The organism is Leisingera sp. F5 (assembly GCF_001593695.1).
Window position 1 is genome coordinate 1 of record NZ_LUKH01000017.1, and the last position, 57,671, is coordinate 57,671.

Sequence of the window (57,671 nt, forward strand, 5' to 3'; positions counted from 1 at the left end):
GTGCGCGGCCGCGCCCAGATCAGGAACAGGAGTTCAGCCGGGGCCAGCAGCGCAGTCAGCAGGCCCAGCCGCCAGTCCAGCACCATCAGCATTGCCGAGCCGCCAATCAGACGGATCAGCGCTGAGGAGCCGCCAAGCACCGCGTTGAAGGCGAATTTCTGCACCTCTGCCGCATCGCCATCAACCCGCGCCAGCAGCTCACCGGCGCGCTGGGTGGCGAACCAGCCGGACGGTTTTGCGGCCATCCGCGACAACAGCCGCCGCCGCAGCTGCGCCAGCATCCGGACCGAGGCGCGCATATGCAGGATATTGCTGAGTGCACCGGTGCCGGTGGTCAGCAGGCCGATGGCAAACAGCGACAGCGACCAGACCACCAGCTGGGACGGATCTCCCGCCATCAGCCCGCGGTCGATCACCAGCTTGCTGATATAGGGCGGCAGCAGGCCGAGGGCGGCGGCGGCAAAGCTGATCAGCAGCAGCAGCGCCAGCCGGTGGCGGTGCGGGAGCAGCAGCGGCAGCAGCCAGGCAGCAGCGGAGGGTGTGAAAAGCGCCGCACCGGCCCGGGCAGGCAGATGCGGCCAGGCGCGGGCCGCCGCAGGGCGGCCCGGCTGGGGGGAGCTATGGGCAGCGGGCCCGGTCATCCCTGCGGCACGACGTGCAGGGTGGAGACCGACATGTCACCACCGGAGGGCATCCGGATCTCGCCCACACGCTCCAGCGTTTCGCTGTCGTAGATGCCGATGTCGTCATTTGTGCCGCCGACATAAATCTCGCGCCCGTCGCTGGAGACGTTGATCACGTAGTAGGTGTGCGGCAGGTCCACGCGCTTGACCAGTTCGCGGGTGTCCAGGTTGTGCTTGGAGAGCTGGGTATAGACGCCGTAAAGATGCTTGGGGTCCGTCGCACTGCGGGCGGCGGAGAACATCAGCACCTCGAAGGAGGCGAAATCAGCGATCTCGGTCTCGCCGGTGGTCAGGTCGACCGACTGGTAGCCCCAGACAAAATCCGCCAGCTCCTGCTGGGTTTCGTCGGTAAAGACAGCCGCCGTGTACATCAGCAGCATCTCGTCGTTCTGGCTGCCGGTGGGCCAGAACGCCAGCACATCCGGCGGGCTGTAGGCGGGGCGGTCCCAGCTGGCGTTGGCAATCGCCACTTCGGTTTCGCCAGTGGCCGGATCAACGCGGTAGATCTCATGCCCTGCGACATAGACCTGGCCGTTGCGGTCGCTGGCCATCAGGGTGGAGCGGCGCGGCGCCTGGTGGATGGCCGCGGGTTCAGCCTCCAGCCCGGCGCCGGCGTCATAGACCGCGAATTCCGGCTGCATCACCTCGTAGCGGTCGATCTTTTTGCGCACCGGGTTGCGCACCGTATAGATCTGGCTGCCGTCCTTGGACACGGCGAGCGAGGCCAGCGAGCGCCGGGTCACATCGCCCTCGGACTGGGCGGCATGGAACACTTTCTCGCAGGTCTCAATGTCGACGCCGACCACATCCTGCCAGTGGTTCAGCAGCACATAGGCGATGCGGTTGTCCGGCGACATGGCAATGACGCCGGGGGTCACGTTGGCGCCCAGATCGCAGTCGGATTTGACCGAGCGGGTATCAGCTTCAAAGACATAGAGGTTCGAGGGCCGGGCCACCGTCACCAGCAGGTCGCCGGCGGTCAGTGGCAGGGCGGAGGCGCAGAGCGCGGCAGCAGCAAAAAACGCGGTTTTCATGATGCGAGTCTCCTCAGGTTTCGGCGTCTGTGGGGTAGGTGGCGCCAAGCGCGCGCCAGTCCTTGGCGGCGTTGGGCGCGCCTTCGTCCCAGTTCTGGTGGTTGACCATGATGTCCGGCACCTGGGCGGGCCACCAGCAGGGGTCGGAGCAGCCGTAAAGGTCCGCCTCCATCGGCTGGCAAAGGGCGGCAAGGCCGCCGAAGGGGTCAACCTCCCAGCCCGGATCGAATGTGGTGGCGCAGCCGGCGGTCACGGTCTGCATCGCGCGGACCTCTTCCATCTGGTCTTCGGTTGCGGCCTGCTGGACGCGTTCGGCTTTTTGATTGAGCGGTTTCATTTTCCAAACGCCCTCCTCGGCGCAACATGGTGGTGGAAATACTGCGGCGCCTGGGCGATCAGCCGGGCATAGGCGGCAACGCCGAAATCGATCCAGTCGCGCATCAGGTCGCAGTAGTGATAGGTCGGCATCATCGGGTCGCTGAAATGGGCATAGCTTTCGTGGTAGCAGCCGCCCGCGCACAGGTTGCGGATGCGGCAGGTGGCGCAGCCCTTCTCGGTGCGGTCGGAGCGCGCCTTGATAAATCCCGACAGCTCCTTGCGCTTTATGCCGTCATCGACGGTGCCGAATTGCTCCATGTCCGAACCGGTGAAGCGGTGGCACAGGTTCAGCGCGCCGTCGTGATTGACCGCGAGCATCCCCACACCGGCGCCGCAGGGCAGTGCCTTGGAGCGGCCTTCATAGAGGTCGTTCATCATCTGATGCATGTTGGAAAAGCCGATGTTGCGGCCCTTCAGCGCCTCCTCGACATAGAGGCTGCCAAGGGATTTCATGCCCTCAAACACCTCCAGCAGTTCGGCGCCGTTGAGGTTGAAGGCGTCCATGTCGCCGGAGGTGACCGGCGAGAAGCCCACCTCGGCAAAGCCGATGTCGTTGATCAGGTGGTCCCAGATCTCATGGATGTTGGTGACGCCGGCGGTCAGGGTGACGCGGGCGCCCACTGGTTTCGATGTGTAGCGCGACAGCAGCAGCCGGGCCTTGGCGGCGACCGCATCATAGGTGCCCTTGCCGCCGACCGTTTTGCGGTTCAGGTCGTGCTGCGCCTTGGGGCCGTCGATGGAGACCGTCAGGCCGAACTTGTGCTGGTCGAGCCAGTCGATCAGAGGTTCCGTCAGCAACGTCGCATTGGTGGTGAGGCTGAAGTTCACCGCCTTGCCAAGAGCCGCGAAATACGGCTCGGCCCAGTCCACCACCTGACGGATCAGCGGCTGGTTCGACAACGGCTCGCCGCCGAAGAACACCACGTTATAGCTGTCGCGGTCCGGGTTTTCCGCCAGCAGCATCTCCACCGATTTCCGCGCGGTGTCAAAAGCCATTTTCTGGCCTTTGGAGGGCACCGCCAGATCTTCCTTGTAGCAGTAGGAGCAGGCCAGGTTGCAGCCGGTGTTGACGTTCAGAACGATGGTGGTCAGCGGAAAATTCTCGATCTCTATCGGCGGGCGTTCCGGTTGCAGCGGGCGGCCGTCGTTGACGATGTCCAGCCGCACCAGCCCGTCGAGCCTTGCCGCCGCGTCCGTGGCTGCAAACCGCGCCTCGAACTCGTCCATCGAGAACGCCTGCGCCTGCGCGGCGTAGTCGAGAATATCGCGGTCGGTGCCGTCCATCTCGAAGATCGAGGTGGTGGGGACGTGGAACAGAACCTCGCGCCCCTCGACCTCAACCCTGTGCGCATTGGCTGGCTGATAGTGGAAGTCTTTCATGGTCTCTCTCCCCTGTCTCAACGGATCGGCGGGTCAATGAAGCGCTGCACGGTGACAATCAGCATCGCCTCCGCCTGCTGGCCCATCGCATCGGCCTGCACTTTCAGCTCACCCGCGTTGTTGGCGCTGAAGGGGCGGTCGGGGTTGGGGCCGGCAATGGCGGGTTGGAAGATGCCGTTCGGCTGCATTTCGCCGGCAAATTCGGTGTCCTTCATGTGGGCTGCGTGCTCATGCGCGTTGGCAACGGTCCACTGCGCCTCGATCCGGCCGATGCGGATGTCGTCCTCGGTTCCGGCCTTGCCGTCTAGGCCGTTCCACATGCCAACCGCGTTGAAATAGGCAGGCACCGGCGGCGGGCCTGCATCGCTGCCGCCGCCAACGCGGGCGATGGTGAACTCCGGCTCTACCCGGATGCTGTCGACCGAGGTGTAATGGGCAATCTGCCCTTCGGCCCCGTCCGCGTTGAAGGTGGCGGTGCCATTGCCCTCAGCCGTCAGCGACAGGGCCGCGCCAAAGCTGTTTGCGACTGCATCGCCGCTGGAGCTGGAAAGGGTGTCCAGGCCGGTGCCGACCACCTGCACCTGCGCCTCACCTGCCGGAACGGCGGAAGGGACGGTGCCGAGGATGACGCTGCCCGCTCCGGCACGGGCACCGGTCAGCGGTGCGCCAAGGGCGTCGTTGCTGCGGTCGAACTGGCGGCCCTGCAGGCTGTTGCCATCTTCCGACAGCGCCAGCACCTGGCGGTAGGCGGTGCCGCCGATGTCCAGATTGGCGCGCCATTCATAACCGGTATAAAGGTTCATCTGCCCCGACGCCGGATGCGATGTGCCGTCCGCCGTCACAAATTCGCCGCTGACCTGATAGGGCGAGGCATCGCCGCTGACCGTCAGCCGCCCGTAGGCTTCGCCGATGCCGGGCAGGTCGGTCAGCACCACCCAGTCGCCCGCCACCGGCTGTTTGGCTGCGGCCTGCCAGTCCGCCCAGGCGGCTGTTTCCAGCGGGTTCTGTTCGGCCAGATAGCTGGCGATCTCGGTCCGGGCGATCTTGTACCATTCGCGGTCGCGGCCAAGCGCCTGATATTCGATGGTGGGGAAATGGCCGACATGGAAATCCATGTGCAGGGTCCATTCCTCGGCGGTGCGGTTCTGCAGCAGCCCCCGCGCGCCGGTATGGCAGCGCGCGCACATCGAGGCAAAGGGCTCGTCAAAGCTTTCCTGCGCGTTTGGGTCTTTTTCCAGCGCATAGCGGAAGGGGGCGGCCTCAGCGGGGGCCAGGCCCTGGCTGTCCGACAGATGCTGCACGATGGCGCGGCGGTCCGCGGCGCTGATCTCCAGCCCATGCGCCTGCTGCATCCGGACGATGGTCATCATCCAGCCTTCGGGTGTTTTGCGCTGGCCGCTGATCCGGCTCAGCCCGGTTTCTTCTGCGGTATGGCAGCTGGAACAGATGTTTTGCAGCAGCTCCTCGCTGGCCAGCGCAGGCGTCGCCCCGGCGGCGGATATCAGGAGGGCAGCCGTCAGACTGCGGGGTCGTAGTTGCATGGATTGGTCTCCCTGTTTGTGGTGTCCCAGGGGATCTGCGCCCCCTCGGTGAAGCCTTGCGACAAAAGCCATTGGTGGATGGCGCGGGCGGCCTGCGGCGGGGCCTCTGGTAATACTGAGGTATGAAACCGGGCCGGACCCGGCAGCGGCTGGCCATTCAGGCGGCGCAGCAACGGCACGATCTCCTGCCCGGCAGCAAAGGCGGCGCCGCCGGGGGCATCGCGGGTGATCAGCACCTCGCGCCGTGCCAGGCTGCCGTTTTGCACGATGACCCGGCGGGCGATGTGCGGGCGGATCTGCGTATCATGGGCGGGGATATCATCGGGCCAGGCCGCACGCTGCTGCCAGAACGGCGTGCCCAACCCCGCCTCGCGGTAGAAGTCCCGGCCCACACGGGCCTGCCGCCAAAAGGTCTCGGCCACCCGGTTGCGGTAGAAATCGCAGGCCAGCGCCGTCTGGCCGTCCAGCAGCGCCCGCGCGATGGGCACCGCCATCAGCGCCGAGGACACAGCCCAGAACATGCCGTGCCCGGACAGGGGATCCAGCGCCACCGCCGCATCACCCAGCCGCGGGCAGCGCGGATCAAGTTCGGGTGCGGTCAGCCGCGGTGCGATGGCATGAACGGCGGGGGGACGGGGCAGGGGGGTATCCCCCAGCACCTCCGTCCACAGCGCCGTTAAGGCAGCCCTCCCGCCGGCCTGCCTGCCCAGAGAGGCTGCATCACCCACCGCCTGGAGCCACAGCTGATCCTGCCCAACAGGGATGGACCAGATCCAGCCGCCGGGCCGGGCTTCGATCCGGGGGGTATCCATGTCCGTTGCCGGCGGCGGCACAAATCCGGCAATGGAAACGGTCTCCGGCCCGATCAGTTCTGCCCGGTCCAAATCCGTGGATTGGCGCGGGGCGCGGCGGCCGCGGGCCTCAAACAGCAGGCCGGCGGTGAGGTTTTGCCCGTCGGACAGGCGGATTTCGCCCGCCTCCGGGCAGACAGTGGCCACCGTCTTGTAAAACACAGTGACGCCCTCAGCCCCGGCGGCGTGCAGCAACCCGGTGTCGAACTGCTGCCGGTCTGCCGGATGCTCGCTGTTCTGGCCGCCTTGGAACGCGCCCCAGCTGACATGGCGCTGCGCTGCCGGGCCGATGCCAGCCAGCGGCAAGCCGTGCCGCTGCAGGATTGCGGCGACGCGGGCGGACATGCCTTCGAACCGGGGCGCGCGCGGCGGCAGGGTGGCCAGCGCCACGCTGTATCCGGCCCGTGCCAACAGAATTGCGGCCACCGACCCGGCCGGGCCGCCGCCTGCGATTGCGATATCAAAGGTGCCGAATTGAGGTGCCATTTGCCCAAGGTGCCCCGGCAGGGCGGTGCTTGTGGCGGACACATCCGGACAACAAGACGACATTTCCGGACAGAATCGGCGGCTGCGGCCTGGACTGCAGTGATTTTTCTGGAATGGCCGGTTTTTGCGGTATTCTGGCGCAATCCTGAGGAACCGCGCGATGCCACACACCTATCAGCCCCGGATTTCGGCCACCACTTTGAACGACCCGCTGCGGGCTGTTGAGTTCATGAACGGCGATTCCGGCAGGATTTTCCGCACTGCCGGGATCGGTCCTGATGACCTGGAAGGAGAGATCGGCCTGAAGAAGTTCGTGGACTTCTGCGAGCATGCCTCAGACCAGCTGGGGCTGCCCGATTTCGGCTGGCGGGTGGGGTCGGTGTTTGATCTGCAAAATCTTGGCACGCTTGGAGATTTCATCATGCAGGCGCCGACGCTGGGGGCGGCGTTGTCGCTGTTCCGCAATGCCTTTCCGATGGTGCAGAGCGACTCGGAATTGCAGCTTACGCTCGAAGGCGGCAAGGCACTGATGACGTACCGGATCCTTGATACCGGCATCTGGCCGCGGCGGCAGGATGCGGAGCTGACGCTGTCGGTGTTCCATAGCCTGGTGAAGTCCGCCACCGGGCCGGACTGGCAGCCTGATCTGTTGTCGCTGGAGCACGAATCAAGCGCCTTGCAAAGCCGCAGCAGTGCCGGGCCGCGCTGCCCGGTGCAGATTGCCGCCGCATCCAACACGCTGGTGTTTCCGGCGGCATTGCTGGATCTGCCGCTGGCGGACAGCGAAAGCCCGGCGTTCAAGGCGGCCTCGCAGTCGATGGTCCGCACCGCCCGGCAAAGCGAGCGTGAAGCGCCGGTTGCGGTACGGGTGCGCCGCGAGCTGCTGATGCGGATCGGCCGCGAAAGTTTTGAGCAGACTGCCATCGCCACCGCCTTGGGCATGTCGCGCCGGACCCTGCGGCGCAAGCTGGAGGAGGAGGGGCAGAAGTTCTCGCGGCTGCTGGCGGGCTGCCGGATGGAGATTGCCAAGCGCATGCTGCGGGCGCCCGGGGCGCAGCTTCATGATATCTCAGAGCGGCTGGGTTACTCTGAAGTTTCCGCCTTTGAACGCGCTTTCCGGCAGCGGGAGGGGGCGACACCGAGCCAGTACCGCAAGCAAGCGTCTGCCTGCGGGGCCACGGTGCTGGGGGTCAGCGCCTTGGGATCCGGCCCAGGATCCTGAGGGCGTTCTGTTCGGCGCAGCCGGCGGCCTGTTGCACATAGCCCGGCGCGGTGCCGGGCAGGCCGGAAACATGCTGTTCGGTTGCCGGGCGGTGTTCCACCATCAGATCCACCAGCCGGGTGATCCGGTTCAGGACCTCGGCGGGGCGGAAGCCAAGTTCGGTTGCGATTTGCGCAAAGTGATCCGGTGTCACGTCCGCGGGCTTGCGTTTGCGGCCGCCGATTTTCTGGGCGAAATACTGGTTCACGGCCGGCCAGGGCAGAACCGTGGAGACATCGTAAAGCGGGGCAAGCTCAACCGACGGGCCAAGCCTGTGCAGCATGGAGTAATTCTTGGCGTGGGCGTCGGTGTTGGCCACCAGGATGTTGAAGGCGAACTGGTCAAACAGGTTGAGAACGTCCTTTGGCTCAAGATGCCGGGCGGCGGCGAACAGAGTGGCGAGAGTAAAACCCGGCACCGTGCCGGCCTCGTACTTGCGGCCCGGGGGGGTGGCGGTGGCTTGGGCAAAATCCTCCTGATGCAAGCGCTGGATGTGCCCGGAAGCGGACAGATGCCGGTCATAGCGCAGAACGCAAATGGCCGACCGGGTTCCAAGGGCGATGGAGGCGGCTCGGGCAGCGGGGATCCCGATCTTCTGCGCAAGTGTCAGGCAGTACAGCTCGTTCTCAACAATGCCCGGCAGCCGTGGATTGTCGGGCTTGAGGATGACAGTGGAGGGGGCGCCGTTTCTGGGAATGGCCAGCCTGCTGCCGTCCTGTGGCAGCTGCAGCACCGGGCGCCCGTTCCCGTCCAGAACGGCGAGGGCGGATTTCTGCTGCCCGCCGGCCAGCGACAGGCGGACACCATCGGCGCCGGCCATGAAAGGCCGCTGGGCCAGATCGTTGAAATGCGCCTGCAGCGCGGCCTCGGGGCTGGAGGTGCGGTAGTACTCTGTCAGCAGGACGTAATCCCACTGGTCCTGCAGGGACGGGCTGTCAAAGGACAGCGCCCCGGCGGTGTCGCCGCCGATTTCGCGCAGCAGGGCCACCGCATCTGTTTTCGACAGGCCAAGGGACCGGCTGAGGGTCTCCAGTTGCTGTTCTTCGGGCAGCAGGTTTGCCAGCCAGGGGGCCGCAATGCTGTTTGGAAACGGATCAAGCCCAAGCGGCATCAGCACCGAGATCGGGAAGGCGCGGGGGGTGCTGATCCATTCCGGCGTATAGGCAAACCCAGTGGTGCCGTCGTCATGCACCGTGATGCTGCCAACCAGAAACTGCGCATAGAAGACCGGAACCTGAAGGGTCATTCCAAGTCTCCAAGGTCATAACCGGCGGCGGTGCCTGTCTGCGGCGCAGCCTCCTGGGATGCGCCGAAGAGATCCGCCACCGGCACGTGCAGGGCCTTGGCAATCCGGTACAGGGTCGACGCCCGCGCGTCGCGGGTGCCGGTTTCGATGGTGGAGAGGGCCGAAACACTGGCCCCGGTCAGTTGCGCAAGCTGGGTCAGGCTAAGGCCCTTGCCCTTGCGGATGCTGCGGATGGACTGGCCGAGGCGGATCAGCTCCGGGTGTTTCTGATCGGTCATGCAGGCTCCGTTTTATCGAATACGATAAATATGCCCTGTGGCCGGAGGCAAATCAACAGTTTTACCGTATTCGATAAATTTGACTGGAAACGGGTCAAACGCCAGTGAATTTACCGAATACGGTAAAGGTCAGGCCGGGGCCGTCGCGGACTGCCAGGTCATGTTTTTGAACTCTTCGCGAAAAGCAAAACGGGCGAGGTGATTGTCGATGATCTGCCGCGCGTGATCGAGTTCCTCGGGGGTCGGGGCGGTGACCTTGGCGGTCAGATCCTGACCGGTTGCATGCAGGGTTGCAGGGCCCATTCCCAGCGCAACGGTGCCTTGACCGGTTTCATCGGCGGTGTCGAATTGCACCTCGACCTTATGGGCAAAATGCTTGCAGAGCTGCTGCAGGTATTTTGCCCCGTTCGGGGTGTCAAAGCGGCCTGTGTCGGTGAGCATTGTTCAATTCCTTACTGTTTTACTAGGTTACGTGTAATGTAGTGAATCGCAACGGCGCTGCAACCCGTAATCAGGGGCAGACCAAGCGGCGCCGCGCCTGCGCTTTTTGCGGTGCGGGGCATTTGCGCTGCTGACAAACGGCTGCGGGCATTCTAGAAAAGCCGGGCTGCGGTGCAGGCATCTTTCGCTATGGTTTCAGATTCGGCCCCGCCCGTGGACCGTCTGCAGGGCGGAAACGGCAACCCACATCTCAAGCGATCCCAATACAATCCTTGAGAGGGTCCCCATGTTCCGGGCTTTTGAAAACCTTGTCGATCCCTTTGCCGCAGAGCGGACAGCGCCGCCGCGGGCCAGCCTGCGGGCCTATCTGATGCAGCAGCTGGCGCCATACCGCAAATGGCTGCCGCTGATGTTTGCCACCGGGGTGCTGACAGCGCTGATGGAAAGCGGGCTGATCTTTTACTCCGGGCGGGTGGTTGATCTGATGGCAGAAACCGGCGCCGCGGCGTTCTGGGCCGCGCATGGCACCGAGATGCTGCTGGCGTTGTTCTGCGTGCTGATCCTGCGGCCGGCGCTGGTGGGGCTGAACCATCTTCTGCTGGAGCAGACGCTGTCGTCGAACCTGCAGGAGCAGGTGCGCTGGCAGGCGCACCGGCATTTGCTGGGGCAGTCCGTTGGTTTTTTCCAGGGCGATTTTGCCGGGCGGCTGAGCAACCGGGTGATGCAGATGGGGCCTGCGGTGCAGGACAGCGTGCATATGCTGTTCGAGGCGGTGCTGTTTGCGGTCACCTATATGATCGGTGCGGTGCTGGTGCTGTCGCAGATCGACTGGCGGCTGGCGGTGCCTTTGGTGCTGTGGGTGGGTTTGTATGTCTTTTATGTGCGCCACGTGGCGCTGAACGTCGCGGCCACGGCTGAAAAATGGTCGGATGCGCGGTCTGCCGCGACAGGGCGGATCGTTGATGCCTATGGCAATATCGAAACGGTCAAGCTGTTTGCCCAGAACCAGCAGGAGCAGGTTTATGCGCTGTCTTCGCTGCGCCGCCTGCAGGCGCGGTATCAGCGGTTTTTGCGGATGATGACGACGCTGGCCTTTGGCAGCATTGCCATCAACGGGGTGCTGATCCTGATCGTGGTGGCGCCGGCGATCTGGCTGTGGATGCGCGGCCAGGTCAGCGTCGGCGAGGTGGCGGCGGCCTCGGCCCTGACAATCCGGCTGAACGGGATGAGCGGCTGGATCCTGTGGGTGACGATCCGGCTGTTTGAAAACATGGGAGTGATCCGCGAGGGGCTGCGGTCCCTGTCGGCGGCGCATGGCATCACCGATGCGCCGGGGGCGCCGGCGCTAAAGGTCGGCAGTGCAGAGATCCGGATCGAGGGGCTGACCCATCATTACGGAAACACGCGCGGCGGCGTGAACGGGATTGATCTGCATATCCCGGCGGGTCAGCGGGTTGGCCTTGCCGGGCCGTCGGGGGCGGGAAAATCGACCCTGATAAACCTGCTTTTGCGGTTTCGCGATCCGGAGGGCGGGCGCATTCTGATTGACGGTCAGCCGATTAATACGGTGACGCAGAACAGCCTGCGCGCGCAGATCGGGGTGGTGACGCAGAACACCTCGCTTATCCACCGCTCGGTGAGGGCCAATATCCTGTACGGCAATCCTGGCGTCACCGAGGCGGAGATGATTGCCGCGGCCAAACGCGCCGAGGCGCATGAGTTCATTCTGGCGCTGCGGGATCAGGCGGGGCGCAGCGGCTATGACGCCCATGTGGGAGAGCGCGGCGTGGCGCTGTCGGGCGGCCAGCGGCAGCGGATCGCAATTGCGCGGGTGGTCCTGAAGAACGCGCCGGTCCTGATCTTGGACGAAGCGACCTCGGCGCTGGACAGCGCGGTGGAGGCGGCGATCCAGAAGACGCTGTTGGACGTGATGCAGGGCAAGACGGTGATTGCGATTGCGCACCGGTTGTCGACGATTGCCGGGATGGACCGGATCGTAGTTCTGCAGGAGGGCGAAATTGCCGAGGACGGCAGCCATGCGGAGCTGCTGGCGCGGCAGGGGGTCTATGCCGGGTTGTGGCAGCGCCAGGCCGGGGCGGCGGAGCGGGTACCGGAGGCGGTCTGATTTCACAGAGGCCGGATACTGAAACAAGAAACCCGCTGCGCCGGCCAGGTGCCGCGGGTTTCTTTTTGAGCAGGCCGCGCAGCCGCCTAGACCGCTTCGGCAGTCTCGGATAAATCCTTGCGGGTTCGAGCACGGATCTGAGCGATATCGCCTTTTAGGGTCTGAAGCACCGCATCACCGAACCATTCCAGCGACGCCTCGCAAGCGGGGTCCTGCGCCATTTCCGCCAGCAGGGCGCTGTAGTCATAGGCCCCCTCGAACAGCGGCACCATGCCGTTGCGGGTGCCTGCCGCGCTGAAGACGTTGCCAGGGGCAAAGACTCCCAGCCGGTCGCGGGCGGAGATGTTTTTCAGATGATAATGCGCGATGTGCGGCAGCAGGATGCGGCGGGCCTCAACCGGGTCGTCGCCGCCTTCCCAGACATGCAGCGCGTCAAAATTGATGGCCAGCGCGGCGTGATTGGCGGCGTCGATCAGATCGCAAGTGGCAGCCAGCGAGTCTGCAAGGGTGCCGGGGTGGGTTTCCACCAGCAGGCGCAGCCCGTGATCGGCGGCGATGATGCAGGCTTCATGCAGGGCGCGGATAATCTGGCGGCGTTCCCCGGGCGTGGCGCCGGCGCTGGCCTGATGGCCTGCAAAAGTGCGCATCTTGGCGGCTCCCCAGGTGCGGGCCTGGGTGCAGAGCGCCAGCGTGCGGTCGCGCAAAAGCTCCGGGTCATGCAGCGGCAGGTAGTCGCTGATCATCGGCACCGACAGCCCCTGCGCCGCCATCCACTGGGCGTTATGGATGGCCAGCGGCGATTGATTGCGGGCGTGGACGCCCCAGAGTTCGATGCCCTGAAAGCCGTTGTCGCGGGCCCAGAAGGCGATGTCCTTGAGTCCGATCAGCTGATGGCGGAAGGAAATAGTGCAAAGCGATATTTTCATGCCGGAACCTCCTCGGGCTGCGCAATGTCCTGCGGGGGGCTGGCCCGGAAACTGGCCTGGGCTGGCAGATTGGCAGCGCACCAGGTTTCAAATTGGGCATGCAGCGCGGATTTGATGGCGAATTCAAGCTGGTCCAGCGCATCCAGCGCCGCGAACAGGTCGGGGACCATGGCACGGTCGCCGGTATGGGCGATGCGGGCAGCCAGAAAGTGCAGGCTGCGGAAGCCCTCGCACAGGGCCTCGACCCGGTCGCATTCGGCGTCGAAGGGTTCGAATGCCGTATCTAGTTCCTGCCAGAAGAATGCAAAGGCGTGCTCATAGGCGTATTTGCGCAAGCTGAGCACCGGCATTTCCCGCACCGCGCGGCCAAGGTCGGCCAGTGCCAGCGGCCGCGCTGGGTTGCAATGGTAATCGAAGATCCGCCGCAGGGCGGAGGTCAGCAGGTTGTCGTCCGCGCGGAAGGTCTCAGCAAAATAGGCGGCAAGGTCCTGCGGCTGCGGTGCCTGCGCATGGCCGCTGTTCAGGATGTATCCGCCCGCGACGGTGGGCTGCGCCATTGCGTTCAGGATGGTTTCGCGCGGCAGGGCGCCGCGCCAGCGGTAGTCCGGGTCATAGAGGTGCCAGAGGTCAGGGTCCTCGGTCAGCTCAATGATGACGTAATGCGGGAAGGGGTTCTGGTTGTACTTGTTCTCGCGTTCCGGCAGGTGGAACATGTCGAGGAAGACCACAAGCTGCTCATCATCGGATTTGGTCGACAGCAGCTGTTCGAAGCGGATCAGGTTCTGCTCCTTGGTCTGGCTGTGGTCGTACCATTCGCGCACCGGGATGTTGTAGAGCCGCTCGACCCAACGGGCGAAGTGGTCCTGGGTGATTTCCTCGCTGTGGTAGGCGAGCTGCATCGCCGGGGTCACCCCAAAGCTGCTGTCCCAGGTGCCGAAGTAGAAGGGGCGGAAGTTCAGATGCGCGTGGCGGCGGATCGCGGCGCAGAGGCAGCTGACAAAGCAATGCACGGTGATTTCGCTGGGGGCCGGGGCGGTGTCCGCGGCGGGTTCTGGGGCTTCGCCCAGCAGCATGCGGATCAGCCCGTCGACGGTGGCGAAATCGTCCTTGGACAGCTCGCGTTCGGGCACCTCAACACCGTGATCGGTTTCCAGATGCAGCATCAGGTTGATGAGGATCACCGAGTCGATGTGCAGGTCGTCGTTCAGCGCGGCCTCGGGGCGGAAGTTCTGCATATGCGCATTGGCAAGCGGACCGGCCAGGGTCTGGCGGATGGCGTCGAGAATGGCGTCATAGGTCATGCGGGTACCACCTCCTGCGCGTATTGGGCTGAAATTTCGCGGCGGCTGATTTTGCCGTTGGCTTGGCGGGGCAGGGCGGGCAGCTGTTTTATGAGGTGCGGCTGCTGGTGGCCGGCCAGCGCGCTGCGGCAGGCCTGGCGGATGGCGTCTTCGGTTGCGGTGCCTGAATAGAGCAGTCCGGCGCGGGCGCCGGAGTGCGGGTCAGGGATGCGGAAGGCGACGGCGTCAGTGACGCCGGGCAGGGCCATCACCGCCTGTTCCACATCCTGCGGGTAGACGTTGAGGCCTGCCACATTGATCATGTCATCGGCGCGGGCGGTGAAGACCAGCATGCCGGTATCATTCAGGTGGCCGAGGTCGCCGGTGTCGATTGTCTGTCCTGCGATGGTGATGCGCACTGCGTCCGGGGTGCCGTTCCGGCCCGCGGTGAGGGCGGCATGAGGCAGCGGCTGGCCGACGTCATAGGGGTTCTGCAGATCCTGGTTGATGGCGACGCAGCCAGCCTCGGAACAGCCGTACTGCTGGAACAGATAGGTGGTGCGGGCGCGGATCGCTTGGAACCAGGCCTCTGGCAGCACGGTGCCGGAGGTGTTGGCCGCGTAGAGCCGCTGGCCTTCGGGCAGGAGGCGGGCCAGCGTGTGCAGCATCGCAGGCGAAGTATAAAGCAGCGGCTGATCGGTCTCGCGCAGGCGGCGCAGGATGTATTTCGGGTTCAGGCTGTCGAGCACCACCGGCACATGGCCGCGGTGCAGCGCCACAAAAACGCCGGCAATCAGCCCGTAGGAATGGGTGACGGGGCAGGCGATCACCGGCGTCATTGCGGCGCTGGCGGTGAAGAAGGCGGCGTAGCTTTCGACCTCTGCCGCGATTTCGTCCCAGCTGCGGGTGATCACCTTGGCGGCACCCGTGGTGCCGGAGCTCATCTGCACCAGCACGCCGCCGTGCGGGGTGCTTTCCGCTTGCGGCAGGGCGGTTTGTTTCAGCCCGTCGCTGAGCATCAGGTCGCAGCCCGCGGCCTGCGCCATGGTGCGGGCGGTTTCCGGCGGGATGCCCGCGTGGATCGGGAACACGCCAGCGTTCTGCGTGCGCAGGTAAAGCAGCGCCGAGAGCGCGGCGCCGACGTTCTGCATGTGCAGGCCGTAGCGGTGGGTTGCGGGTTCCGCCAGCACGCGTTCAAGCCGCGCGGCGAGGTCAGAGGGGTCGACGGTTGTGTCGTTCAGAACAAACATGGCGGTTATCCTTTTCCGGTGGCCAGCGCGTTGGCGATCAGGTGGCCGTGCTGCGGGTTATCAGGGTCTAACTTGCGGGAAATCAGGCTTTCGGCGCGGATCTGCGGGGTGAAAGGAGCAAAGGCGGCCTGCCGGTCCTGCATTCCGTGTTCGGCGGCGTAGCGGTCCAGACGGGTGCGGACGCGGCGCCAGAAGGTGGCCTCTGCCAGGCCGTAGTGGCGCTGCAGAAGGTCGAAGAGGTCGGCGAGGTTGAAGACAAACAGCGTGTCCATCACCAGCCAACGCAGTTCCTCAGTCCGTGACATGCGGTGGAACTTGTCCGGCGGCGCGTCCGCATAGGCCGGGTCGATTGCGGCGAGGTCCGGGCAGAGGTTTGGGCGCGACAGCAGCTCCGGCACGTATTCCAGGCTTTCGTGGAAGTCGCGGGCGATGAGGCCCGTGGGCCAGCCGTTTTCGTGGTGCAGGATCAGGTTCTGTCCGTGCGCCTCCAGCCCGATGCCGTGCGCGACCATCAGGTGCCAGACAGGGAGCACCGTGGTCTCGATCAGCCGGGCGAGCCAGGCGTCGAGGCCGTGGGTTTCGATCCAGGGGGCAATAAGGGGGCGGCCGTCGGGGTCTGTCAGGGCGAGGCCGTTCACGGGCATCATGCTGTTTGCGGGCAGGCCAAGCGCTTCGGGGCTTTGCCGCCAGATCGCGGCCAGATGCCCGTCCAGCGCGGTGCCGCGGCCGGCGGTGATGGCGGCGTATTCCGGCAGGATGGTCAGCGGGTAGCGGCTGGTGAACAGCGGGTCGCTGTCCAGCACTTGCGCCAGCCAGTTGGAGATCGCAGGAGCGACGGCGACCGATTCCGGCGCGAGGGTGCGCAAGGCCGAGGTGTTGCGCATCGCCATGGCGGTTTTCACATGCGCGCGGGCGGGGTCTGCGGCGTTCATCAGGGTGCGGATTGACTGGGTGGCGCGGCAGGGGGTGCCGATGGGGCCGGCGTCTGCAAGTTGCCCGGATGCGCGCCACCCGTTGAACAACGGGTCTTCCTGCAGTTTGGCGTGCTGCCAAGGGTGCAGGGGCAGGAGGTGGAAATCCTGCAGGGGGGTGCTCTGTGCCTCTGCCTGCGCGGTGATGCGCTGCCATTCTTCCTGGCCCAGCTCCTGTGCCCAGAATTCTGCGCAGGGCAGCACCTGCTGCACCAGATCGCGGTGGAACAGCACGCCGGTCAGGCGGAAGGTTTCGCCGCCTTCAGGCCCGTAGGCGAGGTGGTCGGCGTCGGTGAATCCGCTGCGGGCCTTGTAGCAGGGGTGGTAGGGGTGGCCCTCGTGCAGGGCGGTTTCCAGCGCGGAAATGCCCAAACGGTGCCGCCGGGTTGCAGCGGGGATGTGCAGCGCGGTCAGATCGCTGAGGTGCTCAGTGTGCCGAAGGTCGGCGCGCAGGATGTCCAGCGCGGGCGAAGGTTCTCCCACCGCAGCCAGCACGTCTTCGGTGGTGGCGGAGCGCCATGTGCGGCCCATCCGGACCTCGATGCTGCCCTCCTGCATCCGGTAGCGGCCAAAGGCGCCGCGGCGGCCGCGGGCGCGGAACTGGGTCTGGCGGAAGGACCAACTGAGGGTCTGGCTGCGGTCCAGTTGCAGCGATGCGGCCCAGCCCTCGCTGAGCAGCGCCTCACACAGCTGGCGCAGCACGCGGGGAGCGGAGGTTGCGCGGCTTAAGGGTTCATGCAGGGACATCGGCACGCTCCTGCAGGGGCTGCGGCTGGGCCGCGGCGATGGGGTTTGGCATCTGCAGGAACATCCCTTCCTGCGCGGTGGTCTCCAGTTCATCCACGTTGTGGACGCGGGTCAGCAGGTTGGCCTTGGCAGCCAGCGACGGTGCGGTCAGCAGGTAGCGGGCAAACTCCGCCGCGGCGCCGGTGAAGCGGCTGGCGGCGGCGATCAAACGGCCGCGCAGTTGCAACAGCAGCGCGGGTTCGCTGGTCAGCCCGTCGCAGCCCAGACGGCGGATCACCGCAAAGATCTGGTTGACCACCAGGTAGTAGGCAAGCCGTTGGTTGATGTGGCCGCGCGGGTAGACCAGCGCGGTCTGGCCTGCCAGCGGCGGCTCCAGCGCGCTGAGGCGGGGGAAGGCGTCGCGGGTGATGAAGTAACCCTGATTGTCGCGGTAATAGCCGCGGGACGGAAGGCCGGTGCCGAGGTCCAGCAGGCTGTTTTGCTGATGCGCCTCCAGCGCGATGCCGTGCCGGTCATAGAGCTCCAGCACCGGGTCCAGCATACAGTCGAGATAGGCCTCGAACCAAAGACGGGCGGTCTCAGCGGGGGATTGGCCGCGGGCCGCTGCCAGACGATTGATGAGGGTGGTCAGGAGCGCATTGCGGCCGGGCAGCGGGTCGGCGGTGAGGGCGGCGAGGTTATAGATGCCCTTGCCCGCTGTGCCCATAAAGGGATTGTCGCGGAAAATAACCTCAAACCCGCTTTCGCGGCGGCCCGGCAGGTCTAGGGTGAGATAGGCGGGATCATCGATGATCCGGAAGCGCGGGCTGAGTTTGCTGAATTCCAGCCTGTGCAGCAGCCGGGCCATGGACACACCCACGTCCAGTTCGTTGCGCAGGGTGACGCGCAGCGAGTTTGTCAGCCGCACCGGGATCGAGAATTTCAGCATCCAGGGGCAATCCGGCGCATAAACCGTGCGCACCGAGGAGGTGGCGGCAAAATCGCCCCCTGCCGTGCCCAGGTCGCGCAGTTTGCCCGAGGCCAGAAGCGCCTGCACCGCCGGATCCAGCCGCAGCATCTGCGCCTGCAGCGGGTGCGCGGGGATCAGGGCTTCATGGGTTGGCAGCTGAAATGCCCCGGCGATGCCGGGGATCTGATGGGCCATGTCCGCGGCGGTCCCGTGTGCGGCGTCCTGCGAGACAATGCTTTTGTCGGCAGCAAAGAAGGTGAGCGGGAACCGGCCTGCGTACTCGGGGGCGTATGCCGCCTGCTGCCAGTCAGACAGCCCGTCGCGGCTTTTGGGAGTGGGGTGCAGCCAGTGGCCGTAGGCGAGCGCCTGCTCTGCTGCCAGGAAGCAGTCCGGGTCGGGCGTGCCGGCGTTGCGGCGCAGGATCTTTTCGATTTCGGCGTTGCTGTTGAAGACGCCGCGCAGGAACTCCGGCAGCTTGCCGGGATCGCGTTCGTTCAGATGTGCAAAGCATTCCTGCGCAATCAGTGTCATCACCTGCACCGGCGCGGCCGCCTGCCAGGCGGAGCGGCCCGCAAAGCGGATCTGCGCCGCCCCGAAATGATGCGGCCCGGTCCGGGAGTAATACGCGACCGCCACCCGCAGACGGGCGGGAATATGGCTGAGCGGGATTTCAACCGCATCAGTGCCGCTGGTCAGAGTGGCATTGTCCGGCAGGACTTCCCGCAGGAAGCCGTTCAGCAGTGCCTGCAGGGATGCAGCCTGAGATGCAGCCTGGGCGCTGGGGCCGGGCTGGATGGTTTTCTGGAGGCTCATCGCGGGCCGCCCCGCAGAGGCGTGATGAGAGGAGAGGCAGGTCGCATGGTCCAGGGTTTTCCCGTAGCCGTGCCGCGGCGGGCCGATGCCTGGCGGAGCGCCGGGCATTCAGGTCAACCGGGTCTGTTTCGACATGAACTAGCGGGATGGCTGGCTGCTGAGCGGCGCCGGCAGAAGGCAAGGCGCCTGGTGTGACGTTGAATTCACACCGCTCTGATTAATCGGATTCCGACGGGCGGGGAAGCGGGTTTTTTCAAAAATACGAAGGATTTACGGTACCCGGCAGAAGACCGCGCATGACGGAAATCCGAGGCAGGGGCGCCAAGGCAGGCGCCCCTGCGGTTGCTTAGAACTTAAGGGTGGCAACAACCGAGATATTGCGGCCCGGTTCTTTGATCGAGGTGATCGATGCGGCGGTGTATTCGGTGCCATAGGTGGCCCGGTCGGCGTACTGAGTGTCGAACACGTTGTCGATGGCCGCCCGGATGGTGACGTTGCCAAGGGACGGCGGGCTGTATTCGGCGAAGAGGTTCAGAACCTGATAGCCTTCCTGCTTTTGGGTGTAGGTTTCATAGACGCCATTGTCGTTCGACAGGGCGGCCTCGACGCTGCCGCCGACCAGCAGGTTCATCGTCGGGATTTCCTGCTGCACCTCAAAGGCCAGAACTTTGCCGATCGGGGTGCCCGAGTCGACGACAAAGAAGCTCTCCGCCGGCTGGCCGTTGAATTCGATGTCGCTGCTGTTCATTGTGAAGCGGGCAAAGCCGCTGTCCCAGCCATAGGTTGCGGCCAGGTTGAAGCCTTTGCTTTCGAAGTCGCTGCCGATGACAGCACCGGCCCGGGTGACGCCGCGGACATTGCCGATATTGGTCTTGAACAGCTCACCGCCCAATGTCCAGTTGCCGCGCTGCCAGTCGGCACCAAGGATGATGTTCTTGGCGCGCGAGGACCGCAGGGCCGCATAGTCCCAAGCCTGATAGAACAGGAAGTTGTCTTCCAGATCGTAACCGCCGAAGACGTTGGAATAGCCGGCCCGCAGCGATAGCGAGCCGGTCAGGTCATAGACCAGCGACAGGTTGCCGCTTGCCCCGGAGGTTGAGCCGGTGAACGGGGTGCCGGTCTGGGCGAAATCCTGGCCGGTAAAGTCCTGCCAGTCGTACCGGACGCCGGCAGAGACGCTGAGGCGCTCGGTGGGTTCAAGCCGGGCCTGGGCGAAGACGCCGAAGTTCTTGCTTTCCTCCCCGGTCAGCCCGTTGACCCAGGTCGCGTTCACCGTGCTTTCGCGGACCTGATAATCCACGCCGGCGGTAATCGTGTTGCTGTCCGACAGGTGGAAATCGTTCTTCAGCGTCAGCGCGTAGGTGCTGGAGCTGGTGGATGTTGAATCGCCGAACGGATCGGAGGGGCGGTCAACGTTGATGTCGGAGAACCCCAGCGTCGCCGAAGGGTCCCAAAGGCCGGTTTCATTGCCGCTCTCATAGCGCAGCGAGGCGATGCGGCGGCGGGTGTAATAGGGCGCGAAGCCGCGGGTGCTGGAGCCGAAGTTGGGCTGGAAGTTGCGGATTTCGTTGTCCTGCGCCTCCTGGAACGACAGTTCGATCCGGTCGCCCTGATCGCCCTCATAGGCGAATTTCAACAGGCCTGCAGTCAGGTTTGCGGCGGAGCCGGTCACCTCGTTGCCGTCGCCGTCCTCGTAATTGTCGCCGGTTGCGCGCTTGGCGTAGCCAAGGATTTCAAAGCCGCCGCTGCGGCCTGCCAGGGTCAGCGAGCCCTGGGCGGTACTGCCGTTGCTGGAATAGGACAGGCGGGACCGGCCGCCGAAGGTTGCGCCGTCTTCGATAATGTCTTCGGCGTCGATGGTTTCCATCACCACCCGGCCCGCCAGCGCGCGGGGACCTGCGTCGGCGGGGGCGACGCCGGGATCGACGCGGACCGATTTCATCAGGCCAGGGTCAAAGGCGTTGGCGCTGACGTGGTGAAAGGTGCGGTTGTTCTGGCTGACGCCGTCCACCTGCACCGCGAGGTTCAGCATGTCGACGCCGTTGACAAAGATCTTCTGCGCAATCGGAATGCCGCCGCCGACGGAGACCGAGGCGATGCCGGCAAACAGGTCTTTGAGGTCGCCCATCGCGGCGCGTTCGATCTCGGCGTCGGCCACATAGATTGATGTTGCGCGGTCGGCGGCGTTGCCTGCGGGGTCGCGCTGTTTGACGATGATCGGATCCAGCGACAGCACCTCGTCTTCCTCGGCAAAGGCGGCTGGGGCGGAGATGAGAGTCAGAGCGGTGCTGCACAGCAGCCCTGACAGGCGGATGTTGGAAGTTCGTGCCATGATAAACCCGTGTTCTAAGAGCTGTTAGCTTGGGTTGAATCCTGGCTGGCCTTGCAAAGGCTGGGGCCTCATAAGAAGCAATTCCAGCGGCTGCAAGCCCCTGTCCGGGCGATTTTCCGTTAATCTGCTGATGTTGCATTTTTGTGCGGCCTGCGGCCGGCAGCTGGCACAGCAGCAGCACGGCTGGACTTTTGCGGCGCAGGCGGCTAAGCCGCTCTCGATTTTGAGCAAGCCAACCCCGCCAGCCAAATTCCATCTTAGCAGGATAGAAAATGGCCCATCGGAAGATATTGCAGCTGGCTGCATCAATTGCTGTTGCCCTGACCGGCGCAGCGCAGGCGCAAAGCATTGCGATTGACACCGCGCGCGGCGCGGTCGAACTGACGCAAGCCCCGCAATCAATCGTCGTTCTGGATGCCGCAGCGGCGGACACGCTGCAGGCCCTGCAGGCGCCGATCACCGGTGTCCCGTCCAAGCTGTTTGTCAGCTACCTGCAGGATCTGCAGGACAAAGCCGCGCCGGTGGGCACCCTGTTTGAACCGGATTTTGAAGCCATTGCCATGCTGGCGCCGGATCTGATTGTTGCAGGCGGGCGGTCCTCGGCGCAGGTTGAGGCGCTGGCCGGGATCGCCCCGGCCATCGACATGACAATATGGGGCGAAGACCACGTTGCCCAATCGCTGGCGCGGCTGCGCAGCTATGGCCGCCTGACCGGGCAGGAGGCGCGGGCAGCGGATCTGGAAGCGGCGTTCACCGCCAAGCTGGAGCACACCCGCGCTGCCGTTGCCGGCCGCGGCAATGCAATGATCCTGATGACCAACGGCCCCAAAGTGTCAGTCTACGGCGCGGGGTCGCGGTTTGGATGGCTGCACACCGCGCTGGATCTGCCGGAGGCGGTCGAAAGCGTCGCGGCGCAGACTCACGGCGAGGCGGTCTCGTTCGAGTTCATTGCCGCGGCCAACCCGGACTGGCTGATCGTCATCGACCGTGCCAGGGCGATTGGCCAGGGCAATCAGGCGGCGGCGGTCACCCTGGATAATGCGTTGGTAACGGGGACCACGGCCTGGCGCCGGCAGCAGGTGGTCTATCTGAATGCCGCCAATGTCTATATTGCGGGCGGCGGCATCCAGTCGATGACGGCGACGCTGGAGGACGTTCTGGCCGGGTTTGCGGCAGGTGGCTGATCCTGCCGCCCTGGACAGCCGCGATGCCAGGGGCCGGAATACCCTGGTTCTGATGGGCCTGCTGTTGGGCTTGCTCGCTGCGGTCAGCCTGTTTGTAGGGGTCAACCGGCTGAGCCCGGGGGCAGTGCTGAGCGATCCGCAGGCGTTGCAACTGCTTGCGGTCAGCCGCATTCCCCGCACCGCGGCGGTGCTGCTGACCGGTGCGTCCATGGCGGTGGCAGGTGTCATCATGCAGCTGCTGGTGCGCAACAAATTTGTCGAGCCCGGCACCACCGGCACCAATGAAGCCGCCATGCTGGGATTGCTGGCGGTGACGCTGCTGACGCCTGCGATGCCCTTGTTCGGCAAAATGCTGGCGGCCTCGGCTTCGGCCCTTGCGGGCACTGCCCTGTTCATCCTGCTGGCCCGCCGCATTCCGCCCGAGCGGCCTTTGCTGATCCCGCTGGCCGGGCTGGTTTACGGCGGGATTCTGATGGCTTGCGCAAGTTTCATCGCCATTCAAACCGATCTGCTGCAGTACCTTGGCATCTGGATGAGCGGCGAGTTTTCCGGTGTCCTGGCGGGGCGGTATGAGCTGTTGTGGCTGGCAGGCGGGCTGGCGATGCTCAGCTATTTTGCGGCAGATCAGTTCACCATCGCGGGGCTGGGCCGGAATGTCAGCCTGAACCTTGGGCTGCGGTACGGGCAGGTGCTGGGTTTTGGCATTGTCACCGTTTCGCTGGTGTCGGCGCTGGTGATCGTGACCGTCGGGATGCTGCCCTTCATCGGGCTGGTGGTGCCCAATCTGGTCTCACGGATCATGGGCGACAACCTGCGCGCCAGCCTGCCGGTGGTTGCCGGAACCGGAGCCGGGCTGCTGCTGCTGTGCGATATCCTGGGGCGGCTGCTGCGCTACCCTTATGAGATCCCCGCCGGCACCGTTTTCGGCATCTTCGGCGCTGCGGTGTTTCTGTACATGCTGCTGGGGCGGCGGCCGCATGGCTGACCGGCGGATCCTGGGCCTGGGCTGCTTGCTGGCGGCGGCGGCGGCGCTGTTCCTGTTCTGGGGCTTGCGCGGCCCCACCGCCTATATCCTGGAGCTGCGGCTGGTCAAACTGGCGGGTCTGCTGTCGGTCGGGGCCGCCGTCGGAGTGGCAACGGTGCTGTTGCAGACGATCAGCCATAACCGCATTCTGACACCCGCCTTCATGGGGTTCGATGCGCTGTTCCTGCTGCTGCAGACCGGGCTGGTTGCAGGTCTGGGGGTTGCCGGCAGCAGCCGGATCCCGGCTCTGGCCGGGTTCCTGCTGGACGCCGCGGTAATGATGGGCGCGGCGCTGGTCCTGTTCACCAGCGTGCTGAGCCGGACCCGCCATGACATCCAGCTGATGGTGCTGACCGGCGTGGTTCTGGGGCTGATGTTCCGGACACTCACCGCCTTTGTTCAGCGGCTGATGGATCCGTCCGAATTTTCAATCGTACAGGCCAGAATGTTTGCGCAGTTCGGCGGCATCGACAGCGAATCGCTGGCGGTGGCCCTGGGGCTGATGATGCTGGCCTTTCTGTGGCTTTGGCGCAATCACGCGGTTCTGGATGTGGCCGCCCTGGGCCGGGACACCGCGCGCAGCCTGGGCGTGGCGCATGACCGGCTGCAGCTGAAAGTGCTGTGCATCATTGCCGTGCTGGTATCAGTGTCGACGGCGCTGGCCGGGCCGATTGCCTTTCTGGGGCTGCTGGTGACAAGCCTGGCGCACAGCCTGATGCGGACTCACCGCCATGCGCTGCTGCTGCCGGCCGCGGCGCTGATTTCCGCGCTTATCCTGGTGGCGGGCCAGACCGTGTTCGAACGCCTCCTGATGCTGCAATCCACCCTGGCCGTTGTCATCGAGTTTTGCGGCGGCTTGTTGTTCATGTTCCTGCTGGCAAAGGGGAAAATCCGGTGATCAAAATAACGGGCCTCAGCTATGGCCATGGCGCGAAACCCATCCTTGACGGGATTGATGCGGAGATCCCCGCAGGCCGGATCACCGCCCTGATCGGTCCCAATGGCGCGGGCAAGTCAACCCTGCTGAACCTGATCGCGCAGCAGCTGGCCCCCAGCCGCGGGTGCATCAGCCTGGACGGTTTGGACGCGGCCCGGATTGCCCCCGGCCAGCTGGCCCGTAAGATGGCGGTTGTGGCCCAGAACCTGACCGTGGCCAGCCGGGTCCGGGTCAAAGACCTGATCGGCTTTGGCCGCTGGCCGCACAGCCAGGGGCGGCTGACGGCAGTAGACCACGCAGCGATCGGGGATGCGATTGAGCTGTTCGGCCTTGCCCCATTGCAGCAACGGTTCCTGGATGAGCTGTCTGGCGGGCAGCGCCAGCGCGCCTTTATTGCCATGGCTTATGCCCAGGACACCGGCTGGCTGCTGCTGGATGAGCCGTTGAACAACCTGGACCTGCACCACGCCCGCAATCTGATGGCGCAGCTGCGCCGCCTGGCCGAACAGCGCGGCAAGGGCATCGTGATCGTTGTGCATGACCTCAACTATGCCATCAGCTGGTCCGATCACGTGGTGGCGCTGAAGGACGGGCGGGCCGTCTTTCAAGGACCGGTGAATGAGGCTGCCAGCGCTGCCAGCCTGACGGCGCTGTACCAGACACCTGTGGCCATTACCCGGATCGGCGGCCTGCCGTTTGCGCAATACCACCGTTAGTGGCGGATGCAGGCGCTGGGGCGGGACCGCTTGATCAGCGTCAGCCGTGGCTGACCGGCATCAGCGCCGCCTTGCGGCCCGCTGTCAGACCATCGATGGATTTGACGATTGCCTCCCTGTCGATCCGGAAATGGCGGGACAGATCGCCGATTGTCCCGGTCTGGCCAAAGTGCTCCACCCCGTGCGGGACCGTCTTGTGCCCGGCCACGGCGCCAAGCCAGGCGAGGGTTGCCGGATGGCCGTCGATCACGGTGACCAGGGTGCAATGGGCAGGCAGATCCCGCAGCAACTGTTCGATATGCGAGAGGGCAGCCGGATTGCCGCGGGCGCGTTCCCGCTGGGCGGCGGTCCAGCCTGCATTCAAACGGTCCGCTGAGGTGACGGCCAGCACGCCGATATCCCGCCGCACGCCGCCGATCATGCCGGCGGCGGCAATCGCCTCGTCCGCCACCGCGCCTTGATAGGCGATCACAACCGAACAATTGGGTCCGGGCTTGCGCAGCCAGTAAGCACCGTCGATGGCGCCTTGGCGGAAATCATCATCGGCGCGTGTGCCCGGCTGTTCCAGCGGTTTGGTGCTAAGCCGCAGATAGACCGACCCGCCGGTCTCATCCCTGAGCCAGGTCCGTTCGTCCGGGTCGCCGCCGCCATCCCGCTGCAAATAGCCAAAGGCCCATTCCATGATCACCGCCAGTTCATCGGCAAAGGCGGGTTCAAAGGCCGCCAGCCCGTCCTGGCTCATGCCGATCAGCGGTGTGCTGATGGATTGATGCGCGCCGCCCTCGGGCGCAAGCGTCACCCCCGACGGCGTGCCTGCGATCATGAAGCGCGCATCCTGGTAACAGGCATAGTTCAGCGCATCGAGACCGCGGCAGACAAATGGGTCATAGACCGTGCCGACCGGGATCACACGTTTGCCCCAAAGGCTGTGCGCCAGCCCTGCCGCCCCCAGCAGCAGGAACAGGTTCATCTCGGCAATGCCCAGCTCCAGATGCTGGCCTTCGGGGGCAAAGTTCCACTTGGCGGTGGAGGGAATGCGGTGCTCGATAAAGGCATCGGCCTGCGCCTCGCGGGCAAACAGCTTGCGCCGGTTGACCCAAGGCCCCAGCCCGGTGGTGCCGGTCACATCCGGCGAGGTGGTCATGATCCGCTGCGCCAGTTCGCTGTCCCCGCGCGCCAGCGCATCCATGATTTTGCCAAAGGCCATCTGGGTCGAGATTTCGCGGGATGTATCCACTGCCACAGCAGGCACCGTTAGCGGAGCCTCGGAGTACCGGCGCGGACCTTCGGAAAAGAATGGGACGCGGCCAAGGAATGCCTGCAGCGCGGGTACATCGGCAACTGTTGTAAAAGGCTCCCATTCCTGGCCGTCCGGCACTCCCATATGGGATTGCCACTCGGCCATCTGGGCCTTAGTCATCAGCCCGCCGTGGTTGTCCTTGTGACCGGCAATCGGCGTGCCCCAGCCCTTGACCGTATAGGCCAGGAAACAGACCGGGCGCTCGTGGTCTATGGCGGCGAATGTATCCGCCATGGTCTCCACGCAGTTGCCGCCGAGGTTTTCCATCAGCGCGGCCAGTTCCGCATCATTGCGGCGGTCTATCAAAGCGGTGACCGCGCCCTGGTCGCCCTGGTCGCCCTGGTCGCCCTGGTCGCCCAGGTCATCCAGCAGCCGCTGGCGCCAGACCGCACCGCCCATGTAGGTCAGCGCCGAGTACTCCTGGTTCGGGCAGGCGTCGATCCAGGCACGCAAGGCCGCCCCGCCTGGCTCTGCGAAAGCAGCCCGCTGCAGGGCGCCGTATTTCACCCGCACCACATCCCAGCCGAAGGCATCGAAAATCTTCTCAATCCGCTCGAACAGGCCTTCGCGCACGATCCCGTCCAGCGACTGGCGGTTATAGTCGATGATCCACCAGGTGTTGCGCAGGCCGTTTTTCCAGCCCTCCTGCAGCACCTCATAGACATTGCCCTCGTCCAGCTCCGCGTCACCCGCCAGCGCCACCATGCGGCCCAGCCTGGTTCCGGTGCCCCAGTCCTTGGCCGCGATGAAATCCTGAACCATGGACGCCAGCGCGGTGATGCCGACACCCAGCCCGACGGACCCGGTGGAGAAATCCACGTCGTCCACATCCTTGGTCCGGCTGGGATAGCTTTGCACCCCGCCAAAGCCGCGGAAGTTTTCCATCTTTTCGCGGGTTTGGCTGCCCATCAGGTATTGCATCGCGTGAAAGACCGGCGAGGCATGCGGTTTCACCGCCACCCGGTCCTCGGGCCGCAAGGCCGAGAAATACAGCGCTGTCATGATCGACACCATCGAGGCGGAGGAGGCCTGATGCCCGCCCACCTTGATCCCGTCCGGATTGGGACGGATGTGGTTGGCGTTGTGGATCATCCAATGCGACAGCCACAAAAGCCGCTGCTCAATGGTTTTCAGATGGGTCAGATCCGGGCGCATGGCGTTCTCCTTATTCGGCGGCGTGCTGCACCGGGGCGGGCAGGGCCTGCGCCAGATCAGCCAGAATGTCCTCGACCTCTTCCAGGCCGACGGACAGGCGGATCAGCCCGTCGCTGATGCCATGTTCGGCGCGCTCTTCCGGCGTATAGGTCGAATGGGTCATCGAAGCAGGGTGCTGGATCAGGGTTTCGGCATCGCCCAGCGACACCGCGCGCTGGATCATTTGCAGACCGTTCATCAAGGCAATGCCGCCGGCCAGCCCGCCTTCGACCTCAAAGGCGATCATCGCGCCGGGCTGGTCCATCTGGCGTTCCGCAATGTCATGCTGCGGGAAGCTTTTGAGGCCTGGGAAGTGCATCGTGCGAACCGCCGGATGGGCGGCGAGGAAGTCTGCCACCACCTTGGCCGAGGCGCAGTGGCGGTCCATCCGCAGGTTCAGCGTCTTCAGACCGCGCAGGATCAGCATCGCATTGAACGGCGCCATCACCGCGCCGGTCATGTCCTTCATGCCGACCAGACGGATTTCGGCAATCTGCTCGGCGCGGCCCGCAACCAGCCCGGCCACCACATCGCCATGGCCGCCGAGGTATTTGGTGGCGGAATGCAGCACAATATCCGCGCCCAGCTCAATCGGCCGGGTCAGATACGGGGTGGAATAGGTGTTGTCGACCACCAGCTGGGCGCCGGCAGCATGGGCGATTTCTGCCGCCGCGGCGATATCCACCAGCCGCATGTTGGGATTGGCCGGCGTTTCAAAGTAGACCACCCGCGTCTTGCCGGAGACCGCCTTGCGCAGGTTGTCCAGATCGCTCATGTCGACATGGGTGATGGTGACGCCCCATTTCGCCAGCCCGTGGCGCATGAAGGCAAAGGTGCAGCCATAAAGCGTCTTGTCGACGATGACCTCGTCCCCTGGCGACAGCAGCGTCCACAGCACAGCGGTCACCGCCCCCATGCCGCTGGCCAGCGCCAAGCCCGCTTCTGCCCCCTCCAGCGTGGCGATGCGCTGCTCCAGCAGATCGCAGGTCGGGTTTGAGATACGGCTGTAGATATGGCCCGCGCGCTCCCCCGCAAACATCTCGCCGCCTGCCTCGGCAGTCTCGAATGCAAAGGTCGAGGTAAGGTGCAACGGCGGCGTCAATGCGCCCTCGTGATCCTGCGGGTCATAGGCATGGTGAATGGCGCGGGTGGCAAAGCCGTTGGGGCGGGTCATGGCTGTCTCCTCAATCTTATTTCAGCCATAATACGCCGTATTGAAGGGTAATGTATTGCGAAGTATGCTTCAATGAATGTAATTATTGGCAGATACTGCCAATACGGGGTCCTCATGGATAACAAGGACAGACAGATCATCCGCGCCCTGCAGCAGGACGGGCGGATGACAAACCAAGAGCTTGCCGAGGCGGTCAACCTGTCCCCGTCGCCGTGCCTGCGGCGGGTCCGGAACCTGGAGGCCAAGGGGATTATCCGCGGTTACAGCGCCGATGCAGATGCCGCCGCCTGCGGGCTGGCGATCACTGTCTTTGTCCGTATCCGCCTGGAACGGCATAACGAAACGGACGTTCAGAACTTCGAACGGCGGATGCAGATGATCGAAGAGGTGCTGGAGTGCCACGTGCTGACCGGCGCAATGGACTATCAGTTGCGCGTTCTGGTGCCTGACCTGGAAGCCTATGAAAATTTCATCCGCCACCGTATTCACCCGATTGGCGGCATCGCATCGATCGACACCAGTTTTGTCTACGGCACCGTGAAACGCACCGCAGTCTTTCCCTTGTCTGAATGAGCCCGGGCTCTCCGGGTCAAATAACGGGGAACTTGGTCCTATTGCTCCCTGTGCAAGGCTGTCGCTAAGGCACAATAAAGTTAATGTGGCGGTCTGTGCTAAATGCGACATGGCGGCATGGCTGATACCCGCCTCTATCGCTGTCACCGTTTCCCGCCTGACGTGATTGCTTACACTGTCTGGCCGTATTTCCGGTTTGCCTGAGCCTGCGCATGGTTGAAGACCTTCTGTTGGAGCGCGGCATCATCGCGGCACATCAGGCAGTGCGGGCGGGGGCGGAAAAATTCGGGTGGTAGTTCTTGAAAACGATCCGTCTCCGGTCAGTTGTCAGGCTCGGCGGCAAACAGCATCTGGACGAAGTTGTCATCTCGATCGGAGGCGGCAAGCATTGGCCTTGGCGGGCCGTTGATCAGGAGGAGTTCGTGCTGGATGTGCTGGTTCAAGCCCGCCGCGAGCGGCAGGCCGCCCTTGGGCTGAAGCGGAAGCTGTTGTCTCGGCAGTGCCTTTCGCCACGGGTTTTGCTGGATCACTGGCGCTGCGGGGTTTCCAGGACCGAGATGGCGCAGCCGGCGCCCAGCAGGGTGGCGGAATAATAGGCGATGCCGGGGATTTGCAGCGGGAAGTCCACCAGCGAATGGGTTGAGACAAAGGCCAGTGCGCCCAGGGTCAGCACCGGGATAGCGCGCAGGGAGCGCCGCCGCCGCAGGCCGGTGAGGCAGCTTTTCAGAATCAGCCGGAGGCTAAGGGCCAGCAGCAGCAGGGCGGCAGGCAGGCCGAACCCCAGGATGAGTTCAAGATAGGAGTTATGGGCCCTGTGCCAGCTGCCTTCGGTGCCAAGGCAGGCCGGATCCCGGTAGCCGGGAAACACTTCGGCAAAGGTGCCAAAGCCGGTGCCGGTCCACAGGTTGTCCCGGATCGCAGCCAGCGTGCCGGCCCAGGCGCACCAGCGCGGATCACGGGCGGCGCCATCAAGCCGCGAGAACACCGGCTCGCCGAACAGGACCAGCAGCAGGCATCCGCCGCCCAGCACCAGCAGCACCCGGCCGGCCCGGCCATGCCGCTGCGCTTGGGCCGAGATAATGGCCAGGCACAGAACCAGCAGCGGCAGGCTGAGCAGGGTGCCGGCCCGCGACCGGGTTGCGATGATGGCGGTCAGCACCGCAAACAGCAGCAGCCAAAGCGCCGGCTGCACAAGATTGATGCGGGCAGGGGAGGGGGCCGGGCCGGGCCACCGCAACCGGGGCGCGGGTTTGAGGATCTGAAGGCTGCCGACCAGGGCAAAAGCCGTGAGGCCGAAAAACGAGGCGGCTGCATTGCGGTTCACAAACACGCCGGAAAAGCTGCCGTGGCTGACCGGGTAGCTGGTAAAGACCTGTGCCTGGGGAAAAAACACCTCAAGCACAATGGACAGCAGCACAATGGCGGCGCCGGTCAGGGACAGCATGATCCAGACGCGCTTGGCGGAGCGGGGGGACTGGCACAGGATCAGGGTGCAAAGAAAGACCAGGCCGGGCAGGATCAGCGCCGGCAGCGCCGCCAGGGTGCGCAACGGGTTGACGGAGAGATAGCCTGCGCCGAGATCCAGCGCGGCGCCGGCCTGCTGCCAGACCGGGTGGGTTAGCGGGCCGATGGGCAGCGGAACTATCTGCAGCCCGCCCCAAAGCGCTGCCAGAGCCAGGATCAGCGCGGTGCCTTGCATCAGGGGGCGGATGCCGGCGGAAAGTGGCCCGGCCGGCAGGCAGAACAGGGCCAGCAGCGCCGCCAGGCCTCCGGTTATCTGCGTATAGGGCGGGGAAACCGAGCCGTTGAACAGCGCCGCCAGGAACAGGACAGCTGTCAGACCGGCCCGGCAAAAATCCCGGTAGCGGTGCGGAGAGAGCGCATAGGCGGATTTTTGCAGCACGTTTACACCGCCCGGCCGGCCGGCAGCGGGATCACCCTGCGATAGCGGAGTAGTAGTAGCTTTGCCGGGCAGCTGCGGGGCAGAGAGGTTTCAGCGGGACAGTAAACTTGGACAGATAGCATGGGGGAGAGTCTGGTGATTGCAGAATTGAGTTAAAATATTGCGAAACAAATGCACGCATTGAGGTTATACAACTCAATCCGCAAATGAATCATAAAATTTTATTAGAACTCTTTATTTTTGTCAATCTCTGCTAGAAAGGCCGTCAGGGTGGTATGCACACAGCCTGTGCAAAATGCTTTGGACGCGTAGAATTGAGAACCCGATGATTTGCAAACGAACCCTTGGCCTGTTGCTTGTGCCTCTTGTTGCGGGCGGGTGCAGCTTTCTGCCCCGCAACGGCCCGGATGAGACCGCGATACTGGAAAAATCCTCCAGTCATTTGCAGGCCGAAGACGCGACGCTGGGCTATAACTATGTGGTTGTTGATGTGAACCGGGAGGTTATCCCGTTTGTCACCAAGGACGACAGCAGCTCGTTTGCGACCTTTGGCGCCAGCAGCGCCGAGGTGCCGAGCATCCGGCTGGGCGCGGGCGATGTGATACAGATCACCATTTTCGAGGACCAGTCGGGCGGGCTGTTCATCCCCAAGGAAGCCGGGGTGCGGCCGGGCAATTTTGTCACCCTGCCAGCCCAGGAAATCGGCCGCGACGGCATGATTTCGGTGCCCTATGCGGGCAAGATCCGGGCGGCCGGCAATACCCCCTCGGCGGTGGAGGATATCATCGAGCGCCAGCTGGAGGAGAAAGCAATCAACCCGGCGGTGACAATCGAGGTGGTTGAGGCGAATTACCCGCGCGCCTCGGTGATCGGCGAGGTGGAGGAGGCCGGCGTGTTCACCCTGCGCAACAGCGGCGACCGGGTGCTGGATCTGGTCGCCCAGGCGGGCGGCATCACCGGCGAGGATCACGAGACGTTTGTCACCCTGTCGCGCGGGCGGCAAAGCGCCAAGATCGCCTATGAGGCGCTGACAGCCAATCCGCGTGAAAACGTCTTTGTGGCGCCGGGAGACAACATCAATATCTCCAGCGAGAGCAAGAAATTCTATGCCTTCGGCGCCACCGGCACGGTGGGGGAATTCACCTTTGGCGCGGCCACCGTGGATCTGAACGGCGCGGTTGCCCAGGCGGTCGGCCTGGATGACAACCAGGCGGACCCGGCGCATGTGTTCATCTACCGCACCGAGCACCGCCATGCGCTGAAGGAGATGGGTGTGGATGTTTCCGGATTTGAACAGCACGATATTCCAACGGTTTACCGGGCCAATTTCCGCAAGCCTGACAGTTTCTTCATGGCCCGGAATTTCGACGTGCGGGACGGGGATGTGGTTTATGTCTCCAATGCCGACTCGGTTGCGGTCAGCAAATTCTTCGGGCTGGCGACCACGATTTCGGGCGATACAGTGCAGATCGACGGCGATCTGTCGAACCTGTCCAATTAAGGCGGGCGCGCTTCATGCATGGGTTTTTCAATCGGTTCCGCAATAAAGCAAGCAGGCGCCAGGACGCGGCGTTTGCCCCCCTGGCCCCGGCAGAAGATTTTGTGGCGGTGGGAGACATTCACGGCTGTTATGATCTGCTGGGCCGGCTGCTGGACCGGATTGCGGTGCGGCCGGACTGCGGGCGGCTGGTGTTCCTGGGCGATTACATCGACCGGGGCGAAAGCAGTGCTCAGGTGCTGCAGGCGCTGCACGGGATGCAGGCCGGCGATCCGGAGGTGGTCTGCCTGCGCGGCAACCACGAGGACATGCTGCTGGGGTTTCTGGACGATCCGCTGGGCGAAGGGCCGGGCTGGCTGCGGCATGGCGGCCGCCAGACGCTGGCCAGCTTTGGCATTGAAGCGGTGCATGCGGGGATGCCGGAACTGAACTGGATTGCGGCGCGCGAAAGTTTGCAAAACAGGCTGGGTGCCGGGCTGATCAGCTGGATCCGCGCCCTGCCGGCCTATTGGCAGAGCGGCAACCTGACGGCGGTGCATGCGGGGGCGGACCCGGCCCGGCCAATGGAGGCGCAAGAGGATTACGATCTGGTTTGGGGCCACAGCAATTTCGGGCGGGTGCCGCGCCAGGACGGGGTCTGGATTGTCCATGGCCACACGATTGTTGAGGATGTGCGCACGCAAGGCGGCCGGATTTGCGTGGATACCGGTGCTTTTGCAACCGGGAAGCTGAGTGCGGTTGCGGTTCGCAATGACGGTTTTGAGGTTTTGACCGCCTGACCGTCTGGGGAGGGCCGGGAAAGAGGCATAAGTGCAATTTTTCGGGGATTTAATTCAAAGCGCATCAGTCCGGCAGGTTAGGGTGGTTATTTATACACGCAATAGGTGCATCCATTGAAAGCAGGCGCGCGGACCTGTCCGCGCCGTGAATTGGGCATTTGAGGTCATGATATGAGTTTTGCGTTTTCTTCAGGAGCCCGTCAGGTGCTGGCGGCCGGGTTTGTTGCAGCCATTGCAGTGTTTCCGCCGCCCGCTTCCGCGCAGACGGCGGAAGGCGCGGTCAGTGCAGGCGGCGCAGACGGGGCAAGTGGCGCGGGCCGGGCGGAAAACCCGCCTCTCCGGGTGGAGGCAAGCCCGGCGGCGCTGGCGCTGTTCCTGGCCGATCCGGCAGGATTTCTGACCCAAGAGGATGATCTGGCGGCACTGATTGCCTCAGTCGCCCTGACGGATCCGGGCACGGCGGCCAGGATTGCCGGCCTGGCCTCTGCGGAGGGGGTCAGCGCCGAGCAGGCCGCGGCCGTTGGCGCAGGCCTGGCGCAGGCCGCAAGCCAGATGACGGCGGAAGGGAATTTTCAGCAGGGCGCGGCCATCCTTGTGGCGGTTGCGCAATCTCCCTCTGCCGGGCTGGCGGCGGGGTTCACTGCCGCTTCGGGGGATGTGCAGACAGCGGCCACAAATCCCGCTGCGCCAGGGGCGCCCGGCGCCGGGCTTGGGGCCGCGGATGCGGCGGCGGGCGGCGGCGCGGCGGATATCGGCGGCGGTGCTGCGGCAGCAGGCGGCACGCCGGCCACCGGCACCGGGGTGCCGGGCGGCGCTGTCAGCCCGGCCGGCTAGGTGGTTTCCGGGCAAGAGCTGCGTTTGCGGACAGCCGTTTGTCAGTATTCAGGTGCCAAATGCAAAAGATGACCCATGAACCGATGCGGGTGCCGCAGACGCCGGACGGCGGCGGGGCGCAGGACGACGGTCTTGACCTGATGCGGATCTTTGCGGTGGCGCGGCGGCGCTGGCCGGTGCTGCTGCTGGGGCTGGTCTGCGGGCTGATGCTGGGGGTTGCCTATGTGGCGACGGCAACGCCGGTCTACACCGCCTCGGCCCATATCAGCGTCGGCTCTGCGGATGCGGAAAACGCCCGCGAACTGTCGGGGGTGTCGGGGGTCCGGCTGGACGAGGACCAGATCACCACGGAAATCCAAGTGCTGCGGTCCGAGCAGATCGCGGCGCGGGTGGTTGCCGCGCTGGACCTGGTGCAAAATGGCGAATTACTGAGCGAACCCACGACCGGCCCGGGGCGGCTTGCTGAGGGGGTGAAAGATCTGCTGCGGCTGGCGGCGGCAGCGGCTGTGTCCTGGATGCAGGACGCGCAGCCCGCCATTCCGCTGACGCCGCAGGAACTGGCGGAAGCCGCCCGGCAGGATGCCGTCAGCCTGCTGCGGGACAATGTTTCCGTGCGCCAAGTGCAGCGCAGCCGGGTTCTGCAGATCACCTATACCTCGGTCTCCCCGGCGCTGTCGGCGCGGATCGCCAATGCGGTTGCCAATGCCTATATCGAGGATCAGCTGGCCTCGAAATACGAGGCGACCCAGCGCGCCACCAACTGGCTGAAGGAGCGGTCGGACCAGCTGCGGCTGCAATCTGGCCTGCTGGACAAGGCGGTCGACAGCTTCCGGCGCGAAAACAATCTGGCAGGGGCGGGCGGCGATCTGTCGTCGGATATCGAGCTGGAGCTGCTGAACAAGCAGGTGGCGGATCTGCGGGCGGAGCTGCTGGCGCTGCAAGCCCGCAGCAACCGGCTGAATGAGATCGTCACGCAGAATGACACCTCGGCCTTTGTCAGCTCAACCGCGAGCCAGTCGATCACCGCAAACCTGCGCAGCCAGTATCTGGAGACCTTGCGGGACTTTAACTATCTGCGCAGCAGCCTGGGCGCCGATCACGCGCAGACCCGGCGGCGCCAGCGCGAGCTGATCCAGCTGGAAGGGCTGATGTTCGAAGAGATCAAACGTTCAGAAGTGGTGGCCCGCAATGATGTGCATGAAGCCCGCGAGCAGCTGGCCAGCCTGGAAGCCGCGCAGGCGGTGGCCGCCGAACAGCTGGGGGCGGACAACACAACCCTGGTTGAGCTGCGCGAACTGGAACGCAATGCCGAGACCGTGCGCAGCCTTTATACCAGTTTCCTGCAGCGCTATCAGCAATCGCTGCAGGAGCAGAGCTTTCCGGTGTCGGATGCGCGGATCCTGAACCCGGCGCGGGTGCCTGAATACCCAAGCTCGCCGCAGCTGGCAAAGATCACGGCCCTTGCCGGCATTCTTGGGGTCTTGCTGGCGGCGGGCTGGAGTGCTGTGCGGGAGGCGGTGGACACGAGGCTGCGCACGGAAGATCAGATCAGAGAGATCCTTGGGCTGGAGTTCCTGGGCGGGCTGGAGAAGATTGCGGCACCGCGGCACCAGCCGGAGGCGGGGGACCTGCAGCTTAACCGGCGGGAGGTGCTGTTTCCCGGCATCCTGCGCTATGGCGCGGACAAGCCGCTGTCGGGGTTTGCGGAGACGCTGCGCACCGGCAGGATGAGCCTGACGCTGAAGGCGCCGCAGCGCGGTGCCAGCCAGATCATCGGAGTGGTGTCCTGTTTTCCCGGCGAAGGCAAAACAACCGCCGCCGCCAATTTCGCGGCCCTGCTGGCGGCGCAGGGCGCCTCTGTCATGCTGATCGACGGCGATTTGCGCAATCCGGGCCTGACCCGGTCGCTGGCGGGCGGTATTGAGCAGGGCCTGGCGGATGTGCTGCTGGACGGCGCGGACTGGCAGGATGTGCTGTGCGTCGAACAAGAGACCGGCGCCCATATCCTGCCGAACCGGCCGGGCCGGGCGGTGCATACCGGCGAGCTGCTGGGCGGCCCGGCGATGGAGCATCTTCTGGCCGCCTGTGCGGCGGTTTATGACTGTGTGATTGTCGATCTGCCGCCGCTGGGGCCGGTGGTGGATGCGCGGGCGGTTCTGCACAATCTGGACGGGCTGTTTTTTGTCGCCAAATGGGGGGCCGCCGATGTGAACCATGCCGCCGCTATCCTGGACAGCGATCCGCGGCTGCACGGCAAGTGCTATGGTGCCTTTCTGAATATGTTCGACGCGAAAAAGGCCTCTGCCTATGGCAGTTGCGAGGGGTCGTCTTATGGCTACGGGAGGGCCTACGCCCGCTATTACCATGACCGCTAAGGCCCTGCTGCTGGCGCTGGCGGCCCTGTGCGCAGGGCTGCAATGGCAGGGTTTGCGCAGCCATTTGAACCACCAGGCGCATCACCGTCTGGCCGCAGAGGCCGGGGCCGGGCGGCTGGCGGCGGCGGACAGCAGACTGGTGGCGGCGCTGCTGGCTGCGCCAGCCGGTGCGGCAGCGGTGTTTGATCCGCATCTGCTGCGCAGCAAAGCGGTTCTGCAGTTATACGCGGCGGATCTGATTGCGGCGGCAAAGGGGCTGGACCCGCTGCTGCCGGCGCCGGACCCGGAGGCCGTTGCAGCCCGGAAAGCCGCTCTGCGCCAGCTTGAGGCGGCGCTGGTCCGGCAGCCGCTTGACGGGGATCTTTGGCTGCGCCTGGCTGTGATGGGCCGGGCTCTCGGCCTGCCGGAACGGCAGCTGGAAACCTATCTGGAACGCTCAAGACTCTCCGCCCCGCACGAAGGCTGGATCCTGAGGCGGCGGGACGCGTTTTAGATTAATAACAACTCACGAATGTTTAACTGTGACAATTTTCAGAATCAATTGACACAATTTTGACTCAATACATAATTGCCTAATGTTTATTCGTTCGATTTTGGCGAATGGTTAAATTTCTGTTAAGCCTTAGGTGTTGAAGTTAAATGTTTGACATTGAAGTCCCAGAACGGGATCTGCCTGGTAATTCAGTCCGTTCGCCGCGCCGCAGCACGCTGTCCGGCCTTCCGTTTGCGGGGGTCAAGCGCCTGTTTGACTTGGTTGTCAGCAGCGGGGTCCTGCTGCCGCTGGCCCTGATGTGCGCTGCGGGCCTGCTGCTTCTCAACCCGTTTTGGAACCGGGGGCCGCTGCTTTATTCGCAGCTGCGCATGGGGCGGGGCTGCCGCCCGTTCACCGCCTATAAGTTCCGGACAATGCGCCCTGCGCCAGAAATCCGCCGCACTGCTGATTGCCCGCTGGAAGAAGAGCGGATCACCCCGCTTGGCCGGTTTCTGCGCCGTGCCCGTTTGGATGAGCTGCCGCAGATTATTAATGTTTTGAAGGGTGATATGAGCCTGATCGGGCCGCGCCCGGACTATATTCACCATGCGCGCCGGTTTCTGGCCGACGTGCCGGGATACCAGGAGCGGCATGCGGTGCGCCCGGGTATCAGCGGCTGGGCCCAGGTGGAGCTGGGGTATGTCGAAGGCATTGATGCCACGCGGATCAAGGTGCGTGCCGATCTGCATTACATCGCGAATACGGGTTTTGCTATGGAGGCCCGCATCGTGTGGCGCACCCTCAGCGTGATCGCGCGGCGCGGCGGCGCCTGACGCCGGTGCGGACCTGCGGCAGCGGGGCTCAGGACAACCCGCCTCCGGCTTGCGGCGCGGCAACCGAATACCAGGCTTTTGGGTCTGTTTCCGATTGGATTTTCAAAAACCGGTATCCGGTTTCCCGCCAGGGCCGGATTTCATTTGTGAGATTGTCCAAGGCAAAATCCCCGCCGCGAAAACGTGCAATCAATACGGCATGGCCGGCGCCTTCCGGTGTCAGCACAGTTGCCAGCCGGAGAGATTTGGATGGCCAGCCTGAATTCATTAATCTTTTACGCTTTTGAAGTGCATAATCTTCGCAATCGCCCCGTACCGCATTCAGCAGCCATTCATCGGCAATTCCCTGTGCGGTGCCGTCTGTTTGGGGGGTGATGTCCCGGTTTACCGCCAGATTGATCCTCACCAGCTCGGCCAGCTGCGCCTGTGCGGAGCGGGCAGGCTGCGGGTTGCCGCCGCGCACTGCGCATTGGCCAGGGTGGCGCAGGCAGAAACGGGCATGGGCCAGGGGCGGCAGTACTTGCCCGGACAGCGGCACCTGGGCAGCAGGCATTTGCGCAGGCGGCAACGGCTGAACGGCGGCGGCGGAAGTGGCCAGCGCCGCTGCCATCAGGCAGGCGGCCAGCACCCCATGGATACCGGGCAGCAGCCGCTGCCGCATGCGGCGGCTGCTGCCCTGCCCAGGGCGGGTTTCGGTTTGCCGCTGTGCCATTGCGTGCTCCTCGCAGAATAAATCCGGTCGAGAACAGGCCTATTGGCGCAATCGGGAATGGCTGCGGGGCCGCTGTGGCTAGAAAATGGCTCTTGTTTTCAATTTATTAAGAATGCCTATCAAGTCCTTACCCGCGCACTTGCAAACGGTGCGCCCTGCGCCGCGCAGCGGCGCCGGGCCCAACCGGAAGAGGCTATCTATGATAGCGGATAACGGGCGGGAGCCTGCCGCCTATTTCAGCAGCCCTTCGAGGTAGGCGCCATAGGCGTTTTTGGCGAATTTCTCTGCCCGTGCCTTCAGCTGGGCCGCATCAATCCAGCCCTGGCTGTAGGCGATCTCCTCCAGGCAGCCGGTCTGCAGCCCCTGGCGTTCCTGCAGGGTGCGCACGAAATTGCCCGCATCCAGCAGCGAGCCATGGGTGCCGGTATCCAGCCAGGCATAACCGCGGCCCATGGTTTCAACCCGCAACGACCCTTCCTCCAGATACATTTGCAGCAGATCGGTGATCTCCAGCTCGCCGCGCGGCGACGGCGCGACCCGCCGGGCCCGTTCCGGCGCCGTGCCATCCAGGAAGTAAAGGCCCGTCACCGCATAATTCGAGGGCGGCACTTCAGGTTTTTCGATGATCTCGCGGGCGCGGCCCTCGCCGTCGAACCCGACCACGCCATAGCGTTCCGGATCCGCCACGTGATAGCCGAACACGGTGCCGCCCGCGGTCTGCCCGTCGGCGGCGGCGAGAAGGTCCGGCAGACCATGGCCAAAGAAGATATTGTCGCCCAGCACCAGCGCCGAGGGCGCGCCCGCCAGAAACTCCTCGGCCAGGATAAACGCCTGCGCCAGCCCGTCGGGCGAGGGTTGCACCACATAAGTGAGCTCAACCCCCCACTGGCTGCCGTCGCCCAGCAGGCGGGTGAACTGCTCCTGGTCCTGCGGCGTGGTGATCACACAGATCTCGCGGATGCCCGCCAGCATCAGCACGCTGAGCGGGTAATAGATCATCGGCTTGTCATACAAGGGCAGCAGCTGCTTGGAGACCGCCATGGTGATCGGATAAAGCCGGGTGCCTGAGCCGCCCGCCAGAATGATGCCTTTGCGACCCGCGCCGGGCTTGCCGTCAGTCATGCCAATTCTCCCAAATCTTTCAGAACCTCAGTCAGCCCCATCCGCCAGTCCGGCTGCGGGATGCCGAAAACCGCCTCCAGTGATGTGCAATCGAGACGTGAATTCAAGGGCCGCGCCGCAGGCGTCGGATAAGCGGCGGTTGGAATATCTTCCACATCGCACTCCACGCCCGCGCGGGCTAAAATCTCGCGCGCAAAGCCTGCCCAGCTGGTCTCGGGCGCGCCGGCAAAATGATAGGTGCCGGACTTGCCCGGCTCCTCCCTCAGCTGCCGTGCGATGGCCAAGCAGGCCGCGGCGATGTCCCGCGCCGGCGTCGGCGCGCCGATCTGGTCGGCAACGACGGTCAGCCGCACGCGTTCTTTCCCAAGCCGCAGCATGGTTTTGACGAAGTTACCGCCATGCGCCGAGACCACCCAGGAGGTGCGCAAGGCCGCATATGCGCCGCCCGCCGCGCGCACCGCTTCCTCGCCTGCCAGCTTGGAGCGGCCATAGGCGTTCAAGGGCGCGGTGGCATCTTCGGGCTTCCAGGGTGCTTCGCCGCTGCCGTCAAAGACGTAATCTGTGGAGACGGTGACAAAGGGAATGTTCAGCGCGGTGCAGGTCCGTGCCATGGCGCCAGGAGCATCGCCATTGATGATCGTGGCCAGCGCCTCTTCCTCTTCCGCTTTGTCGACGGCGGTATAGGCAGCGGCATTGATCACCGCGGCAGGCGCATGGGCGCGGATGGCCGCCGCGCAAGCGTCCGGATCCGACAGATCCGCCTGACCGCGGCCCAGGCAAATGACGCCGTCATAGGCCGCCAGTTCGCGGGCCAACTGGCCGGTCTTGCCGAAAACGAGAATGCTCATAGGGTCTGCCCCGCTCCGTTTCATCTTTTCCCAACTACTCCAGCTGGAAAGCCTTCACTTGCCGGTGCCCAGCCGCTGGCCGACGCCGTCGCGGTCCTGCAGGGCACGCCACCAGGTCTCGTTGTCGAGATACCATTGCACCGTGCGTTCCAGGCCTTCCTCAACCGTCACCGAGGGCCGCCAGCCCAGCTCGTCGCGGATGCGGCTGGGATCAATGGCATAGCGCGCATCATGGCCCGGGCGGTCCGTGACAAAGGTGATCTGGTCCTTGTAGGACGCGCCGTCGGCGCGCGGCCGCTTGCCGTCCAGGATTTCGCAAAGCGTCTGCACCAGCTCCAGGTTCGAGCGCTCATTCTCGCCGCCGATATTATAGCTGCGCCCCAGCGCGCCCTTTTGCACCACCAAGAGGAGGGCGTCGGCGTGATCTTCCACATACAGCCAGTCGCGCACGTTGGAGCCGTCGCCGTAGATCGGCAGCTCTTTGCCCGCCAGCGCATTCAGGATCACCACCGGGATCAGTTTTTCCGGGAAGTGATAGGGGCCGTAATTGTTGGAGCAATTGGTCAGCACCACCGGCAGGCCGTAGGTTTCGGCCCAGGCGCGCACCAGATGGTCGCTGGCGGCCTTGGAAGCGGAATAGGGCGAGCGCGGATCATAAGCCGTGTCTTCGGTGAACATCACCGCGGGGTCGGCAGGCAGGCTTCCATAGACTTCATCGGTCGAGATGTGATGGAATCGGAAGCCTTCCGGCTTGCCGGCCGCGGTCCAGTATTTCCGGGCGGCTTCCAGCATCTGATAGGTGCCGGTGATATTGGTCTCGACAAAATCGCCCGGCCCGTCGATCGAGCGGTCGACGTGGGATTCCGCCGCCAGATGCATCACCGCATCGGGTTTGTGGGCCTCAAACACGCGGTCCAGCGCGGCGCGGTCGCGGATGTCGGCTTGCTCAAAGGCATAAAGCGGGCTTTGTGCGGCCTCGGCCACATTCGCCAGGCAGGCGGCATAGGTCAGCGCATCCAGGTTCACCACCTGATGGCCGCGGCTGATTGCCAGCCGCACCACTGCCGAGCCGATAAAGCCGGCCCCGCCGGTTACCAGTATCTTCATGCCGCGCCTCCGGCTGAGTGTGTTTTCATCATTTATCCTTCCCAGCCAAAGGGGCTGTCGAAATCCGCCAGCGCGGGCGCGCTTTTGTCTTTCTCCGACAGGACAGGCGCGCCGTCAAATCCCCAATCGATGCCGCAGCTGTCCCAGGCCACCGCGCCGTCGCAGTCGGGCGCGTAATAATCGGTGCATTTATAGATCACCTCGGTGTCCGGCGCGCGGGTCAGGAAGCCGTGCAGGAAACCCTTGGGCACCAGCAATTGCTTGCCGTTTTCTGCGCTCAGCTCAATACCGAACCATTTGCCGTAAGCGGGCGAGCCTTTGCGGATGTCCACCGCCACGTCGAACAGGACGCCCTGGCCGCAGCGCACCAGCTTGTCCTGGGCATGGGGCGGGGATTGGAAATGCAACCCGCGCAGGGTGCCGGTCTGGGCTGAGACAGAATGGTTGTCCTGCACGAAGTCCAGATCGATACCATGTTCGGCCAGCCGCTGCCGGTTCCAGCTTTCGCTGAAAAAGCCGCGCGCGTCGCCGAACCGTGCCGGTGTCAGCACCTTCAGCCCCGGCAGCCCTGTTTCGTCTATCTGCATCGCCTCTGACCTCATGTCTTCTGTGTGTCCGCCTGCATCAGGCCGAAGTACTGCTGCCCGATCCGGTCCCATCTGTAGCGCCGCCGGGCAACGTCGCACAGGGCTGCTGCTGCGGCGGTATCGTCAAACCCGCTGGATATCAACTCTGCCAGCGCCGCGGAGGAGGTGAAAAAGGCGGCCTGCTGTTCGGTGGTGAAGCGGTTGAAGCTGCAATCATAGGCTAGAATCGGCAGGTTGAAATGCATCATCTCGACCAATGCGGGGTTGGTGCCGCCGGCGGAATGGCCGTGCACATAAAGCGACGCCTGCGCGCGCAGATGGCAAAGCGCGCCGGGGTCGTAAACCGGGTCCAGCAGATGCAGCCCGGGATGGCCGCCAAACTGCGCCCGCAGCCGCCGCCCGAAGGCGCTGTTGTTCCAGTTGCCGGCAAAGACCAGCGGCTGCCCGGCCTGGGCAAAAGCCGTCAGGATCATTTCGGGGTTGTTTTCAGGCTCGATCCGGCACAGCGCCAGCGCATAGCGGGCCGGCAGTGCGGGATCATCGCAGCCGGCCGTGCCAAGGGCGGCAAGCGCGTGGTCCCCGCCATAGGCGATGACTTCGGCGGTGATGCCGTAAGTTTCACGCAAGTAATCGGCAATGCCCTGGTTGTCGGCAATCACCTGATGCGACCAGCGCACGGCAAGCCCTTCGGACCAGTGCAGGAAATGGCGGGCGGGCCCTGCCCATTTTGCCCGCTCCCATTCGATCCCGTCGACATTGGTAATGATCCGCGCCTTTGACACCAAGCGGATCAGCGGCAGCACACAGGCGCCCGAAACCCCCAGCAGCAGCAGCACGTTATGGCCGCGCCGCACCGCATCCAGCGCCGTCACGGCATCATAGAGGATGCTTTGGATGCCGTTGGCGTTCAGCCGCGAATAGCGCAGCCGGGCGTTCAGGAACCGGGCCGGGCGGGCGGGGTAGGCACGCGCGCTGCAATAGACAGTCAGGTCAGCGTCCTTGCGGCGTTGCGCCATGGAATAGCGCACCAGGTTTTCCGCCAGCGTTTCAAACCCGCCATAGCATCCCGGCACACCAACCGTGCCGAGAATGGCGGCTTTGATCTGCGGGGCTGGGGACGTCTTTTGCGGCGCGAGGCCTGCCAGAAACCGCGTCTTGAACTCCTCCAGGGTAAAGCGGGCCTCGTATTGCGCCCGGTTCTGGCGGGCGCCATCGGGGCCAGCCTCTGCCAGTTTGGCCGCCAGCGCCAGTGCCAGCGCTTCGGCATTGCCCGGCGCCACCAGCGTGCTGGCGGTGCCCTGCAGCGCCTCGGGCAGACCGCCGGTATCCGAGGCCGCAATCAGGCAGCCCGCGCGCAGCGCCTCCAGTGCGGTGGTGGGAAAGGGATCGGCAAAGAGCGAGGGGATGCAGGCGGTTTTGCTTTGCGCAAAAAAGGCGGCGGCGTCCGGGCGTTCGCCCAGGTAGTCCAGCTGCAGATGGGCAAAGCCCGCAAATGTACCGGGCGGCAGGGTCTCGCCCGGCAGGCAGCCGCCCAGGATCAGGATTCTGGTGCCATGGTGCCGGGGCGTGTCCAGCTGGCGCAGGGCGTCCAGGAAGACATAAAACCCCTTTTTCGCCGTTAGCCGCCCGACAAAGGCGATGTCCCAGCGGCGGATTTCCTCCATGGCGGCGTTGCCTGTGTCCAGATCGGGAATGCCGTTGTGAATGACCTGCACCCGCGTGGCGTTTTCCAGCCCCCAGGAATCCTTGATGGCCTGCGACACCACGATGACCCGCAGGCCGGACAGCCGTATTGCCGCCTTCAGCAGCCAGGCCGCGGCCGCTCCGGGGGCGGTTTCATGCAGATGCAGAAGGCAGCGGCGGCGCGACATGCGGGCAATCAGGGCTGCGGGCAAGGTGGCGAACGTGTTGCAATAGAGGGTCCGATGGCGGGGAAAGCGCTTGCGCAGCAGGGTGGCAAAACGGACAGAGTTGCGGACCGTCTTGACCAGGCTTTTGAACGGCGCCTGCCGGAACTCCCGCATCACCAGGATCGGCAGGTCCGCGCGAGCGGCATAGCGGGCGGCGGGGGCGTTGCGTTCCACCGCCACCAGCGCATCCACCGGATATCCGGCCTCTTCCAGAAAGGTGATGATGAAACGCCCGATGCGGGAGGATCCGTACATGTCGGACACGGAGTCGAGAAACAGGACCGGCGCGGTTTTATCTGTCTGAGGGGCGGGACCGGGTGCGGCTCCCGGTACGTTTTCCGCCGTTTTCCGCGCAGGCCGCCAGGAGGGCTTCAATGATCTCATCAACAATGTGTTCAATATCCCTATCAACATTGACCGCCGCAAAATGGCGGTTCTCGCGGGCCATCTGCAGCAGCAGTTCCACCTGTCTGGCGGTTTCCTGAAGCTCGAGTTCCGGCTTTCTGTGGTGCAGCAGCTCTGACGGGCCATGCAGCGCGAAGATGATGGCGGGCTTGGGCGCGAGACGTTCGATCAGCCGCAGCAGCCGCGCCGGAACCGCCATGCGGTAGCGCAGCTGGTCAAGGCGGATGTCATTGAGAAACCGGTCGAAAATCACCAGATCCTTGCGGATCATCCGGGGCAGGACCACCAGGAAATGCCCCAGGATGTAATCGCAGGCAAAGTACAACAGCCGCGCCAGCGACACCGCCCGCCCATGCGGCACCACATCATGCGGGTTGGGGTTTTCCTGTATCTCAGCCGCCGGGTTCCAGAATTTGAGCCGCCCCGGCGCTGGCAGCAGACGGGGGCGCCAGTACAGAAGGGTCACGCCGTGAAACACCGGTGACAGCCTTTTGTGCAGCGCGGCGATCAGGGTGGATTTGCCGGAGCCGTCCGGCCCCAGAAACGCAATGCTGCAACCCACCGGCTGCCGGATCCGCTGCAGGTGCCGCCTGAATTCCTGCGCCCACGCAATCAGGCGGCGGCGCAGCCCCATGCGGGCCCTGCCGTAGCCTGCCAGCTGCCGCCGCAGCATAGCGCGCTTTTCCGGCAGCCGGCCTGCGGCTGCGGCCTCAACCGCGTCCAGAATGACGGGGGCAAAAGCGGATTTGAAGGCGCCCATATCCACGGCGGCGTGCAGCTCCCGGATCCGGGCGGCGCGGTAGGTCCGGTTGTCGTTCTTCAGCACATGCCGGACCGCCAGATAGGCCAGCTCGGATTGCGGCGGCAGGGTCCAGAACATCCCGTTATAGACCCTGTTGCGGGCGATTTCCGCGTGGCGCAGCACCTCGCCGGTGCGGAAGGAGCCATAACCCGCCATGATGTCCAGCTTCAGCATCACCCGCCCGGCACTGCCGCGCAGGACCAGCGTATAGGCGCGGCTGCAGGTGCCGGACCAGATATCAAACAGCAGCAGCAGACCGTTATCCTGCGCGAAGTCCCGCACCAGCCTGGCGATCAGCGGCCCGTCGCCGGGGGCGGCGGAGATATCCACGTCCAGATCATATTCCGGGTTCTCGGCCGACAGGCCGGACAGCACGCAATAGGACACGCCGTGTTCCTCCAGGCAGGCAAAGAACCGGAGCAGAAGCTGGTCGCGTTGCGGCAGGCTGATGCCGTTCATGTCAGCTCCTCAATGCGGCGTTGCGCCCGGGGGCGGGCGCCGGTTCAGTAAAATTGCAGGACATTGCGCGGCCCCCAGATCAGGATTGTTCCCGCGGCCAGCATCAGGAAAAAGGCAAAGCCGCCGACAGCAAACAGGACGTCCTCGCGCAGCACCCGCCGCAGGAACAGTGCCAGGAACAGCGGCTCCATCATCTGGGCGGGCAGGTAGATCCGGTCGCGGAACAGGACATTGTCCCAGAACAGCGCCGCCAGGATCAGCAGCGCCAGGTAGTAGCGCAGCAGCAGCCTTTCGGTGTTTTGCAGCCGCCGCCATTCCAGCAGCGCGCCAAGGAGCACCAGAAGCGGGATTGCGTGCTGCGGTTTCAGCGATGCGTTTTCATAGGCGAATTGCCCGGTGGCGGCGTAATGCTGGTAATCCTCGAACCGCTCGATCCAGGGGGCGGCGCTTGCGGACACATAGGGAAAGAGCAGAAACAGGGCCGCGGCAGCGCAGATCAGGGCGCCAGCGGACAGCACTGTGCGCCGGGCGCTGGACAGATCCGCCGCGGACAGGAACAGCACATGCCCCAAAGCGGAATAGTGAACCCCGCCGCCGGCCAGCGCCAGGGCGAAAAAGCTGCGTGTGCGCCCGGCGGTGACCAGGATCAGCGTGGCATGCAGGATAAGCGCTGCCGCTAGGCCGTTGCGCAGGATCAGGATGTTCACGGTCCAGAACACCGGCGAGGCGCAATAAAGCGCAAAGGCAAAACCGGCCAGACGGGGATTGAAGCGGGCAAAGCTAAGGTAGACAATCAGATTGGCGGCGAAGGCGCTGAAAAACAGGTAGAACGTGCCGTCGGTGCTGATGCGGCGCAGCAGGCGGATGGCGGTGATATAGGCGGTCTCGACAAAGCTTTCGAACCGTTCGGGGTGGCTGTACATCTCCAGATAGATCCGGGTGTCGGCGCCAAGCTGGACATCGCGCCAGCTGACCGCCAGCGAGACCAGGATGACAACCGGCAGGCTGACCAGCAGCTGCCCCGGCCGGCCCCTGACCTGCAGCGCCGCCAGGGACGCGAGGCCGGCTGCCAGGACGATGGCAAAATAGATCAGATGCACTTGCGCGATCATGCGGCGTCCTGCGCAGGCGCTGCCAGCAGGCGCTGCAGCATAACGGGGCTGGCAGGGCAGGCATTGCCCCGGAAAATCCGGTCCAGAAGATAGGCGGTCAGCAGGAAGCGGGCGCCCTCGGGTGATTGGTGATGCCAGCGCGCCTGCATCTGGCGCAGCAGCGGGACGGGATCGCCGCAGGGCGACGCGGCGCCGGTGCTGAGCAGGAAATGCAGATGGTCCCAGCCAAGCGGCTGGCGGGCCGAAAGCTCCCAGTCGAAGACATAGAGGCGGGAGCCGGCGGCGGCGCAGTTCCAGGGGGTGAAGTCGCCATGCGCCAGGGCGGCAGCCACCGGGCTGCGGGTAAGGATACTGCGCAGCGCTTCCAGGCCGCGGGCGGCCAGACCGGTTTGCGCCGGCAGCAGGGAGTTTGATGCCGCGGCGTGCTGCTGCTGCAGGCTGTGAAGGTAGGAACCGCTGATCTCTGCTGCCGTTTTTGCCGCCATTTCGTCCAGAAAGCCGAAATGGCATTGGTGCAGGGTGCGGGCCGGTTTGAAACCGGGGCGGGCCTCGTCGCTGCAGATATACGCCCGGCGGGGGCCGAACCGGGTGTATCCCAGCACGGATGGCAGCAGCGCCGACGACAGGTCCAGCTTGCGGGCGGATTGCAGTGCCCGCACCTCCTTTGCGATCAGCGTGCCGGCATGGGGCGAACAGGCCAGCTTCAGATAGGCGTTTTCGCGGCTGTGCGCGCAGCGCAGCTGCACTGTTATCTTGCGCTCGGGCCCTGGCGTGCCCGAGAAGAACGCCGCCGATGGCCAGCTGTGCAGGCAGGATGCGCGCGCGCACATCTTCAGATAGATGCGGTTGCGGGTCCAGACCGGGCGCAGCCCCGCGCCGTTGAGCGCCAGCACGGCGGATTTCGCCAGCCGCGCGCGGCGCGACATCGGCGTCAGCATCCGCAAAGCATCTGCCACTGCCGTGCGCCCCAGAAGCGGCACCAGCAGCCAGCGCTGCACGCTGTTGGCCCTGAGCACGGCAAAGGCGGTGGCGCCGGGATCCGCGGCGCCGCAGGGGCTGATGCCCAGCAGCCCCAGTTCTTCGATGAAGCCGGCAAAGCCGGGCTGCGCGACGGGAAACATGCGGGGGCTCATAGCAACGGCAGCCGCAGGCCAAGGGTCCGGTAGCCGCCGGCCGCCAGCGGCAGATAGGCTGCCAGAACGCCGGCCGTGGCGGCCATGCCTGCGCCCTGCAACCCGTAATGCGGCACCAGCAGCCAGGTGGCAGTGGCAAGAACCGCCGCGCCGGTCAGCTGGCTGGCCACGCAATAGGCCTGATGGCCGGTCATCAGCAGCATCACCGTCAGCGGCCCGAAGGCCGCGCGCAGCAGCTGTGCGGCAAGCAGCAGCAGCAGCACCGGATAGATGCCGCTGGCATAAGTTTGGCCCAGCAGCAGGCGGATAATCTCTTCGCCGAAGACGAACAGCGGCGCGGCAATCAGCAGGGCCGCCGCAAACCCGGCCAAAGTCAGGGTCAGATACAGTTTCCTGAGCGCAGTGAGATTGCCCTGCGCGTACAGGCTGACAACCCGTGTGGCCATCAGCAGCTCCAGAATGCCGACCGGCAGCGCGGCAAACTGCGCCGCCTTATCCGCCAGATTGTAATAGGAGACCTGTTCTGCCTGCAGCAGAACACCGACCAGAAGCAGGTTCAGCTGCAGGCCCAGGATCATCAGCACCGCATAGGCGATGTAGGTCTTGCTTTGCGCAGCGGCCGGGCGGACCAGGGCGCGGGCGGCTGTGGCGGGGCCGCTGAACCCTGCGGTCACCCGTCTGAGCCGCAATTGCGCCAGCACCGCGCCCAGCCCATAGCCGGCGGCCATTGCAGCCAGCGCCGCCCAGGCGGTCCGGCTGCCGGTCAGGGAGATCATCAGCAGCAGCGCAGCGGCTGAGGCCGCCGGGGCCAGGATCAGGAGATAGAGCTGCCCTTCGGCGGCCCGCTCCAGCCCGCGCAGCGCCGCACTGCCAATGTTGATCACCCCGATGAAGGCGGCGGCCAGAAAGATCAGAACAACGGTGCCGCCGGTGAGCGGCAGCGGCAGGGCGCGCGCGCTCCAGCCGGCGGCGAGCAGCAGCAGGAACAAGAGCGCCGCAAGGCTGACAAGCACCATCGCGGCGGCAATATGCGGCCGGACTTCAGGCTGCCGGCCGCTCTTGTGCAGCTCTGCCACCCGCCGGGTCAGGAATTGCGACACCCCGCCGGAGGCCGCCGCAGCGCCGATCACGGCCAGCGACCAGGCAATGGCATAGAGGCCGTATTCCTGCGGCCCCAGCCAGTGGGCCAGCAGCACCGAGATAGACAGCACCAGCGGCACTGACGCCAGTTTGATGATCCCGACAACAGCGCCGTTGCGCAGGTAAAACGAAAGAGTGCTTCCGGGACGGGAACGGGAGCGCGGGCGGGTTGTGGAAATCATGCCGGCAGCTCACACAGATCCGGCTGCCGTGCCGGGCTGCGCCAAAAGGGAACAGTAAACGTCCGCGTGCCGCGCTGTGATCGCATCATAATTATACGTGCTCAGGGCCAGATCAATTGCAGCCCTGGCTTTTAACTGCCGCAAGTCCTCATCCGCGGCCAGCGTCAATAACGCCTGCGCCAGCACTCCGGCAGCATCGCCGGAGCCCGGCGGCGGCAGGGTTATTCCGGCCTCCTGACCCACCGCCCGGCCAATGGCGTCCCCCTCCAGGCAAACGGTGGGCAGGCCGGTCAGCATGGCCTGCAGCAGAACGGTCGCCAACCCGTGGTGGTAGCTGGGATAGAGAAAAACATCGGCGCGGTTCAGTTCGCCCAGCAGCGTCTCCATCGGCAGTTTCCCGGTCAGCGTCACCGCGGCGTCCAGACCGTTGCGGCCGATCACCGCGCGGATCGCGGTCTCCTGGTTGCCTGCGCCAACCATCGTGAGCCGGGACTGCGGATATGCGGCATGAAATGCGGCAAAGGCGCGGACCGCCAAAAGCGCGCCCTTCCAATCAACAAATTCACCGGCATAGATAATCCGGATCACCCTGCCGCGCTGCAGATCCGTTTTCCGCTGCGCCATCCGCGGCGCGGGCTCAATCCCGGTCTGCACAAAAGGCACCACTTTGTTCTGCAGCTTGGCGGGGAGGTTGCCCGGCGTGTGCGACAGGATCACATCCGCCCGGGCGCGGGTGCGGCGGACGCCGGGGTCCAGATTGCGCAGGCCATAGCGCAGCGCAGTACGGGCCATGTCCTTAAGCCGGGCGCGCCAGGGCATCTGCCTGCGGATCAGCGGATGGGTGTTTTCGCTGCCCACCGGCCCCCAGACAAACGGCTTTTTCTGAAAGGCGGCGCCAGAGGGCATCCAGTCCATCCCGCCGGTCAGATGGTGGATGACATCAAAGCCGTGAACCCGGTCAAACCGGCGGATTGCGGCGGCAGAGCCAAGCTGCCAAAGGTAGTAATACAGCAGGAAGTTCTTTTTTCCGCGGCCCTTCAGGGCGGTGAACAGGCGCGGCAGATCATAATAGAGGAGCTTCAGATCCGGGTTCCGGTTTGCCGCGGCCTGGGCAGGCCGGTTGTTGCTGCGGGTCAGCACCCAGACCTGATGCGCGCCTGCCAGCCGGTTTGCCAGCGCCCAGCCGATTTCGCCTTCGCCGCCTTTGCCCGGCTCGCAGGCATATGCAAGAATGAGTACTTTCAAAATTCCCTCAGCATAATGGCGGGTGGCGGCACGCACCCTTGTTTCAGTGGCGGAGCACATCCTTTCCGATCGGTTGCGGGTCAGGGCGGGCCGCCGGGGCGGCGGCATCAGTAACGAAAAATGCTTGCACCGCTGGATTCCGCCTGCAGAAAACTACGTTTACGGGTATTGCAATATCCCTCAACTCGCTATGCCCGCCAAGGGCGAGTAACAATTTATTATGGTATTTTAATAAAACAACTTCAGAAAACCAACAATCAATAACCTGAAGTTGTAATGCCGTTCTTTCTTCAGGCTTTGATGGGCTTTGATGCTGTAACCGCCCCCGACGGCATCGACGTGCCAAGGTGGGATCGGAACAATCTATATTGGGAGGCGGTCATGTCGGGGGCGGTTACAGCATCAAAGCCGCTCCGGCAAATCCACCCGCGCGCACAAATTATACCTGTAATCCCTCTTATGTTAACTAATCGGATGAAACGCGCGGATATTGTTGAAAACACCTTGGGCCTCGATGTTTACCAAGGGCGAGTGGTTTGAATTCGGGACGTAATTCGAGGCAAGCCGCCATTCTACTGGGCGGCAGACGCCGCTGTCGGGCAGTGATCACTCACAACGAAGCTGTGCCGACGGTTGACCGGGTCCCATCGCCAGCGCTGCGCCGAGATATGAACGATCAGGCCATCGATCTGCTCCAGATACATCTGGCCGAGTTCCCCGGCCACGTCGGGCAGTGCAATGCCTTTAATTGCGATCGCTTCCATGAGCCGTTTGAGATGGGCAGGCCCTCGCGCTGCAACCGGACCATGCCCGGCAACCTGACCGTCTATCCTGGGAACCGCGGTCCGATGGGTATGAGCCTGTTCGCTGAACTGATCCAGTATGTCGATGCATTCGAAAGGATCGCCGCCTATGCAGCCTCACGCGAAGGCGCCGCGGCGCAGAACAGCGCCCTGTTTAAGCCGCGAATTCACTGATCCGCTTTATTTCAGATCAGCTCTGGAGACAAAGGGCTCCGGCACCCTGTGATGCCGGAGCCTGGATTGAAACGGAGCCAAAGCCGTTTTTCGTTTTTCAGTACGGCTGCCAGGCCTGTCAGCAGACGTTTTCTTTCAGACCTTCTCCAGCGGGGCATCACCCGCGGTTTCGTGGCTGAACCCCTTGTGGCGGTAGTAGGTTGAATAGATCGTTGCCCCGACAAAGGTGATGCCCCCGGCAAGGTTGCCCAGCACGGTGGGGATCTCATTGAAGAGCAGGTAGTCGGCCCAGGTGAAACCGGCCCCCAGCAGCAGCCCGGCGGGGAACAGGAACATGTTCACCACCGAATGCTCGAACCCGAGATAGAAGAAGATCAGGATCGGCATCCACATCGCGATCACCTTGCCCGAGACGCTGGTGGACATGATCGCGGCGACCACGCCGGTGGAGACCATCCAGTTGCACATGACGGCCCGGATAAACAGGGTTGTCATGCCGCCGAGACCGGCCTCGGCATAGCCCAGGGTCCGGGCTTCACCGATGGTGCGCAGTTTCTGCCCGACATCGCCGGCTTCCTGGGTGAAACCCATGGTCAGGATCGTCGCCATGAAGATGGCTGTTGTCATGGCACCGAGGAAGTTTCCGGCAAAGACCAGTGCCCAGGTGCGCAGCATCGCACGCGGGGTGCAGCCCGGCCGGTTGGCCAGCACCGCAAAGGGCACCAGGGTGAATACCCCGGTCAGCAGATCGAACCCCAGCAGGCTGAGCATGCAGAAACCAACCGGGAACAGCAGCGCGCCAATCAGCGGGTTGCCGGTGTTGACGGTGACGGTCACTGCAAACCCGGCGGCCAAAGCCAGGATCGCACCTGCCATATAGGCCCGGATCAATGTGTCTTTGGCGGACAGGCCCACTTTGGAGGCGCCGGCTTCGACCATCGCATCTGCGAGCTCATGCGGTTTGAGATATGACATCTGGCCCTCCTCAGTTTGGCGCCGGACGGACAGGGTCCGGCATTTCCAGTACCGGGCGGTAACTGTCCGGATCGGCCTCTGGCACCGGATTCTTGCCGGTTCGAAGCGCACTGCCGCGCGACAGCAGGATCAGCAGCGCCGGGGTGACGGTGAATTCAACCAGCAGCCCCAGAAAGATCGTTGCCGTGGTGACAAACCCGAAGGTGGCAAGGCTTTGCACGGAACCGGTTGTGTAGACAATGAAAGCCACCACCAGGATCAGGGTCTGTATGCCCATCGCCTTGCCCGCGCTTTGGAAGGTGCGGTGCAGGGCGGTATCCAGGTCCGCGCCCTGCTTGCGGCGGTCCAGGAAGTTGCGGGCAAAATGGATTGTGTCGTCATCCAGGATGCCCAAAGCAATTGCGCCGATCAGAATGGTGAAGGGATCCAGGATAATCCCCATGTGGCCCATGAAGCCCAGGACCAGCAGCACGCAGCAGACGTTGATAGCCGCCATTGTCAGGCCGATCACCACCGACCGGGCGATCAGCATCATCACCAGCGCCACAATTGCAGTCGCCATCAGAAAGGAAGAGATCTGCGTTTCCGTCAGGAAAGTGCTGATTTCAAGCCACATCGGAACCACGCCGGTGACCACAACCCCGGCATCCGGATAGCCCGCTTCGGCCATAACGGCGGCGGCCTCTGCCTTGATGGTTTCGACCAGCGGCGTATAGGCGCTGTAGGCGCGCGACGGCACTAGGAAGGTCAGCCGGGCTTCGTCGAAGCCGGCATTGGCAACCCGCTCCATCTCGTCATGGCCGGAGCTTTCGAACAGCAGGATCAGCTGGGCAATGGCGGTGCGGTCGTCAGGGATGGCATAGCTGCCCAGGGTCTGTTCCGACAGTTCCTTGACCACATCGGCCAGAGTGTAGGATTTGACCGGCACATCCTGATCCACGGCCGCCAGTGCCTTTTGCGTGATGGCATCAACTGCGCGCAGGGCGGCGGGTTCTTTCAATGCATCGGTTTTGCCAAGCGAAATCAGAACCTCGATGGAGTTGGAGACCGGAATGGCCGCATTGGCGGATTGATGCGCCTGAAACAGATCCGAGTCTGTCTTGAAGGTACCCAGATAGTAGTAATCCGTTTCCAGCTTGCTGACACCTGCGATGGCGAAACCCACCAGCACCGCAAACACGGCCACAATCAGCCGCGGCGCGCCGATGGCGAAGTTCGCCATTGCGGCCAGCGCCGGGCTGTGCGTGGTGCGGCCCGGCTGCTGCCGGATGCGGTGGCCCCACAGATTGGCCAGCAGCGGAAACAGGATCAGGGTGAAGATGCAGGCCGTCATCAGGCCGATGCCCAGGATCAGCCCCACGTCGCGCACCGGCAGAACACGCGAGCCGGAGAAGGCAAACAGCGCGCCGGCAGTGGTGATATTGGCCAGCAGCGCCGGGCCGCCGGCCTGTTCCATGGTGTCCAGAATGGCCGCCTGCACCGGTTCGCCCCTGCGCCGGGCGGTGGTGAAATCCGACAGCAGATACGCCGCGGTGCCCAGCCCGACTGAAATCAGGAAAGAGGGAACAATCGGTGTGAGCAGGCCGGCGTCAGCGCCCCAAAGCCCCATCGCGCCAAGCGCGCAGGCAATGGACAGGCAGGCGACCAGCGGCGGCAGCACCAGGGCCAGCCGGTGGCGGAAGGCAGCAAAGAAGCCGGCCATCACCAGCGTGAAGGTGATGCTACCGAAGATGCCGCTTTCCATGCCGACAATGCGCTGCACGTCCGCGTCAAGGATCGGCGCGCCGATGGCGATGCCATCCCAGGCGGCATACTCTGGCTGTGCAAGCACGGCGCGCACCGCCTGGGTGAAGCCCTCTTTGTCGGCGTTGGAGAAGGTGCTGACGGTTTCCACCAGAACGCCGAACTGCGTGCCGCGGTCATTGACGAACAGCCCGCGGTAATAGGGGTGGGCGGAGGCCTGTTCCAGCCGTTCGGTGACTTCGGCCTGCGACAGGCCGGCATGCAGATAGTCACCAACATCAAGGACATCATCCTCGCCCGTGATCGAGCGGACGTTGTGCAGCGCGGTCACCCGGTCGACACCGTCGATGTCTTCCAGCCGGGTTGCCAGCCCCTCCAGCTTTTGGACAAAGGCGGCGTTGGCCTCTGGCGGGGTCACGACGATGAAAGAGAACTCGTCCGACTGGTACTTTTCCTTGAAGGCATACCAGTCTTCGATGACCTCGGCCCCCTCCAGAAAGAAGCTTTCCGGAGAGGTGTCAAAGCCAAGGCGGGCAAGGCCGCTCATGAGGGTGGCGGATACCGCCAGCATAAAGACGATTGCCAATACGCGCTGTGCCAGAACGAAGGCGGCGAAGCGCCGCATGAACCTGGCGAGAAGGGGTTTTGAATGTGTCATGGATCTTACTGCAGCCTGATGGATTCAAGGTTGATTTTGTCCTGGACCATGTCCGAGAGAGCGAAGCGCTGCACCTTGCCGTTGCCGGTGCGCGGCAGTTCATCGAGGAAGAAGATCTTGTGCGGGATCTGGGCCTTGGCGAGTTTCCCGCGGATGGCGTCCTTCAATGCCTGTTCAAGCTCTGGCCCGGCGGTGGCGCCTGCGGCGGGAACCACAAAGGCATAGGGCCGCACCAGAGGTTCCGGATGCTCGCGCAGGACCACTGCGCATTCCGCGACCAGCGGATGCGCGTTGAGGAAATTCTGGGTTTCCGCCGGTGAGACCCAGACGCCGCCGACTTTGGTCAGGTCGGTTGCCCGGCCCAGGTAATGGAACCGGCCATCCCCATCCATGCGCAGGATGTCGTCGGTCCGGTACCAGCCGTCTTGAAACGCCTTGGCGCTTGCGTCCGGATTGCCAAGGTAGCCTCCGGCCACCGAATTGCCGCGCACCCAGGCGACGCCGGCCTCCCCGGTGCGGGTCACTTGCCCGTGCGCATTGCGGATTTCGATGCTGAAGCCCGGAACGATGGTGCCGATGCTTCTGCCGCCGGTTTCGCCCTTGGGGGTGGCAAGGGCAAAGGACATGATTTCAGTGGCGCCAAGACCATCCTGGATGCTGATGCCGCTGATCTGTTCCCAAGCGTCATCGACAAAGGGCGAGCGGGCCTCGCCGGCGGCGATGCACTGGCGCAGCGTCGACAGATCGCGCGGCGGCTGCTTGACCAGAATGCTGTAGACGGTCGGCACCGAGAACAGCACCGTCGCCTTCTGCTGTTCGATCTGGTCCAGAATGGCGGCGGGATCGAACCGGCCGTTGCCCAGCAACAGGGCGGCACCGTGATACAGCGCGGTCATCGACACCGAAAAGCCATAGGAATAGCTGAGCTTGGAGGTGACGATAACGTTGTCCTTTGGCGACAGCCCGACGTTGTGGCGGCCATAGTTCTCGGCCATGTTGACCAGGTCGAGGAAGGAATGCGGCACCGCCTTGGGCAATCCGGTGGACCCCGAGGTGAAGATCACAACAGCCTCCTCCCCGGCGCTTGCGGCTGTGGATTGCGGGCCGGCTGCGGTCGGGCCCAGCAGCTGCGCGTTGCTTTCAAGCAGTGCCACCGGCAGCAGATCCTGCAGACCGGCTTCCATACCGGGGCTGCAGAGCGCATGAACCGGATTGGCCACCTGCGTCATCGCCCGCAGGCGGTCCTGCGGCAGCGAGCTGTCCAGGGTGACCGGCACGGCGCCGATGCGCCACAGGCCTGCAACCGCAGCGATATGGGCAAAATTGCCGGCCCCTGCCACAAACACCCGGTCGCCGCGGCTGATGCCCAGCGTCAGGACGCGGGCAGCCGACACGCCGGCCGCATGATCGAGATCCTTCCAGGTGAAAATCCCGCCGTCCATCTCCTTGATCGCCGGATCGCTTGCACTGATCCCTTCCGCACGCTGGCCGATCAGGCGGTGATAATAGTCGATGCTGTCGCCACTGGTCAGCGACCGCGGGTCCGCGGCTGCGCTGGCACGGGACAAAGCCGCGCCCTTTCCGGCGGCCTCCGGGCTGCCGTCGCCGATCAGGCTGCCCCAATCGACCCGGCCGATCGGACGGTCGAACGCACGCAGATCTGCCAGTTCAAACCCGGTGTCGGCAGCGATTTCGCGCAGCATGCTGACCTCGCGGTGCGATGGCGCGGCGCCGACAGAGGTGTTTTCATAATGCTTGCGCAGCGCCAGCATGACGGTTTCGGCGATACAGGCAAAGGCGACCCCTTTGGGCATCGGAATGCCAAGGGCCAGCTGCGGACGGCCAGGATAGGCAATGACGCCGCCGTCCATGATCAGCACATCGTCGCGTTCTTCGCGGCAGCGGTAGCTGATGTTGCCAGGCCGGGACAGATCGCAGACCACGCTTTGCGGGCGCAGGTCCTCAGGCGTGATCAGCTTGTCGGTAGAGCTGGTGGCCGAGTAAATGATATCGGCGTTGCGCAGATCACGGCTGCAATTGTCTGAGATCACAAAATACTCGGGGTCGCGCAATAGCTGTTCCGCCAGTTCCGCCGGATCCGTTTGCCCGTCTATCAGCTTCAGCGCACGGTCCAGAACGGAGCCGGGACGGGCCGGAAGCTCGCCGTCGCGGGCGGCTTTCAGCCCCGCGGCCAGCGACCGCTTGAGCCGCAAGAAGGATTTTTCCAGCGGTGTCGCCGGGTTCACAAACAGATACAGGCGGCGGGCCCGGGCCGAGATCATTTGCACCATGCCGCTGCCGATTGACCCTGCCGCGCCGATAATCGCCGCGGTGGCGTCGCTTTGGTTGCGGCCCAGCGTGGTGGTGGCCCGGTCCGCGGCCATCAGGGCTGCTTCGATGGTGAAGCCGTTGCCGGTTGTCACCGCCTGGCCCAGCGGATCAATCCGGGACCCGCCGCGTGTCACAATCGATGTATAGCCGCCCAGACCAACAATCCGCGCGCCGCGTTTGACGGCCAGATTGACACATTTCTGCACCAGCTCGCAGGCGTCGTCCTGCGGCATGGCCAATAGCTGCCGGGCACTGCGGGGCAGCAGGATGAAGTCGCCGACCGCGCTGGAGCCGTCCTTGCCCTTGATCCGGGCGCGGCTCAGCAGAATAGGCTCGTCGAACTCGCCCAGAAGATTGGTCAGCACATCCCTTTGGCTGCGCGTCACCTGCCGCAGCAGCGGATCGAGGTTCTGCAGATCGTCGGTTTCCAGCTGGTGCACGATAAAGCCGAAGCG

At 64.4% G+C, this 57,671-nt stretch carries 47 protein-coding genes (1 of these 47 running past the window's edge); 15 read left to right on the forward strand and 32 right to left on the reverse strand.

Annotated elements, in window-relative coordinates:
• The 6 genes from A2I95_RS13335 to A2I95_RS13360 all read right to left on the reverse strand — a co-directional run.
• Positions 1-641, reverse strand: a 641-nt coding sequence (locus A2I95_RS13335) for an ABC transporter ATP-binding protein (RefSeq protein ID WP_291730316.1), incomplete at its 3' end; no start/stop codon positions are given.
• Positions 638-1,717, reverse strand: coding sequence for a quinohemoprotein amine dehydrogenase subunit beta (gene peaD / locus A2I95_RS13340; protein ID WP_291730317.1), 1,080 nt, complete (start codon positions 1,715-1,717; stop codon positions 638-640). The genes peaD and A2I95_RS13335, both read right to left, overlap by 4 nt.
• A 13-nt stretch (positions 1,718-1,730) precedes the next feature.
• On the reverse strand, positions 1,731-2,054 hold the full coding sequence (gene qhpC / locus A2I95_RS13345) for a quinohemoprotein amine dehydrogenase subunit gamma (RefSeq protein WP_291730318.1): 324 nt from the start codon (positions 2,052-2,054) through the stop codon (positions 1,731-1,733).
• On the reverse strand, positions 2,051-3,475 hold the full coding sequence (peaB, locus tag A2I95_RS13350) for a quinohemoprotein amine dehydrogenase maturation protein (protein ID WP_291730319.1): 1,425 nt from the start codon (positions 3,473-3,475) through the stop codon (positions 2,051-2,053). Before peaB ends, qhpC begins: the two co-directional genes overlap by 4 nt.
• A 17-nt stretch (positions 3,476-3,492) precedes the next feature.
• Positions 3,493-5,016: a quinohemoprotein amine dehydrogenase subunit alpha gene (gene peaA, locus A2I95_RS13355; RefSeq protein WP_291730320.1), complete on the reverse strand. Its 1,524-nt coding sequence runs from the start codon at positions 5,014-5,016 to the stop codon at positions 3,493-3,495.
• Positions 4,992-6,353 (reverse strand): hypothetical protein, encoded by a 1,362-nt coding sequence (locus A2I95_RS13360; RefSeq protein WP_291730321.1) that lies wholly within the window; start codon positions 6,351-6,353, stop codon positions 4,992-4,994. Before A2I95_RS13360 ends, peaA begins: the two co-directional genes overlap by 25 nt.
• A gap of 160 nt (positions 6,354-6,513) precedes the next feature.
• On the opposite strand from A2I95_RS13360, the gene A2I95_RS13365 reads away from it, so the two are divergent.
• Positions 6,514-7,575, forward strand: coding sequence for an AraC family transcriptional regulator (locus tag A2I95_RS13365; protein WP_291730322.1), 1,062 nt, complete (start codon positions 6,514-6,516; stop codon positions 7,573-7,575).
• Here A2I95_RS13365 and A2I95_RS13370 read toward each other — a convergent pair.
• The 3 genes from A2I95_RS13370 to A2I95_RS13380 form a co-directional block, all read right to left on the reverse strand.
• Positions 7,544-8,860 carry a type II toxin-antitoxin system HipA family toxin gene (locus tag A2I95_RS13370; protein ID WP_291730323.1) on the reverse strand — a complete coding sequence of 439 codons (1,317 nt, stop codon included), beginning with the start codon at positions 8,858-8,860 and terminating at the stop codon, positions 7,544-7,546. The two genes, A2I95_RS13365 and A2I95_RS13370, sit on opposite strands and share 32 nt — an antisense overlap.
• The gene (locus A2I95_RS13375; protein WP_291730324.1) at positions 8,857-9,138 is read right to left on the reverse strand and encodes a helix-turn-helix transcriptional regulator; all 282 of its coding nucleotides are present in this window, start codon (positions 9,136-9,138) and stop codon (positions 8,857-8,859) included. Before A2I95_RS13375 ends, A2I95_RS13370 begins: the two co-directional genes overlap by 4 nt.
• A gap of 129 nt (positions 9,139-9,267) precedes the next feature.
• Complete coding sequence (locus A2I95_RS13380) at positions 9,268-9,579, reverse strand: DUF2218 domain-containing protein (RefSeq protein WP_027260067.1); 312 nt, start codon at positions 9,577-9,579, stop codon at positions 9,268-9,270.
• A gap of 286 nt (positions 9,580-9,865) precedes the next feature.
• Here A2I95_RS13380 and A2I95_RS13385 point away from each other — a divergent pair, with 286 nt between their 5' ends.
• Positions 9,866-11,704 carry an ABC transporter ATP-binding protein gene (locus A2I95_RS13385; RefSeq protein ID WP_291730325.1) on the forward strand — a complete coding sequence of 613 codons (1,839 nt, stop codon included), beginning with the start codon at positions 9,866-9,868 and terminating at the stop codon, positions 11,702-11,704.
• Between the two features lie 86 nt (positions 11,705-11,790).
• On the opposite strand, the gene A2I95_RS13390 is transcribed toward A2I95_RS13385, so the two are convergent.
• From A2I95_RS13390 to A2I95_RS13415, 6 genes are all read right to left on the reverse strand, one after another.
• On the reverse strand, positions 11,791-12,630 hold the full coding sequence (locus tag A2I95_RS13390; RefSeq protein ID WP_291730327.1) for a TIM barrel protein: 840 nt from the start codon (positions 12,628-12,630) through the stop codon (positions 11,791-11,793).
• Positions 12,627-13,931 carry a DUF6005 family protein gene (locus A2I95_RS13395; protein WP_291730329.1) on the reverse strand — a complete coding sequence of 435 codons (1,305 nt, stop codon included), beginning with the start codon at positions 13,929-13,931 and terminating at the stop codon, positions 12,627-12,629. Before A2I95_RS13395 ends, A2I95_RS13390 begins: the two co-directional genes overlap by 4 nt.
• Complete coding sequence (locus tag A2I95_RS13400; RefSeq protein ID WP_291730331.1) at positions 13,928-15,160, reverse strand: AMP-binding protein; 1,233 nt, start codon at positions 15,158-15,160, stop codon at positions 13,928-13,930. The genes A2I95_RS13395 and A2I95_RS13400 overlap by 4 nt, the downstream gene beginning before the upstream one ends.
• 5 nt (positions 15,161-15,165) lie before the next feature.
• Positions 15,166-16,878 (reverse strand): IucA/IucC family siderophore biosynthesis protein, encoded by a 1,713-nt coding sequence (locus A2I95_RS13405; protein ID WP_291730332.1) that lies wholly within the window; start codon positions 16,876-16,878, stop codon positions 15,166-15,168.
• Positions 16,865-18,640, reverse strand: a complete 1,776-nt coding sequence (locus A2I95_RS13410; protein ID WP_291730333.1) for an IucA/IucC family siderophore biosynthesis protein — start codon at positions 18,638-18,640, stop codon at positions 16,865-16,867. The genes A2I95_RS13405 and A2I95_RS13410 overlap by 14 nt, the downstream gene beginning before the upstream one ends.
• Before the next feature lie 346 nt (positions 18,641-18,986).
• Positions 18,987-20,972 carry a TonB-dependent siderophore receptor gene (locus A2I95_RS13415; RefSeq protein ID WP_291730334.1) on the reverse strand — a complete coding sequence of 662 codons (1,986 nt, stop codon included), beginning with the start codon at positions 20,970-20,972 and terminating at the stop codon, positions 18,987-18,989.
• Positions 20,973-21,244: 272 nt separating this feature from the next.
• Between A2I95_RS13415 and A2I95_RS13420 the strand changes: the two genes are divergently transcribed.
• From A2I95_RS13420 to A2I95_RS13435, 4 genes are read left to right on the forward strand one after another with little or no spacing between them, the layout of a single operon-like run.
• Positions 21,245-22,156: a siderophore ABC transporter substrate-binding protein gene (locus A2I95_RS13420; protein WP_291730335.1), complete on the forward strand. Its 912-nt coding sequence runs from the start codon at positions 21,245-21,247 to the stop codon at positions 22,154-22,156.
• A 52-nt stretch (positions 22,157-22,208) separates the two neighbouring features.
• Positions 22,209-23,141, forward strand: coding sequence for an iron chelate uptake ABC transporter family permease subunit (locus A2I95_RS13425; protein ID WP_291730422.1), 933 nt, complete (start codon positions 22,209-22,211; stop codon positions 23,139-23,141).
• Positions 23,134-24,078, forward strand: a complete 945-nt coding sequence (locus A2I95_RS13430; RefSeq protein WP_291730336.1) for an iron chelate uptake ABC transporter family permease subunit — start codon at positions 23,134-23,136, stop codon at positions 24,076-24,078. The genes A2I95_RS13425 and A2I95_RS13430 overlap by 8 nt, the downstream gene beginning before the upstream one ends.
• Positions 24,075-24,833, forward strand: coding sequence for an ABC transporter ATP-binding protein (locus A2I95_RS13435; RefSeq protein ID WP_291730337.1), 759 nt, complete (start codon positions 24,075-24,077; stop codon positions 24,831-24,833). The genes A2I95_RS13430 and A2I95_RS13435 overlap by 4 nt, the downstream gene beginning before the upstream one ends.
• A 40-nt stretch (positions 24,834-24,873) precedes the next feature.
• On the opposite strand, the gene A2I95_RS13440 is transcribed toward A2I95_RS13435, so the two are convergent.
• A complete protein-coding gene (locus A2I95_RS13440) occupies positions 24,874-27,288 on the reverse strand; it encodes a transketolase (RefSeq protein ID WP_291730338.1) in 2,415 nt (804 codons plus the stop codon).
• 10 nt (positions 27,289-27,298) lie between these two features.
• Positions 27,299-28,501: a methionine gamma-lyase gene (locus A2I95_RS13445; protein ID WP_291730339.1), complete on the reverse strand. Its 1,203-nt coding sequence runs from the start codon at positions 28,499-28,501 to the stop codon at positions 27,299-27,301.
• 114 nt (positions 28,502-28,615) lie between these two features.
• On the opposite strand from A2I95_RS13445, the gene A2I95_RS13450 reads away from it, so the two are divergent.
• On the forward strand, positions 28,616-29,074 hold the full coding sequence (locus A2I95_RS13450; protein ID WP_291730340.1) for an Lrp/AsnC family transcriptional regulator: 459 nt from the start codon (positions 28,616-28,618) through the stop codon (positions 29,072-29,074).
• A 299-nt stretch (positions 29,075-29,373) separates the two neighbouring features.
• Positions 29,374-29,667, forward strand: coding sequence for a DDE-type integrase/transposase/recombinase (locus tag A2I95_RS42550; protein ID WP_367151519.1), 294 nt, complete (start codon positions 29,374-29,376; stop codon positions 29,665-29,667).
• Here A2I95_RS42550 and A2I95_RS13460 read toward each other — a convergent pair.
• Positions 29,601-30,977, reverse strand: a complete 1,377-nt coding sequence (locus A2I95_RS13460) for an O-antigen ligase (protein ID WP_291730343.1) — start codon at positions 30,975-30,977, stop codon at positions 29,601-29,603. The genes A2I95_RS42550 and A2I95_RS13460 overlap by 67 nt on opposite strands.
• 325 nt (positions 30,978-31,302) lie before the next feature.
• Between A2I95_RS13460 and A2I95_RS13465 the strand changes: the two genes are divergently transcribed.
• The 6 genes from A2I95_RS13465 to A2I95_RS13490 all read left to right on the forward strand — a co-directional run bounded on the left by A2I95_RS13465 (position 31,303) and on the right by A2I95_RS13490 (position 37,768).
• Positions 31,303-32,478, forward strand: coding sequence for a polysaccharide biosynthesis/export family protein (locus A2I95_RS13465; protein ID WP_291730344.1), 1,176 nt, complete (start codon positions 31,303-31,305; stop codon positions 32,476-32,478).
• Positions 32,479-32,492: 14 nt separating this feature from the next.
• Positions 32,493-33,254, forward strand: a complete 762-nt coding sequence (locus A2I95_RS13470; protein ID WP_291730345.1) for a metallophosphoesterase family protein — start codon at positions 32,493-32,495, stop codon at positions 33,252-33,254.
• Positions 33,255-33,425: 171 nt separating this feature from the next.
• The gene (locus A2I95_RS13475; RefSeq protein WP_291730346.1) at positions 33,426-34,088 is read left to right on the forward strand and encodes a hypothetical protein; all 663 of its coding nucleotides are present in this window, start codon (positions 33,426-33,428) and stop codon (positions 34,086-34,088) included.
• Positions 34,089-34,147: 59 nt separating this feature from the next.
• Positions 34,148-36,463 carry a GNVR domain-containing protein gene (locus tag A2I95_RS13480; protein ID WP_291730347.1) on the forward strand — a complete coding sequence of 772 codons (2,316 nt, stop codon included), beginning with the start codon at positions 34,148-34,150 and terminating at the stop codon, positions 36,461-36,463.
• On the forward strand, positions 36,453-36,956 hold the full coding sequence (locus tag A2I95_RS13485) for a hypothetical protein (protein WP_291730348.1): 504 nt from the start codon (positions 36,453-36,455) through the stop codon (positions 36,954-36,956). Before A2I95_RS13480 ends, A2I95_RS13485 begins: the two co-directional genes overlap by 11 nt.
• Positions 36,957-37,102: 146 nt before the next feature.
• Positions 37,103-37,768: a sugar transferase gene (locus A2I95_RS13490; RefSeq protein WP_291730349.1), complete on the forward strand. Its 666-nt coding sequence runs from the start codon at positions 37,103-37,105 to the stop codon at positions 37,766-37,768.
• 28 nt (positions 37,769-37,796) lie between these two features.
• On the opposite strand, the gene A2I95_RS13495 is transcribed toward A2I95_RS13490, so the two are convergent.
• The 11 genes from A2I95_RS13495 to A2I95_RS13545 all read right to left on the reverse strand — a co-directional run bounded on the left by A2I95_RS13495 (position 37,797) and on the right by A2I95_RS13545 (position 50,532).
• Positions 37,797-38,480: a transglutaminase-like cysteine peptidase gene (locus A2I95_RS13495; protein ID WP_291730350.1), complete on the reverse strand. Its 684-nt coding sequence runs from the start codon at positions 38,478-38,480 to the stop codon at positions 37,797-37,799.
• Between the two features lie 231 nt (positions 38,481-38,711).
• Positions 38,712-39,602, reverse strand: a complete 891-nt coding sequence (rfbA, locus tag A2I95_RS13500) for a glucose-1-phosphate thymidylyltransferase RfbA (RefSeq protein ID WP_291730351.1) — start codon at positions 39,600-39,602, stop codon at positions 38,712-38,714.
• Positions 39,599-40,450, reverse strand: a complete 852-nt coding sequence (gene rfbD / locus A2I95_RS13505; RefSeq protein ID WP_291730352.1) for a dTDP-4-dehydrorhamnose reductase — start codon at positions 40,448-40,450, stop codon at positions 39,599-39,601. Before rfbD ends, rfbA begins: the two co-directional genes overlap by 4 nt.
• A 54-nt stretch (positions 40,451-40,504) precedes the next feature.
• Positions 40,505-41,557 (reverse strand): dTDP-glucose 4,6-dehydratase, encoded by a 1,053-nt coding sequence (gene rfbB / locus A2I95_RS13510; protein WP_291730353.1) that lies wholly within the window; start codon positions 41,555-41,557, stop codon positions 40,505-40,507.
• 32 nt (positions 41,558-41,589) lie between these two features.
• The gene (gene rfbC, locus A2I95_RS13515) at positions 41,590-42,144 is read right to left on the reverse strand and encodes a dTDP-4-dehydrorhamnose 3,5-epimerase (RefSeq protein ID WP_291730354.1); all 555 of its coding nucleotides are present in this window, start codon (positions 42,142-42,144) and stop codon (positions 41,590-41,592) included.
• Between the two features lie 11 nt (positions 42,145-42,155).
• Positions 42,156-44,309 (reverse strand): glycosyltransferase, encoded by a 2,154-nt coding sequence (locus A2I95_RS13520; protein ID WP_291730355.1) that lies wholly within the window; start codon positions 44,307-44,309, stop codon positions 42,156-42,158.
• Between the two features lie 37 nt (positions 44,310-44,346).
• A complete protein-coding gene (locus tag A2I95_RS13525) occupies positions 44,347-45,720 on the reverse strand; it encodes a hypothetical protein (RefSeq protein WP_291730357.1) in 1,374 nt (457 codons plus the stop codon).
• Between the two features lie 44 nt (positions 45,721-45,764).
• Positions 45,765-46,832 (reverse strand): EpsG family protein, encoded by a 1,068-nt coding sequence (locus A2I95_RS13530; RefSeq protein WP_291730358.1) that lies wholly within the window; start codon positions 46,830-46,832, stop codon positions 45,765-45,767.
• Complete coding sequence (locus A2I95_RS13535) at positions 46,829-47,953, reverse strand: phosphotransferase (protein WP_291730359.1); 1,125 nt, start codon at positions 47,951-47,953, stop codon at positions 46,829-46,831. The genes A2I95_RS13530 and A2I95_RS13535 overlap by 4 nt, the downstream gene beginning before the upstream one ends.
• 8 nt (positions 47,954-47,961) lie before the next feature.
• Positions 47,962-49,287 (reverse strand): oligosaccharide flippase family protein, encoded by a 1,326-nt coding sequence (locus A2I95_RS13540; protein WP_291730360.1) that lies wholly within the window; start codon positions 49,285-49,287, stop codon positions 47,962-47,964.
• Between the two features lie 9 nt (positions 49,288-49,296).
• The gene (locus A2I95_RS13545; RefSeq protein ID WP_291730361.1) at positions 49,297-50,532 is read right to left on the reverse strand and encodes a glycosyltransferase family 4 protein; all 1,236 of its coding nucleotides are present in this window, start codon (positions 50,530-50,532) and stop codon (positions 49,297-49,299) included.
• A gap of 668 nt (positions 50,533-51,200) precedes the next feature.
• Here A2I95_RS13545 and A2I95_RS13550 point away from each other — a divergent pair.
• On the forward strand, positions 51,201-51,509 hold the full coding sequence (locus A2I95_RS13550) for a hypothetical protein (RefSeq protein WP_291730362.1): 309 nt from the start codon (positions 51,201-51,203) through the stop codon (positions 51,507-51,509).
• Positions 51,510-51,644: 135 nt separating this feature from the next.
• Here A2I95_RS13550 and A2I95_RS13555 read toward each other — a convergent pair whose 3' ends face one another.
• The 3 genes in view from A2I95_RS13555 to A2I95_RS13565 are tightly spaced (at most 10 nt apart) and all read right to left on the reverse strand, a layout consistent with a single transcriptional unit that may run on beyond the window.
• Positions 51,645-52,484 (reverse strand): formate/nitrite transporter family protein, encoded by an 840-nt coding sequence (locus A2I95_RS13555; RefSeq protein WP_291730363.1) that lies wholly within the window; start codon positions 52,482-52,484, stop codon positions 51,645-51,647.
• 10 nt (positions 52,485-52,494) lie between these two features.
• Positions 52,495-54,885, reverse strand: coding sequence for an MMPL family transporter (locus A2I95_RS13560; protein ID WP_291730364.1), 2,391 nt, complete (start codon positions 54,883-54,885; stop codon positions 52,495-52,497).
• 5 nt (positions 54,886-54,890) lie between these two features.
• A protein-coding gene (locus tag A2I95_RS13565) for an aminotransferase class III-fold pyridoxal phosphate-dependent enzyme (RefSeq protein ID WP_291730365.1) crosses the window boundary here: on the reverse strand, positions 54,891-57,671 show its 3' portion. The gene runs 1,407 nt beyond the window's last position; the window shows 2,781 of its 4,188 coding nt (coding positions 1,408-4,188); its start codon lies off the right edge, out of view; its stop codon occupies positions 54,891-54,893.

Coding starts and splice junctions, on each gene's coding strand:
- rfbC (WP_291730354.1), bottom strand. CDS start 42,144: ATGCAGATAGACGAAACAGGGCTGCCGGGGCTGAAGGTGCTGACACCG.
- A2I95_RS13470 (WP_291730345.1), top strand. CDS start 32,493: ATGCATGGGTTTTTCAATCGGTTCCGCAATAAAGCAAGCAGGCGCCAG.
- A2I95_RS13360 (WP_291730321.1), bottom strand. CDS start 6,353: ATGGCACCTCAATTCGGCACCTTTGATATCGCAATCGCAGGCGGCGGC.
- A2I95_RS13555 (WP_291730363.1), bottom strand. CDS start 52,484: ATGTCATATCTCAAACCGCATGAGCTCGCAGATGCGATGGTCGAAGCC.
- A2I95_RS13385 (WP_291730325.1), top strand. CDS start 9,866: ATGTTCCGGGCTTTTGAAAACCTTGTCGATCCCTTTGCCGCAGAGCGG.
- A2I95_RS13495 (WP_291730350.1), bottom strand. CDS start 38,480: ATGGCACAGCGGCAAACCGAAACCCGCCCTGGGCAGGGCAGCAGCCGC.
- A2I95_RS13520 (WP_291730355.1), bottom strand. CDS start 44,309: ATGTACGGATCCTCCCGCATCGGGCGTTTCATCATCACCTTTCTGGAA.
- A2I95_RS13485 (WP_291730348.1), top strand. CDS start 36,453: ATGACCGCTAAGGCCCTGCTGCTGGCGCTGGCGGCCCTGTGCGCAGGG.
- A2I95_RS13480 (WP_291730347.1), top strand. CDS start 34,148: ATGCAAAAGATGACCCATGAACCGATGCGGGTGCCGCAGACGCCGGAC.
- A2I95_RS13540 (WP_291730360.1), bottom strand. CDS start 49,287: ATGATTTCCACAACCCGCCCGCGCTCCCGTTCCCGTCCCGGAAGCACT.
- A2I95_RS13530 (WP_291730358.1), bottom strand. CDS start 46,832: ATGATCGCGCAAGTGCATCTGATCTATTTTGCCATCGTCCTGGCAGCC.
- A2I95_RS13415 (WP_291730334.1), bottom strand. CDS start 20,972: ATGGCACGAACTTCCAACATCCGCCTGTCAGGGCTGCTGTGCAGCACC.
- A2I95_RS13560 (WP_291730364.1), bottom strand. CDS start 54,885: ATGACACATTCAAAACCCCTTCTCGCCAGGTTCATGCGGCGCTTCGCC.
- A2I95_RS13425 (WP_291730422.1), top strand. CDS start 22,209: ATGGGCCTGCTGTTGGGCTTGCTCGCTGCGGTCAGCCTGTTTGTAGGG.
- A2I95_RS13535 (WP_291730359.1), bottom strand. CDS start 47,953: ATGTTTCCCGTCGCGCAGCCCGGCTTTGCCGGCTTCATCGAAGAACTG.
- A2I95_RS13405 (WP_291730332.1), bottom strand. CDS start 16,878: ATGTCCCTGCATGAACCCTTAAGCCGCGCAACCTCCGCTCCCCGCGTG.
- qhpC (WP_291730318.1), bottom strand. CDS start 2,054: ATGAAACCGCTCAATCAAAAAGCCGAACGCGTCCAGCAGGCCGCAACC.
- A2I95_RS13390 (WP_291730327.1), bottom strand. CDS start 12,630: ATGAAAATATCGCTTTGCACTATTTCCTTCCGCCATCAGCTGATCGGA.
- A2I95_RS13430 (WP_291730336.1), top strand. CDS start 23,134: ATGGCTGACCGGCGGATCCTGGGCCTGGGCTGCTTGCTGGCGGCGGCG.
- A2I95_RS13525 (WP_291730357.1), bottom strand. CDS start 45,720: ATGAACGGCATCAGCCTGCCGCAACGCGACCAGCTTCTGCTCCGGTTC.
- A2I95_RS13410 (WP_291730333.1), bottom strand. CDS start 18,640: ATGAGCCTCCAGAAAACCATCCAGCCCGGCCCCAGCGCCCAGGCTGCA.
- A2I95_RS13395 (WP_291730329.1), bottom strand. CDS start 13,931: ATGACCTATGACGCCATTCTCGACGCCATCCGCCAGACCCTGGCCGGT.
- A2I95_RS13450 (WP_291730340.1), top strand. CDS start 28,616: ATGGATAACAAGGACAGACAGATCATCCGCGCCCTGCAGCAGGACGGG.
- rfbA (WP_291730351.1), bottom strand. CDS start 39,602: ATGACTGACGGCAAGCCCGGCGCGGGTCGCAAAGGCATCATTCTGGCG.
- A2I95_RS13440 (WP_291730338.1), bottom strand. CDS start 27,288: ATGCGCCCGGATCTGACCCATCTGAAAACCATTGAGCAGCGGCTTTTG.
- A2I95_RS13445 (WP_291730339.1), bottom strand. CDS start 28,501: ATGACCCGCCCCAACGGCTTTGCCACCCGCGCCATTCACCATGCCTAT.
- A2I95_RS13400 (WP_291730331.1), bottom strand. CDS start 15,160: ATGTTTGTTCTGAACGACACAACCGTCGACCCCTCTGACCTCGCCGCG.
- rfbD (WP_291730352.1), bottom strand. CDS start 40,450: ATGAGCATTCTCGTTTTCGGCAAGACCGGCCAGTTGGCCCGCGAACTG.
- A2I95_RS13475 (WP_291730346.1), top strand. CDS start 33,426: ATGAGTTTTGCGTTTTCTTCAGGAGCCCGTCAGGTGCTGGCGGCCGGG.
- A2I95_RS13490 (WP_291730349.1), top strand. CDS start 37,103: ATGTTTGACATTGAAGTCCCAGAACGGGATCTGCCTGGTAATTCAGTC.
- A2I95_RS13375 (WP_291730324.1), bottom strand. CDS start 9,138: ATGACCGATCAGAAACACCCGGAGCTGATCCGCCTCGGCCAGTCCATC.
- rfbB (WP_291730353.1), bottom strand. CDS start 41,557: ATGAAGATACTGGTAACCGGCGGGGCCGGCTTTATCGGCTCGGCAGTG.
- peaD (WP_291730317.1), bottom strand. CDS start 1,717: ATGAAAACCGCGTTTTTTGCTGCTGCCGCGCTCTGCGCCTCCGCCCTG.
- peaA (WP_291730320.1), bottom strand. CDS start 5,016: ATGCAACTACGACCCCGCAGTCTGACGGCTGCCCTCCTGATATCCGCC.
- A2I95_RS13380 (WP_027260067.1), bottom strand. CDS start 9,579: ATGCTCACCGACACAGGCCGCTTTGACACCCCGAACGGGGCAAAATAC.
- A2I95_RS13365 (WP_291730322.1), top strand. CDS start 6,514: ATGCCACACACCTATCAGCCCCGGATTTCGGCCACCACTTTGAACGAC.
- A2I95_RS13420 (WP_291730335.1), top strand. CDS start 21,245: ATGGCCCATCGGAAGATATTGCAGCTGGCTGCATCAATTGCTGTTGCC.
- A2I95_RS13370 (WP_291730323.1), bottom strand. CDS start 8,860: ATGACCCTTCAGGTTCCGGTCTTCTATGCGCAGTTTCTGGTTGGCAGC.
- peaB (WP_291730319.1), bottom strand. CDS start 3,475: ATGAAAGACTTCCACTATCAGCCAGCCAATGCGCACAGGGTTGAGGTC.
- A2I95_RS13550 (WP_291730362.1), top strand. CDS start 51,201: ATGAACGATCAGGCCATCGATCTGCTCCAGATACATCTGGCCGAGTTC.
- A2I95_RS13465 (WP_291730344.1), top strand. CDS start 31,303: ATGATTTGCAAACGAACCCTTGGCCTGTTGCTTGTGCCTCTTGTTGCG.